Annotated in this window: 57 protein-coding genes (1 of these 57 running past the window's edge); 23 read left to right on the forward strand and 34 right to left on the reverse strand. The window is 60.4% G+C overall.

Annotated features, from left to right (window positions below; all coding sequences use genetic code 11):
• A partial coding sequence (locus DevBK_RS19705) for an ATP-binding protein (RefSeq protein WP_317186721.1) occupies window positions 1–331 on the forward strand: 331 nt, incomplete at its 5' end.
• A gap of 17 nt (window positions 332–348) precedes the next feature.
• On the forward strand, window positions 349–831 hold the full coding sequence (locus DevBK_RS19710; protein WP_317186722.1) for a GFA family protein: 483 nt from the start codon (window positions 349–351) through the stop codon (window positions 829–831).
• Window positions 832–1102: 271 nt separating this feature from the next.
• On the opposite strand, the gene rhuM is transcribed toward DevBK_RS19710, so the two are convergent.
• From rhuM to DevBK_RS19725, 3 genes are all read right to left on the reverse strand, one after another.
• Window positions 1103–2131: a RhuM family protein gene (gene rhuM, locus DevBK_RS19715; RefSeq protein ID WP_317186723.1), complete on the reverse strand. Its 1029-nt coding sequence runs from the start codon at window positions 2129–2131 to the stop codon at window positions 1103–1105.
• Between the two features lie 185 nt (window positions 2132–2316).
• Window positions 2317–2907 (reverse strand): PIN domain-containing protein, encoded by a 591-nt coding sequence (locus DevBK_RS19720; protein WP_317186724.1) that lies wholly within the window; start codon window positions 2905–2907, stop codon window positions 2317–2319.
• Window positions 2908–2910: 3 nt separating this feature from the next.
• A complete protein-coding gene (locus DevBK_RS19725) occupies window positions 2911–3369 on the reverse strand; it encodes a helix-turn-helix domain-containing protein (RefSeq protein ID WP_317186725.1) in 459 nt (152 codons plus the stop codon).
• A 155-nt stretch (window positions 3370–3524) separates the two neighbouring features.
• Between DevBK_RS19725 and DevBK_RS19730 the strand changes: the two genes are divergently transcribed.
• A complete protein-coding gene (locus DevBK_RS19730; protein WP_317186726.1) occupies window positions 3525–4466 on the forward strand; it encodes a hypothetical protein in 942 nt (313 codons plus the stop codon).
• A gap of 24 nt (window positions 4467–4490) precedes the next feature.
• Here the strand turns inward: DevBK_RS19730 and DevBK_RS19735 are convergent, their stop codons facing one another.
• From DevBK_RS19735 to DevBK_RS19800, 14 genes are all read right to left on the reverse strand, one after another.
• Window positions 4491–5753: a three-Cys-motif partner protein TcmP gene (locus tag DevBK_RS19735; protein ID WP_317186727.1), complete on the reverse strand. Its 1263-nt coding sequence runs from the start codon at window positions 5751–5753 to the stop codon at window positions 4491–4493.
• Window positions 5754–5795: 42 nt separating this feature from the next.
• Window positions 5796–6554: a DUF5131 family protein gene (locus DevBK_RS19740; RefSeq protein WP_317186728.1), complete on the reverse strand. Its 759-nt coding sequence runs from the start codon at window positions 6552–6554 to the stop codon at window positions 5796–5798.
• Window positions 6555–8112: 1558 nt separating this feature from the next.
• Complete coding sequence (locus DevBK_RS19745) at window positions 8113–9579, reverse strand: DUF6035 family protein (protein ID WP_317186729.1); 1467 nt, start codon at window positions 9577–9579, stop codon at window positions 8113–8115.
• Between the two features lie 42 nt (window positions 9580–9621).
• The gene (locus DevBK_RS19750; RefSeq protein WP_317186730.1) at window positions 9622–10872 is read right to left on the reverse strand and encodes an AAA family ATPase; all 1251 of its coding nucleotides are present in this window, start codon (window positions 10870–10872) and stop codon (window positions 9622–9624) included.
• Between the two features lie 641 nt (window positions 10873–11513).
• Entirely contained in the window at window positions 11514–12422 is a 909-nt protein-coding gene (locus tag DevBK_RS19755) for a hypothetical protein (protein ID WP_317186731.1), read from the reverse strand.
• Window positions 12423–12432: 10 nt separating this feature from the next.
• Window positions 12433–13746, reverse strand: coding sequence for an HlyD family type I secretion periplasmic adaptor subunit (locus tag DevBK_RS19760; protein ID WP_317186732.1), 1314 nt, complete (start codon window positions 13744–13746; stop codon window positions 12433–12435).
• Window positions 13743–15452 carry a type I secretion system permease/ATPase gene (locus DevBK_RS19765; protein WP_317186733.1) on the reverse strand — a complete coding sequence of 570 codons (1710 nt, stop codon included), beginning with the start codon at window positions 15450–15452 and terminating at the stop codon, window positions 13743–13745. The genes DevBK_RS19760 and DevBK_RS19765 overlap by 4 nt, the downstream gene beginning before the upstream one ends.
• Window positions 15453–15517: 65 nt before the next feature.
• A complete protein-coding gene (locus DevBK_RS19770; RefSeq protein WP_061907611.1) occupies window positions 15518–15811 on the reverse strand; it encodes a hypothetical protein in 294 nt (97 codons plus the stop codon).
• Window positions 15812–16300: 489 nt separating this feature from the next.
• Complete coding sequence (locus tag DevBK_RS19775) at window positions 16301–17320, reverse strand: CNNM domain-containing protein (protein ID WP_062629309.1); 1020 nt, start codon at window positions 17318–17320, stop codon at window positions 16301–16303.
• Between the two features lie 4 nt (window positions 17321–17324).
• On the reverse strand, window positions 17325–18686 hold the full coding sequence (locus DevBK_RS19780) for a hemolysin family protein (RefSeq protein WP_317186734.1): 1362 nt from the start codon (window positions 18684–18686) through the stop codon (window positions 17325–17327).
• 9 nt (window positions 18687–18695) lie between these two features.
• Complete coding sequence (locus DevBK_RS19785) at window positions 18696–19349, reverse strand: exopolysaccharide biosynthesis protein (RefSeq protein ID WP_317186735.1); 654 nt, start codon at window positions 19347–19349, stop codon at window positions 18696–18698.
• A gap of 70 nt (window positions 19350–19419) precedes the next feature.
• The gene (locus DevBK_RS19790) at window positions 19420–20172 is read right to left on the reverse strand and encodes an anti-sigma factor (protein WP_317186736.1); all 753 of its coding nucleotides are present in this window, start codon (window positions 20170–20172) and stop codon (window positions 19420–19422) included.
• Complete coding sequence (locus DevBK_RS19795) at window positions 20162–20680, reverse strand: sigma-70 family RNA polymerase sigma factor (protein WP_317186737.1); 519 nt, start codon at window positions 20678–20680, stop codon at window positions 20162–20164. The genes DevBK_RS19790 and DevBK_RS19795 overlap by 11 nt, the downstream gene beginning before the upstream one ends.
• A 67-nt stretch (window positions 20681–20747) precedes the next feature.
• Window positions 20748–22172, reverse strand: coding sequence for an MFS transporter (locus DevBK_RS19800; protein WP_317186738.1), 1425 nt, complete (start codon window positions 22170–22172; stop codon window positions 20748–20750).
• 319 nt (window positions 22173–22491) lie between these two features.
• Here DevBK_RS19800 and DevBK_RS19805 point away from each other — a divergent pair, with 319 nt between their 5' ends.
• The gene (locus DevBK_RS19805; RefSeq protein WP_317186739.1) at window positions 22492–23493 is read left to right on the forward strand and encodes a hypothetical protein; all 1002 of its coding nucleotides are present in this window, start codon (window positions 22492–22494) and stop codon (window positions 23491–23493) included.
• Window positions 23494–23517: 24 nt separating this feature from the next.
• On the opposite strand, the gene DevBK_RS19810 is transcribed toward DevBK_RS19805, so the two are convergent.
• A complete protein-coding gene (locus DevBK_RS19810) occupies window positions 23518–23808 on the reverse strand; it encodes a hypothetical protein (protein WP_317186740.1) in 291 nt (96 codons plus the stop codon).
• Window positions 23809–24146: 338 nt separating this feature from the next.
• Here DevBK_RS19810 and DevBK_RS19815 point away from each other — a divergent pair, with 338 nt between their 5' ends.
• From DevBK_RS19815 to dxs, 3 genes are all read left to right on the forward strand, one after another.
• Window positions 24147–25847 carry a murein L,D-transpeptidase gene (locus tag DevBK_RS19815; protein WP_317186741.1) on the forward strand — a complete coding sequence of 567 codons (1701 nt, stop codon included), beginning with the start codon at window positions 24147–24149 and terminating at the stop codon, window positions 25845–25847.
• 209 nt (window positions 25848–26056) lie between these two features.
• Window positions 26057–27748: a DUF882 domain-containing protein gene (locus DevBK_RS19820; protein ID WP_317186742.1), complete on the forward strand. Its 1692-nt coding sequence runs from the start codon at window positions 26057–26059 to the stop codon at window positions 27746–27748.
• Between the two features lie 143 nt (window positions 27749–27891).
• The gene (gene dxs / locus DevBK_RS19825) at window positions 27892–29820 is read left to right on the forward strand and encodes a 1-deoxy-D-xylulose-5-phosphate synthase (RefSeq protein WP_317186743.1); all 1929 of its coding nucleotides are present in this window, start codon (window positions 27892–27894) and stop codon (window positions 29818–29820) included.
• A 77-nt stretch (window positions 29821–29897) separates the two neighbouring features.
• Here the strand turns inward: dxs and DevBK_RS19830 are convergent, their stop codons facing one another.
• Window positions 29898–31037 (reverse strand): glycosyltransferase, encoded by a 1140-nt coding sequence (locus tag DevBK_RS19830; RefSeq protein WP_062629299.1) that lies wholly within the window; start codon window positions 31035–31037, stop codon window positions 29898–29900.
• 154 nt (window positions 31038–31191) lie between these two features.
• Here DevBK_RS19830 and DevBK_RS19835 point away from each other — a divergent pair, with 154 nt between their 5' ends.
• Window positions 31192–32346 carry a hypothetical protein gene (locus DevBK_RS19835; protein WP_317186744.1) on the forward strand — a complete coding sequence of 385 codons (1155 nt, stop codon included), beginning with the start codon at window positions 31192–31194 and terminating at the stop codon, window positions 32344–32346.
• The gene (locus DevBK_RS19840; protein WP_317186745.1) at window positions 32339–32944 is read left to right on the forward strand and encodes a hypothetical protein; all 606 of its coding nucleotides are present in this window, start codon (window positions 32339–32341) and stop codon (window positions 32942–32944) included. Before DevBK_RS19835 ends, DevBK_RS19840 begins: the two co-directional genes overlap by 8 nt.
• Window positions 32945–32955: 11 nt before the next feature.
• Here DevBK_RS19840 and DevBK_RS19845 read toward each other — a convergent pair whose 3' ends face one another.
• The gene (locus tag DevBK_RS19845) at window positions 32956–33219 is read right to left on the reverse strand and encodes a DUF2312 domain-containing protein (protein WP_061907597.1); all 264 of its coding nucleotides are present in this window, start codon (window positions 33217–33219) and stop codon (window positions 32956–32958) included.
• A gap of 267 nt (window positions 33220–33486) precedes the next feature.
• On the opposite strand from DevBK_RS19845, the gene DevBK_RS19850 reads away from it, so the two are divergent.
• Both DevBK_RS19850 and pyk read left to right on the forward strand, forming a co-directional pair.
• A complete protein-coding gene (locus tag DevBK_RS19850) occupies window positions 33487–34053 on the forward strand; it encodes a DUF1036 domain-containing protein (RefSeq protein WP_244483967.1) in 567 nt (188 codons plus the stop codon).
• Window positions 34050–35489 carry a pyruvate kinase gene (gene pyk, locus DevBK_RS19855; protein ID WP_061907596.1) on the forward strand — a complete coding sequence of 480 codons (1440 nt, stop codon included), beginning with the start codon at window positions 34050–34052 and terminating at the stop codon, window positions 35487–35489. Before DevBK_RS19850 ends, pyk begins: the two co-directional genes overlap by 4 nt.
• 57 nt (window positions 35490–35546) lie before the next feature.
• Here pyk and DevBK_RS19860 read toward each other — a convergent pair whose 3' ends face one another.
• From DevBK_RS19860 to ykgO, 3 genes are all read right to left on the reverse strand, one after another.
• A complete protein-coding gene (locus DevBK_RS19860) occupies window positions 35547–35951 on the reverse strand; it encodes a hypothetical protein (RefSeq protein WP_062629296.1) in 405 nt (134 codons plus the stop codon).
• A 92-nt stretch (window positions 35952–36043) separates the two neighbouring features.
• On the reverse strand, window positions 36044–36541 hold the full coding sequence (locus DevBK_RS19865; protein WP_062629295.1) for a hypothetical protein: 498 nt from the start codon (window positions 36539–36541) through the stop codon (window positions 36044–36046).
• Window positions 36542–36668: 127 nt separating this feature from the next.
• Entirely contained in the window at window positions 36669–36794 is a 126-nt protein-coding gene (gene ykgO / locus DevBK_RS19870; protein WP_035086881.1) for a type B 50S ribosomal protein L36, read from the reverse strand.
• A gap of 194 nt (window positions 36795–36988) precedes the next feature.
• Here ykgO and DevBK_RS19875 point away from each other — a divergent pair, with 194 nt between their 5' ends.
• Window positions 36989–37471, forward strand: a complete 483-nt coding sequence (locus DevBK_RS19875) for a PleD family two-component system response regulator (RefSeq protein WP_062629294.1) — start codon at window positions 36989–36991, stop codon at window positions 37469–37471.
• A gap of 3 nt (window positions 37472–37474) precedes the next feature.
• On the opposite strand, the gene DevBK_RS19880 is transcribed toward DevBK_RS19875, so the two are convergent.
• The 5 genes from DevBK_RS19880 to eda all read right to left on the reverse strand — a co-directional run bounded on the left by DevBK_RS19880 (window position 37475) and on the right by eda (window position 41228).
• Window positions 37475–38659 carry an L-lactate dehydrogenase gene (locus tag DevBK_RS19880; RefSeq protein WP_410494114.1) on the reverse strand — a complete coding sequence of 395 codons (1185 nt, stop codon included), beginning with the start codon at window positions 38657–38659 and terminating at the stop codon, window positions 37475–37477.
• 62 nt (window positions 38660–38721) lie between these two features.
• Entirely contained in the window at window positions 38722–39405 is a 684-nt protein-coding gene (gene modB, locus DevBK_RS19885; protein WP_317186746.1) for a molybdate ABC transporter permease subunit, read from the reverse strand.
• Between the two features lie 8 nt (window positions 39406–39413).
• Window positions 39414–40142: a molybdate ABC transporter substrate-binding protein gene (modA, locus tag DevBK_RS19890; protein ID WP_062629291.1), complete on the reverse strand. Its 729-nt coding sequence runs from the start codon at window positions 40140–40142 to the stop codon at window positions 39414–39416.
• A 68-nt stretch (window positions 40143–40210) separates the two neighbouring features.
• Entirely contained in the window at window positions 40211–40573 is a 363-nt protein-coding gene (locus DevBK_RS19895) for a winged helix-turn-helix domain-containing protein (protein WP_244483966.1), read from the reverse strand.
• Between the two features lie 19 nt (window positions 40574–40592).
• On the reverse strand, window positions 40593–41228 hold the full coding sequence (eda, locus tag DevBK_RS19900) for a bifunctional 4-hydroxy-2-oxoglutarate aldolase/2-dehydro-3-deoxy-phosphogluconate aldolase (RefSeq protein WP_061907589.1): 636 nt from the start codon (window positions 41226–41228) through the stop codon (window positions 40593–40595).
• A gap of 203 nt (window positions 41229–41431) precedes the next feature.
• Here eda and DevBK_RS19905 point away from each other — a divergent pair, with 203 nt between their 5' ends.
• The 3 genes from DevBK_RS19905 to DevBK_RS19915 all read left to right on the forward strand — a co-directional run bounded on the left by DevBK_RS19905 (window position 41432) and on the right by DevBK_RS19915 (window position 44349).
• Window positions 41432–42430: an SPFH domain-containing protein gene (locus DevBK_RS19905; protein ID WP_200940866.1), complete on the forward strand. Its 999-nt coding sequence runs from the start codon at window positions 41432–41434 to the stop codon at window positions 42428–42430.
• Between the two features lie 12 nt (window positions 42431–42442).
• On the forward strand, window positions 42443–42892 hold the full coding sequence (locus tag DevBK_RS19910) for an NfeD family protein (protein WP_061907587.1): 450 nt from the start codon (window positions 42443–42445) through the stop codon (window positions 42890–42892).
• A gap of 86 nt (window positions 42893–42978) precedes the next feature.
• On the forward strand, window positions 42979–44349 hold the full coding sequence (locus tag DevBK_RS19915; RefSeq protein ID WP_317186747.1) for an outer membrane beta-barrel protein: 1371 nt from the start codon (window positions 42979–42981) through the stop codon (window positions 44347–44349).
• A gap of 12 nt (window positions 44350–44361) precedes the next feature.
• On the opposite strand, the gene galU is transcribed toward DevBK_RS19915, so the two are convergent.
• The gene (gene galU, locus DevBK_RS19920) at window positions 44362–45246 is read right to left on the reverse strand and encodes a UTP--glucose-1-phosphate uridylyltransferase GalU (RefSeq protein WP_317186748.1); all 885 of its coding nucleotides are present in this window, start codon (window positions 45244–45246) and stop codon (window positions 44362–44364) included.
• A 104-nt stretch (window positions 45247–45350) separates the two neighbouring features.
• Between galU and galE the strand changes: the two genes are divergently transcribed.
• From galE to DevBK_RS19935, 3 genes are all read left to right on the forward strand, one after another.
• Complete coding sequence (gene galE / locus DevBK_RS19925) at window positions 45351–46337, forward strand: UDP-glucose 4-epimerase GalE (RefSeq protein WP_317186749.1); 987 nt, start codon at window positions 45351–45353, stop codon at window positions 46335–46337.
• An 8-nt stretch (window positions 46338–46345) separates the two neighbouring features.
• Complete coding sequence (locus DevBK_RS19930) at window positions 46346–47539, forward strand: lytic murein transglycosylase (RefSeq protein WP_317186750.1); 1194 nt, start codon at window positions 46346–46348, stop codon at window positions 47537–47539.
• Between the two features lie 69 nt (window positions 47540–47608).
• The gene (locus DevBK_RS19935) at window positions 47609–48766 is read left to right on the forward strand and encodes an SGNH family hydrolase (RefSeq protein WP_317186751.1); all 1158 of its coding nucleotides are present in this window, start codon (window positions 47609–47611) and stop codon (window positions 48764–48766) included.
• A 7-nt stretch (window positions 48767–48773) separates the two neighbouring features.
• Here DevBK_RS19935 and DevBK_RS19940 read toward each other — a convergent pair whose 3' ends face one another.
• On the reverse strand, window positions 48774–50324 hold the full coding sequence (locus tag DevBK_RS19940; protein WP_410494115.1) for a UxaA family hydrolase: 1551 nt from the start codon (window positions 50322–50324) through the stop codon (window positions 48774–48776).
• 168 nt (window positions 50325–50492) lie between these two features.
• On the opposite strand from DevBK_RS19940, the gene DevBK_RS19945 reads away from it, so the two are divergent.
• The 5 genes from DevBK_RS19945 to DevBK_RS19965 all read left to right on the forward strand — a co-directional run bounded on the left by DevBK_RS19945 (window position 50493) and on the right by DevBK_RS19965 (window position 54344).
• The gene (locus tag DevBK_RS19945) at window positions 50493–51179 is read left to right on the forward strand and encodes a GntR family transcriptional regulator (protein WP_317186752.1); all 687 of its coding nucleotides are present in this window, start codon (window positions 50493–50495) and stop codon (window positions 51177–51179) included.
• 16 nt (window positions 51180–51195) lie between these two features.
• Window positions 51196–51630 (forward strand): RbsD/FucU family protein, encoded by a 435-nt coding sequence (locus tag DevBK_RS19950; protein WP_062629282.1) that lies wholly within the window; start codon window positions 51196–51198, stop codon window positions 51628–51630.
• An 82-nt stretch (window positions 51631–51712) separates the two neighbouring features.
• Window positions 51713–52564 carry a fumarylacetoacetate hydrolase family protein gene (locus tag DevBK_RS19955; protein WP_317186753.1) on the forward strand — a complete coding sequence of 284 codons (852 nt, stop codon included), beginning with the start codon at window positions 51713–51715 and terminating at the stop codon, window positions 52562–52564.
• A gap of 128 nt (window positions 52565–52692) precedes the next feature.
• Entirely contained in the window at window positions 52693–53442 is a 750-nt protein-coding gene (locus DevBK_RS19960; RefSeq protein WP_317186754.1) for a hypothetical protein, read from the forward strand.
• A gap of 83 nt (window positions 53443–53525) precedes the next feature.
• Window positions 53526–54344, forward strand: a complete 819-nt coding sequence (locus tag DevBK_RS19965) for an HNH endonuclease (RefSeq protein WP_317186755.1) — start codon at window positions 53526–53528, stop codon at window positions 54342–54344.
• A 194-nt stretch (window positions 54345–54538) separates the two neighbouring features.
• Here the strand turns inward: DevBK_RS19965 and DevBK_RS19970 are convergent, their stop codons facing one another.
• The 4 genes from DevBK_RS19970 to DevBK_RS19985 form a co-directional block, all read right to left on the reverse strand.
• Window positions 54539–55414 carry a cytochrome c gene (locus DevBK_RS19970; RefSeq protein WP_317186756.1) on the reverse strand — a complete coding sequence of 292 codons (876 nt, stop codon included), beginning with the start codon at window positions 55412–55414 and terminating at the stop codon, window positions 54539–54541.
• A 67-nt stretch (window positions 55415–55481) separates the two neighbouring features.
• Complete coding sequence (locus DevBK_RS19975) at window positions 55482–56423, reverse strand: PfkB family carbohydrate kinase (protein ID WP_317186757.1); 942 nt, start codon at window positions 56421–56423, stop codon at window positions 55482–55484.
• 132 nt (window positions 56424–56555) lie between these two features.
• Window positions 56556–56942 carry a RidA family protein gene (locus tag DevBK_RS19980; protein WP_317186774.1) on the reverse strand — a complete coding sequence of 129 codons (387 nt, stop codon included), beginning with the start codon at window positions 56940–56942 and terminating at the stop codon, window positions 56556–56558.
• A gap of 8 nt (window positions 56943–56950) precedes the next feature.
• Window positions 56951–57671 carry the 3' portion of a DUF3298 domain-containing protein gene (locus DevBK_RS19985; RefSeq protein WP_317186758.1) on the reverse strand. It continues 329 nt past the right edge of the window, so only the last 721 of its 1050 coding nucleotides appear in the window; its start codon lies off the right edge, out of view — the gene reads right to left on this strand; its stop codon occupies window positions 56951–56953.

A 57671-nucleotide genomic window follows, 5' to 3' on the forward strand; every position in this document is an offset into this window, starting at 1 on the left:
CCTCGCTTATGCCGATCTCGTCATTCTCGACGAGCTGGGATACCTGCCGTTCAGCGCTTCAGGTGGCGCCTTGCTCTTCCACCTGCTCAGCAGGCTCTACGAGCATACCAGCGTCGTCATCACTACCAATCTCAGCTTCAGCGAATGGGCCAGCGTCTTCGGTGACGCCAAGATGACCACGGCACTGCTCGACCGGCTCACACATCACTGCCACATCCTTGAGACGGGAAACGACAGCTTCCGCTTCAAAAACAGCTCGGCACACCCGCCATCAAAGCCAAAGGAGAAAACCAGATCCTTGACCACCACACCTACCGCAGAACAGAACTAAAGGCGGGTCACTTCTAAATGGAAAGCCAGGGTCACTTCTCGGCGGAAATCAACAACCGCCATTTCTGCCCTGTATGTGGGTCTTCGGTTTTTGCTCGGTGGGAGAATGAAGTCGAGGTGCCATTAGGGACGCTGGACGAAATCAACCGTTTCACGCCCACGTGTGAGTTATGGACAGTGCGCCGCGAGCGTTGGCTGCCGAGCTTCACCATGGAACAATCTTTGCGCAACCGTGGTGATGGGAGCCACAATCTAACGCTCGCACTGCCGCATTCTGCAAAATCACTGACGACTGAAACGCGCCCCATTTCGGCCGCTCAAGGTCAACCAAACATTTCCCGAAAGCGGCCGTTGCCATTGCCCGCCGAATCATCAGGTTCTCTCGGCTGCCGCATTCCGCAACGTCAAAATGCTATCCTACCAGCGACAGACGACGAGCCTGCAACTTCTGATATGGGGACGGGAGCAGTGACCACCCTTTTCGGGCTACTGACCTGCTGACCCCATTTGCTGATCCTGTTCGATCTTGCCGGCGGCGCCTTCCTTGTTACTGGCATCACGAAGAGCGCAAGAACTGCCAACGAAGGGCCCACTGCCACTCACTAAATGGGGAACAGGGTGGGTAGAGCGCGGCGCCGCTGGCTTAGGCCCTAGAAGTCAAGGAGATGGTCTCGAGGTGGTAGAGCGGATATCCGCCGAACGCTGTTTCCGGCCTACCTGGGCCCTGTTCAGAACCGGTGCCCAGGATCGATTTCGTGCTTCGGGACTGCGGTTAGCGGTTGAATCCAACGGCGGGCAGCTCATTGCCCGTTTTCTTAAACAACTGCAGTTGCGCCTTTGCATGGTCATTGGCCGCATCGCGGCTAGGTCCACCGCGCCTGTAGCCGGGGAAGACTGGGAACTCGTGTGTGGCGACGAGATCTGTCAGCTTGTCGAGCAAGCGCTGCTGCGAAACCTGCTTGTTCTGCATCGCCATGCCCTCGGCATAGAGCAACCAAGCTTCGCCGATCAGTTCCATTTTGCGAAGTTCGGCCTCGGTGCAGTAGTTCTTGGCGACGGTGACATCGGCAGCGGTGGGCATCTTATTGCCAACCGTAGTCATACCCATGTTCGGCTTCGTGGCATCGGCACGGCTCATGATGATCTCGATGGCCGTCTTTTCCGATGCCGCATAGTGGAAGACATCCTGGCTCGTGGCGAAGAACGTCCGCGCGGTGTTGCTCTTTGTGTCGTAGTCGATAGCGCATTCCTTGAAGGTCTCTCGCACCTGCGAGTAGAGGTTCTTCTCGGAAGTCCGGATCGACCGGACCGTCTGCGCCAACTTGAGCAGCGCCGCAGGGTCAGAGTTCAGGCGTTTGCCATTTAGGGCATACCCGTCCTCGATGAAGCCCTTCAAAACGGTGCTTGCCCATTTGCGGAAGGCAGTAGCGCGCGGACCATTGGTTCGGTAGCCGACCGACAAGATCATATCAAGATTGTAGTGCGCTACCTGGTAGGTTTTGCCATCCGGACCAGTTGTGGCAAATTTCTCCATAACTTGATCTTCGTTGAGCTCACCCTCGTCGATGATTGCCTTTATGTGCTTGGCGATGCCCGACTTGTCCTTTTGGAACACGGCCGCGATCTGGTCCTGCGTCGCCCATATCGTGTCCGATCCAAAGTCGACGGAGAAGTCGATCTCGGTGCTGTCGTCTGGTTTAAACTTCGCAAACGCATCGATGGCGCTGCGCCCAAAGTTCCGCACCTTCTTCAGTGCGTCCTTGATCCCGGCGACGATGCCGGGCTTTTTGTCGTCAGTCATATAAAGACACCTTTATGTACGTGTCTTTTGGCCTTGACCTGGCCCCTCGATTAGATTCAAGGTGCCTGTGCAAACGGTCGTCCAAAAGACGATTACGGATTAGGCCCGCTCCTCCCCAGGTTGTCGGGCCTTTTCTATTCCCTGCCGATTCCTAACTTGCGTCAAGCATCGGTAGCATGCGTCGATTAGAGCGAGAGAACGTGAGCTCGCAACGCATCGACGGTCTCGGTCAGTCCCGATGCCTCCATATCCAGAAACATCGCTTCCGCGGTTTTTTCCGGTCTTTTGAAACGTTCGCGCATCTTGCGAATTGCGGCCACTGCGCGACCTGTGTCGAGCATGATGGTGTCTGCAAGAAATGCGTCAGTCGATCTCACCTCAATATTCAATGGTTTGATCAGTTCGGCCGGAAAGTCTTTCAAATTATCCGTCACTATGACGGCTGCCTGGGTCTTGAGTGCCGCTGCCAGTACATGGGCGTCGTCGGGATCCGGCAGCCCCTCACAGACGCACAGGAATTTCTCGAAATCCTCTACCTGTGCATCCTCAAACGCGACCTCCATGCTAGCCCGCGCACGCCGCGCCCTCGCTTCAGCGTCGGGCGCCCCCTTCTCCAGCAGAATCTTCTCGATGGCCGCCTGGGTCTCGTCGAGCACCGTTGACGACCAGCGAAGGCGAAAGAAATCCGCCTCCGCCAATGTGAGCAAAAGATTTCGCTTCAGCGCACCGGCTAAGGCGCATGCGTCTACGAATGCTGTGAACCGGTTAGCAAACAAGGTCTAAAGATACTCCGCATCCTCGGCCGCCAAATCCGACAAAGCTCCACTTCGGCGCTCATCGCGCTTCCGTTTGTACTCGAACAGATGCTCGGCTTTAACCCGGCGATGTCTTCCCACGCTGGTGAACTCGATGTCCCCCTTCTCGAGGAGCGAGATGAGAAACGGACGCGAGACGTTGAGAATGTCGGCGGCTTGCTGTGTGGTGAGCATCTGGCTGACAGGCACAAGCGTCACCGCGTCCCCTCTACCGACATGGCGCAAAAGCTCCATCAGTAGATTGGACAAACCTGGGGTTAAAGTTATCTCGGTCGGCTGGCGGGTCTCCTCGTCGACAACGCGCAATTTCGCATCGCCTGCAGATTGCGCGGCAAGTAGTTTCCTGAGTTGATTGGCGGCGGCCCTCTCGCCGTCTGAAGGCAAGCGGCCACCGAGTTCCTGGGCAAAAGCTGGCATGGTCATTGGTGTGCTCCGTTAGAATTTGCTTTTAACTGATATTCGCAGTAAACGCAATAAACGAAACGGACGAAATGGCCGCCGGTTGCGCTATTGTCGATGAAATCGGTTACTGGCCTGGCGAATGGGCGGGCAAGGTAATCGTCATACCCAGGTGAAGCATGCCAACACTTATCGAGAATGCCGTGGAGGCGTTGCAGCTAGGCGTGGAGGATTACCACGCCAATGACCCCCGCCGTGCCTCGTCGGCGGCAAGAAACTTCTTCGCCGGCATACTGCTGTTGGCGAAGCAGGCCCTCATTTCCAAGGCGCCGAACGCCGACGAAAGAGCTGTGATTGCCGCCAGAATTGACCTTCGTCCAGACGGGCAAGGTGGTGTTGAGATGGTGGCGAGCAACAATACCATCGACTTCACCAATCTGGGTCCGCGTTTGCGTGACTTCGGTGTCACGGTCGATCAACCGGCGTTGAGACGCTTGGCATCCGTTCGCAACGAAATTGAACACAGCAGTCACCAGCACTCCTCCGAACAGGTTCGCGAGGTGATTGCGCGCGCCTTCCCGGTTGTGGTCCAACTTTTCGACAGCATCGAGCTGGAGCCGGCCGCTGTACTTGGAGACGCTTGGTTGGGAATGCTGCAAGTACGGGAATTGTTCGATCGAGAGGTCGACGCTTGCCGCGCAACGTTCGACGCAATTGCTTGGGATGGTGATTACCTGGCGGCTGTCCCGCGTATCTGTCCTGACTGCAAGTCACCAATGGTCAGCCAGACGGTCCCAACCAATACCGACCATCAAGATATGGCATGCCGATGCAGGGCCTGCGGCGAGACGAACGGAGGCCAAAGATTAGTGGAGGAATCTCTTGCTGAGTACCTCAGCAACGACATCTATCATGCTGCCAGGGACGGCGAGAGCTCGCCATTAGCTGCCTGTCCGGAGTGCGGCGTGACGGCCTACGTCGACGGCGAGGGATGTGTTTGGTGCGGAGAGGTTCTGGGCGAATGCGCCATCTGTGGGGAGGCCTTAACGCCTGACACTGTGTCATGGGACAACAGCGAACTTTGCGCCTATCACGCGAACATGGGCGATCGAGACGACTAGCGCGCTGCCGGCCGGCGGCCAGATTTACCGCGGAACAGTTGACCCCGGGATAATCAGCTGTCGGGACAGTCTGATGAAGTCAGAGCTTACCGGCCTAGATGACTTTCGTCGTGGGGCTCCGTCCGAATTTAAAAGTTCGATCTGCTTCTCCCCATGCAGAAGTTTAATCGTCTCTTCGATCTGGTCCCGAGTGGCGGCGGTTTGATTAGCGATCTGCCCTATCACCTGCATGACCGTAGGAACGCCCCCTCGCTCCATAGCCTCAATGCGATACGGAAGTTCGTCGGCCATAGCCAACCGGATGTCTGCCGAGGCCCTGGCATCGAACCCAAAATCAAGGGCTGCGCCATCCTCCCAGTGCGGATCGAACCCAAGCATGTTTAGGCCGGCGGGTCCTCTATGCTGGGATGTGTTACCTACTGACCAATGGCTCTCAACCATCACATTTCGCGCCGTGACTATTTTGGACAGGTGAACAAGCCATAGATCGCGATCGGCCTGTTTCGACCTCAGGAAGAAGGGAGTGAAGAAGGGAGCGCCGGTAAGCTCTTGGATGTCTCGTGCGAGGAGACGGGGTATAAAGTACTGATATCCAGGTGCGCCGCGCGCCTCAAGATATTCGGCAACCTGCTTGCCGTGGAACCCCGCCTTAGACATTGCCAAAGCGAAGGCCGTCCCTTCATTCAGATACGACATCAACCAGTCGACCGCGAAGGTCAGTAGCACCTCCGCCTTTGGCAGGTCCGACAAGATGGTTCGGATCGTCGTAAACTGGACCTTGTTCCACCCTTTCTGATCCAAAACGAATAAGGATCTGCCGGCGCGCTGCCGCGATCGGATGCCGGCAAGCACTTCTTCCCACTGTTTCTCAAACTCACCACGGAGCAAAACTATACGGCCCGACTTGATGTCATCACCATAACCCTTGTCGATCAGGGTCTGCTGCAAGTAGCCGATGGCACTTTTTTCAGCATCGACAAAATAGAACTTAGCATCGAGGCTGAGAGGCTTCCGCCGCTCAACGTTCAGGTGTGTCTGCGCTCTGTTAACCGCCTCCAGCAAGACCAGAGGAGAGCCAGGCCTCTCTTCGCCATACCTCTGATATTGCCCACCACCAGAGAAGCCATCGACGAGCGTGATGGCGATGTTGTCGATCTGGGGCTGGGAGGCGACGGTCTCAAAGTACCGATCTAGATAGGCTGCAAGCAGTTCGAGCTTGGCATTGCTGTGGCTCTCAATCTTCGGCGCTGCTTGGCCGACTACCCATCGAAAGCCGTCTCTTGCCATGCGATGCCTCCCGGTGGCGCATGACTCCATGAAATCTGCACTTTAGCAAGCGGGACTGAATGTCGGCAGTTCATCCCACGTTTGGTCGCGATAGGTTCTACCAGTGGCCTTCTTGTTCTTACCGCCCCACTGCTTGAAGAAGAATGCACTACCGGCCCTGCGGCAGGCGTCGTGGATCTCGTCGACCCAAGTCGGATTTATTGGGCGCGCGTCGGGCCCAGACTCCCCTCCGACAATCGCCCAATGGATATCGAGGAGTTCTGCGCCAGCGACAGATCCAATCAGTGGCTCGAACGATACGAACCTAACGGCAGCGGGTACCTGACGAAGACTATCAAGTCGATGCACAACCCGACCGTCCTCGACGCTGGTGCCCAGCCAGACGTTGGGGAGAACCTCGAACTCAGCGACCGACAGCACCTCGGCCATCCGCTCGGGCCGCTTGGTCAGTATCTGGTAGGTATGGTGCGGCGTGGCCGCCATCGTGACCCATACCTGCGAGATGAAGTCCACCGGGACATCAGGATGGAACAGGTCGGACATCGAGTTGACGAAAACCTTGCGCGGTTTCCTCCACGTCGTAGGTGCTGCCAACGCGCCAGGGTCCAGTACAATCTTTCCGGTCCACTTGGCCCGTCCGCCGCTTTTCCGTGTGGTTCCAACGTACTTGTCGACGCCCATCGCTTCGAGTCGCGCTGCCATACGCATCGCATAGCAGTTGGTGCAACCGGCGGTAGCGATGGTGCAACCGGCAACTGGGTTCCACGTCGCGTCAGTCCATTCGATTGAGGTTTCGGCCATTTTAGCTGTCTCCTCTCCTCATCATGGTCACTTGGCGTAAACAAACCATGCCAATGAGGCTCCGATGCGAGCACGGCGCGTCAACTTGGACCGTCCGCTATTTGAGACTTGAGAACTAAAAGCCGCCAGTCCGCTATCGGCCCCATTCCCGCCAGCAGCGACAGGCGCGACTGTGGGCGCCCGAAGCTGCCCGTCTGCTGCGGAGCCCGTCCTTGTCCTCCGCGCCGGGATCGAAGAAGCGCATGGTGCCTGGCAGAAGGCGCTATCAAAAATAAGGCCACCGCCCTGCCCTGTCTCGAACCAATTAAAAGCCCAAAGGGAAAATGTGGTTGTCGATATCGCCTCTCTGGCGGCCGTTGTCTAAAATCGTGCGGCGAAAGTGCGCCCCTACTAGTTGCACGGGCTGCAGCATTGCCCCAACATGGCCATTTGCGCCCGAACCACTGACGGCATAATTGGGGCCGAACCCTGCCAGCCCGCTTTCTGCTTCAGCCCAGTTAACTGCAGCAAGCCAGCTAGCTAGCTAGCTTGAGGACCATGTTTTATACGAAACATTATATTGGACGGCGCGGAGGTTTTCGCCGATCGCGACCATTCAACCGCTTGCTCGGCATTCCGGAAAAGAAGCGCTCAAGTTGCAGCTGGATCGTGCGTGGCCTCACCTCCTGCGAGGCTCGCAGCATCTCGCACCCTTAGCAGGGGTGCTTTACGGCGATTGTTTTTGCCGATCTTTTCAGCTATTTAAAGTATTGTTTTTAAAGATAGAATTTCGATATCGGCTGATAAAATTGCCGATCTTTTTGCCGATCTTTTAGTGCGAGTCTCCTAGCAAACCTGAGAGATCTGGTCGTTACCCACATTGCCAACAAAAGGCCTGACTGACCGCGACCCGTTTACGCCATCCGAATTGCAAAAAGATGTCAGCAAAACCCGTCTCTCTGTGGCGACGTTATTTCGGGAACGGGGCGAAAGCTGACCGGCAGCTCTCGGCGATCTGCCAACGTGAGCGAACATTCCGCGGGTTCAGGTCCGAATGACGTAAAGGGGGCCGACAGAAGCCATTTCGCTTTCGTCTAAAGTGTTCGCGAAAGCCGTTGAACAATTTTACGCCAGAGGTCGTCTGCCCTTCCCTTCCTCATAATGCTGCTAGGCCTGATCTGGTCCGCTAGTGCTGGACCAGATGTGTGGTGTTGCGTCGCGTGCGCAAAGAGCGCACATTTTGAGGAAGGGGCCAGAGGGCAGACTTGACCCCAGATCTGTCCGCTCGCGCCTGCGGCGCTTGCCCCAGCTTCGGTGGAAGCTGGGGTGGGAAAGGATGGGCGGACATCTCTGGCGTCAACCTCTCGCTCAGATCTTCTTTCTTTCGACGAATGGCTGCCGGAACGGCACGTCTGAAGGGATCAACGATCCCTTCCGTCCCCGAGAAGGCCGGCTTGCCGGCCGCTACGGGTCGGTTTCCCCGAGACATCGGTCGAGCGGAGAAACGGAGCCGATCTGCTTCTGGCTCTCGGATGAGCCAGAAGCAGAACACTTGCGGAACAAGGGCTAAGCTCGATTTTTACGTCAGGCGCGGGTGCGGCGCCAATCCCGCAGGGGCTTTTGCCAGAAGCCAAAAAGACAGCCAGGGGTGCAGCGCCGAGATCATGTGCCGGTGATAGGCGTGAAACGGATGCAACTTGCCAGGAGAGGCCTTAAGCCTCATCATCTTGGAGCGGAATTCTGTGCTGAGCACTGATGTGACTGACGGCACTGCCGCAGCAACGTGCTCGATTATCGGAACCCAGTGCTTACCGGTCCGAGCAGTGATGATGGTCGCGGCGCAGGCGGCGACAATCTTACCAGCCGCTCTTGTCTCTTCCCCTTGGGCAGCATTGAGCCGCTCGACCGCCTGCAACCAGCGCAGAACGCGAGGCAGCTCGTCCTGGATCGACTGTCTGAGGTCCCGTCCGCCCACCAGCTTGGCCAAAGCGCTCCATTCTGGTGCCACGAGGCCCAGGTCTGATCCCGAAGCAACGGCCCGCGCGATCTTCTCGCCCAGCCCCGGCGCCTTGGCTTGTAGTTGCTCAGCGAGCGCCGTCGCATAATCCCGCTGCCCCTCAGCGTGTCGCTGGCCCTCCCGCATCAGGATACCATCCGGCCCCACCATGCGGCTGCGCCAGCGGTTATAAATCGAGAAGGGGTGCTGGATGGTTGGCTGGAGCGAAAGCTCCCGCAAATGAAAGGTACTGGTCTCTTCCGATCGCAGATAGCTCGCGGCATCGACGGCGAAGATCCGACCACCAGAACGAAGATAAATGTCCCGAAAGCTCTGGTTGTTGAGCAGGGCTAGTTCATGAGCGCTGGTTACCCAAACAAGCGTAATTCCAGCTTTGCGATAGGCGGCGCTGCGTTCAATGATCGTCGTAATCGGCAGACGTGCCAACTGTAGCTCAAACGCGATCCTTTGGTTGTCCTTGTAGATCGTGAACACATCGGGCCTGCGGTGCCCATCGCCGATCTTGATGTATTCGGTATCCACGATCGGTTCGGAAAAATCCGGATCACAGCGAATGCTGTCGGCGAGACACATCTTGAGCCGGTAATGCGGCTCGCCCTCTTGAAGCCCGCCGAACTGACTGGCGCCGATCGACCGCAAGACGTGTGGAGTGCGCCAGTTGCACTCCGCTGGCGTGCCGCCAAAGTGCTTGAAGAAGGTGCCGCGCCCGTCACTGGTTGATGTCGCAGGGCTGACAGCAATGTAGACGGGGCTGTTGCACTGCGCGCAGCGGAACATAATGTTGGCTTGCGCACGCTGTTCGGCAATATCGCGCCGGACGGACGTGAGATCGACGGCGGTCAGGCCGTCGAGTACGGCGTCGACCGGGACAACGATCGGCTCGGTTCCCCGCGCATCGATGACCTTCTTGATGGCGCGACGCGTCTTGCGATTGACCGAGCCAGCAGGACCCACGCCGGACCGGCGGGACGTTGTCCTATTGCTGTGAACTGGTGCTGGGACAGTGGAGGTTTGAGAAGTGGTGCTCATCTAAAATTCCGACGTTTTTTGGATTTTTGGCAAAAAGACTGGCTAGTGAAGCCGCGGCCGGCGCAGCGTCGCTTCCGCCGCATCGAGGGCCTTGTTGAGCTTGCGTAGGCTCTTGATCTGACCGTTGGCACAGGCCCGGCTCAACTGACCGAGCAGTTCTGGCTCAAGATGTCGGCGGCGAAGCTCGGCCTCGGCCACTGCGACTAGATCTTCCGGCTTAAGGGGCGGGATCTGAGTCACCTTGCACCGGTCCCGGACGGTCTTGGGCACTTTGTCGATGTCGTTGGCGAGAAGGATCCAGTTAAGGAAGCGCAGATCGAGATCGAATTGGGCAAAATGCTCGCGGACGCGTCCTGCGGTCGAGTGCTCGAGAAACGGCAACAAAGCTTCTGCCGGGTTCTCATGGGCGCTTTGGCTCATGTCGGAGACTTTATCGATCTCGTCGAAGGCCACGATCGGATTGCCGATGCGGTGCTCAAGCAATCCCTGCAGAATGGCGCCAGGCCGTGACGAGCGATAAACCGCATCACCACCCGTCAAATCGACGGTTGTCATCATCGTCGCACCATCGAGGTGGATGATCGGTAAGGCGCAGGCATCGGAGAGGAGGCGCACCAGTGTGGTCTTGCCCAATCCAGGGGGCGACACGATCAACTGCGGCCGAAAATGGAAGAAATTGGCGCCGCGCTTGAGGCTGAGATATGCGCTATCTCGGATCGACTGCAGGACCGAGGCAAAGGCCGGTGCACGACCATAGGCAGCGCTGATGGCCATATCGATTGCGTGCTCGGTTGGCGGACCGATCAGTTTGACTGGTGTGTCGGCCTCCAGTCTGAGAGCGGCCTGTTGAAGACGGTGAGTTCCATCCTCGTCTTGTGATAAAGCACTAGCGCGTTCGCGTTTTTGAATAGCGTCAGTCAGGCGCATATAGGTGACAGGTCCCGACGTCAGATGCACCGTGCGCGGCTTGCCCACGTCCAACTGGCTCAGGGCGCGACTTTCACGGTCGAGATCATCCTCCTCGAACTCATCGGGAAATAGCATTGTCCAGCGTGCTGGTTTAAGCGCCTCTTCGTCTCCCTGATCAGCGAGCGAAGAAGGATGCAGACGTTCTTCTCCGAAATCCCCGAGGTCATCGCCAAGATCGAGTGGCTCGATGTAATCGTCCCCCTGAGGCCGGGGCTTGAACAGCGGTGTGTTCGTCGATGTAGGAGTGTTGTCCTGATCCGTCGCATCAGCGTCGTCGTTCGACCCGGGCTGCGACATTTTTGGATTTTTTGCAAGTTTCGTCATGTTGACCCTCGATAGGACAAGCCAAGCCGTGGCGTCCGAAGACGCAAAGCGGGGCTCGTTGAAAACTGGACGCGCAGCTATGCTGGCTCAAGCGAAGAGCCCGAGGTCAGTCAGCAGAGATGCGCAGGGGATGAAGCGGCTAACCGCGCGCCGATACCAGCCAGGCGCTGTGACTTGCACACGCGCCATGCCATCCAGTCGACCCAAGGTCGCAATGATCGAGAAGAGAAGGGTTGCCGCGAATCTTATCGCAGCCGTACATACGGTCAGCCATCTGGCCTCTCCTGTTATCGCAGGGTGATGGTCACCTGGTCAGGCCGTCAGGATTGTTGCAAGCAACCTGGCGGCCGCCCTTCTAGTGGCCATAAGTCCGTGTGGACTCGGCTCCTACGGTGACACCGCGTTTGAGATTGTCACGCCTCATTGGCTTTTATGGTTAACTTAAATGAACACGACTGCGAAGTTTCTGTGCTACAAATTGCGCCACAGCCTGGCCTACAAGTCACTCGCTGTTTCCATTTAAACCGCTGATGTGATTTGTTTTTTCGATTAGTTCGATTCCCTTCACCCGCTCCAGTCCTCAGGCCTTACCCGATGTCGGATTATCGCTCGGGTTTGCCGTCTCGCATTGAAATCCAGCCTTAAAGAAGGCTCAGGGCGTTCAAGCCGTGGGAGCCGGCGAGGTCCGGAACATCGGTGTAGCTCAAGCCCAAAAGTCCGCCCACCGAACTGCCGACGTCTGCCACGAGCGACGACGCTGCATCACTGAGGTCAGGTATAGCCAAGCTATCGCTGCCTCCATCGGCATAGAACAAGTCTGAGAGCAATCCATCCGAGCCCTCTGGTCCCTCATTGCCCAAAAGGGCCGATGGCAGGTCGGCGAGATCGCCAATGGTCCCGCCCAAAATTTCGGATGGCAGGGCGCCGACATCGGTCAATATCGTATCGGCCAGGTTTGCGGTGGCACCCAAGATGCCGTCCACCATCGAAACAGGATCGATCTCAGCGAGAATGGTCTCGCCGAGGTTATCACTACTGGTCAGCAGCGAGCCTATATCGAGGCGCGCGACAATTTCCTGGGCAGATTGGACGATGTCGCTGGAGATCGCCTGGCTGAACGCTTCCGCACTCATCCCAGGCTCTGCGCCTTCCATCACCTTGGAGATGGTACCCGCCATCTGTTGCGACAGCTCATGGACCAATTGATCTTCCACCGATGTGACCATCGGGCTTGGAAGCGCTGCCTCAACCGGCATCACTGCTAGTTGCGCTGGATCATCCATGCCGGTTGGGGCCAAAGCCGCCACCTGATCGGCCTGCTGCGCGCTGTCCAATTCCGCTGCCGGTCCTGTTGTCGCCGGGTGGTCGCCGACATCCAAACCGGGCACCGGCGTATGCACGTCCGACGCCTCTGCCGTCGCCGCTTGCGCCTGCATCGTGCCCAGAACCAGACCGCCGGCTGCCGTTCCCAGGACGATCGCGTCGGCGAGCGGGGTTTGGGCGGGCTGGCGGTTGTCGTCCTGACGCCTTTGCTTTTGCGGAGTGGTCATTTGAAATCTCCTAGCGTTCCCGGAAGGCGCCGCTCACCTCATCGAGGAGCGGGCTGGTGAGGTAATCGATCAACGTGCGTCCCTTGGTGGGAATGACCACCTGAACGGGCATGCCGGCCGTCATGTCGATCCCGGCATCGGCGACTTGCTGCGCATCGAGCGAAACCCGCAGCGCATAAAACGACTGACCGCTGCGGTCGTCGATCACACGGTCGGCCGAAACAGTCTCGACCGTACCGCTCAGGGATGGCCTTATCGAGGCAGGCACTGCGAGAAGCCGGATATCGGCCGCTTCGCCAGGGGTCACATCCGTCACATCGGCGAGCCGCATTTGTGCTTCGACGATCATCGGCCCATCCGAAGCGATGATCGAGAGCAGTTCCTGTCCGGGCGAAACGACACCGCCCACCGTGATGACGGAGAGGCCGACAACCCGGCCGCTGGCCGTTGCCGTCACATCAGTGCGCATCAGCGCATCCTCTGCCGCCGCAAGTTTTGGGTTGAGAGCAGCAAGCGCCGCCTGATTGGCGCGCAGGTCCTCGCTCGCGGCCGATTGGCGCTCGCGGTCGAGACCCGATATTTCAAAATCCGCCTCGGCCATCGCCTTGTTGGCCGTCGCGATATCGGCGCGAAGCACGGACGCCTGGGCATCGATGTCGTTGAGCGAGCGTTCGAGTTCCAAAACCCGGCTGCGTTCGATCAATTGCTGGGCCAACAAGGCCTGCGCGTCCTCAAGCTCGCCCGCGATGGAGGCCCGCCTTTGATCGAGCCCGGCAATCTGGGCTTGAGCGGAGTTGACGCGTTCGTCAAGCTGGGCCTTTTGCTGCAAAAGCACACTTCTACGCGTCTTGAATTGCTCGCCCCGCGCCCCCATCAGCGCGATTTCGTTGTTCATTGCCTGCTGGACCGTTGGTTCGGTCCGGCGGGACAGAAGATCGTCCGGGAAAGCCGGCTCTGTCGCGCCGGCCAGTTCGGCCTCTAGACGCCCCTCTGCGGCGAGCAAGGTATCTCGCTCTGCCGAGAGCACATCGACTTGAGCGCGCGGTTCGGCATCGGAAAGCCGCATCAGCACCTCGCCTTCGCGCACGCTATCGCCTTCGGCGACAAGCAGTTCGGTGACGACCCCACCATAGGGGTGCTGGACCGCCTGGCGGCCGCCTTCGGCCTGCAAGACCCCATTGGCTACCACCGCTCCCGAGAGCGGCGCCAGCGCACCCCAGCCGATCATCACCATGGCAAAGACCACGATGACGAGAAAGCCCAAGCGGGCCGGCGTGCCGGGATTGAGGAACTTGCTGTTGAGCGTTTCGCCAGGGGTCATCATTCTGCCGCCTGCATTTCAGGGACGACGTTCTCCTTGATGTGCCGGTAAACGTCTTCGGGCTTGGCAAAAACCTCGAGCCTGCCATTGCGCACGAACATCATGCGATCGACCATTTCGAGCACGGTCGTGCGGTGGGTCACGAGGACGATGGTGGTTCCTGCCGCTTTCAAGGCCTCGAGCGCATGGCGGAGGCCGGTTTCGCCCGCCGTGTCGAGATTGGCATTGGGCTCGTCGAGCACCAGCAAAGCGGGCTGGCCCAGTAGCGCCCGCGCGAGACCCAGCCGCTGCCGCTGACCGCCCGAAAGGCCAACGCCCTCGGGCCCGAGTTCGGTGTCATATTGCTTGGGCAGCCCCAAGATCATGTCATGAATGCCGGCCTTCTTGGCGGCAATGACGATATCTTCGATTTCCGCATCGCCAAAGCGCGCGATGTTTTCCCGCACCGTTCCGGCAAAAAGACCGACATCCTGGGGCAGGTAGCCGATCTGACGCCCGAACACTGTCGGGTCCCAGCTTCGATAGCTGAGATCGCCGAAGGAGAGCGTCCCTGCCGTCGTTGGAATGGCCCCGATCAGGAGGCGCGCGAGGGTGGATTTTCCCGAGCCGCTCGGGCCGACAATGCCCACCGCTTCGCCCGGCTTAATCGCAAAACTGATATCGCGCAGGATGGGTTCGGGCCGCGTCGGAATAGCAAAGGACACGCGCTCGGCGGTCAGTCCGTTCTGATTGGCAGGCACGATGGTCTTGTCTTCCCGGCCCGGAACCTCATCGAGCAGTTTTGAAACTTCGCGATAGGCCGTCCGCGCTTCGGTAAACTGCTTCCACGTCGCAACGCCCTGCTCAACCGGAACAAGAGCCCGGCCCATGATGATGGAAGCGGCAAAGATCGTTGCCGGCTGGATATATTGTCCGATGGCGAGCCACGCGCCTGCGCCCAGCATCAGGGCCTGGAGCAAGAGCCGCGCAAAGCGGATGCCAGACGACACAACGGCGTTGCGATCGCTTGCCATGCCTTGGCTCGCCAACATCGTGTCGCGACTGCGCTGCCAATGGCCTTCGATGGCTGGCTGCATGCCCATGGCCACGACGACATCGGAATGGCGAAGAATATTTTCGCTAAAGGCATAGGCCCGGTTGCCCTCGGTCTCCGCGACGCGCAAGGAGGGCCGGGTCGTGCGCTCGTTGACGAGAGCCAGAAGCAAGAGGATGACAGCGCCAACTGTCGACACCACGCCCAAGACGGGATGGATGAAAAACAGCAGCAGCAGATAGAGCGGGATCCAGGGCAGATCGAACGCGAAATAGATGCCCGGGCCGGTAATGAAGGTGCGGAACTGGTCCAGTTGCCGCAATGTCTGGCTACCTTTCGAAAAACCCAAGCGCGCCGACTTGCGCACCAGAGCGTCAAAGACGCGCCCCGCGAGCGATCGATCGAGCCGCATGCCCGCACGCACCAGCAATTGCGCGCGCAAGGCGTCAAGCGCGCCCATGGTCAGAAGGGCGCAGACGAGGATCAAGGTAAGCAGGATCAGCGTGGTGACGTTTTCGGACACCAGGACGCGATTATAAATCTGCATCAGATAAAGCGGCGAGCTCAGGTACAGCAGATTGATCACGCCGCTGAAGACGCCCGCCACCGCAAAATGCGGCAGTTGGGAGCGAACCGCCTGGCTCAGCTCATTATTTGTCTTGTTTTCGGCTGCCATGAGGTGTTCCGGGTAAGAAAAGGCGGGGTTCCGAAGAACCCCGCCAATTCGTGATGGTTGCTGGATTAGAGCAGGCCACCAAGCAGACCACCGCTATCGCTGTCCGAAACCTGCTGGTCAGAGCTTTCGCTCGACGAGCTCGAACCGAGATAGATCGGGGCGCCCAGGCCAAGGCTCAGGCCACCAATACCGGTGAATGAAGAGGAGTCGCCGTCATCATCGGTGCTCGAAGAGTGGAGCACGTCATCAAGGCTGAACCCAAGCACTGGGCTAGCCCCGACTTCATTGCTGGAGGTGTCCGAATTGTTCGAGACGGAAGCGTTATCACCACCACCAAGAAGTTGATCAAGAATCGACATTTGATTGTTCCTTCTTCTGTTTGCCCGTTCGTCGGGCGAGGAGTTACACCCTTGAGAGTGTCGCTCGTAAGTGACCCGCAGTTGCGGCGTCGGGGAGGATAACCGCTTTCTGTCTTCGCTGTTCCGGCAATTTCGGCGCGAAAAAAGTGATCGGTTTCAAAGCCTTGGATATCTATAGTTAAAATGCAGATTCACGTTTCTGTGCGCGAAACTGCCCGCTCAGGGCCACAATTGAAACGTGACAGCCGACGGGAATAGGCATTGAACGGGTGCCGTTCAGAGGTTGGATAGCACTGAGGCTGCTCGCTTTTTTTGGAGCGGCACATCGGTCTACGAAGCTCTCTTTTCCGCGCTATCTGCTGTTTTCAATCCCAACTTGCCTTACCACGATGGTCAGGTGGCAAAGGGCCATTGATCTCGACAATAGCTCTCGCCATCCCCGATCCCTGACGGCATCTTGGCTGAGCAACCGCGACGGAAGCGACTTTGCTATACGCTGACGTCGCCAGCCGGCAGCAGGCGCTTGGTGATGTCGGCCAAAGTGACAAGCCCCCCAACCTTGCCTTCGGCGAGAACGACGGCGAGTTGGACGCTGTTTTCGCGCATTTTCGCCAGGGCCTCATAGACGGGCGTCTTTGCTTCGAGCGTCACCGCTGGCCTTGCTGTATCGAGCGCCGGCTCGTCGTCACCGCGCAAAAGGGTGTCGCGCACGTGGACGACCTTTAACTGCGCCGGGTCTTCCGTCAGCATGATGATGCGCATATGGCCTGACTCGCGCGCGACACGCCGAACCTCGCCTATCGTTGCCTGCGGTGACACCGCGGCGAGGCGATGGGCGATTGGGACGATCTCGCGCACCGGCATGGTACCAAGCTCGACAAGCCCTGAGATCTGCCGCTGGATCTGCGGCTCGAGCGTTCCGACTTTGGCGGAATGCTCCACCAGTTGCCGGATCGTTGCCATATCCCGGCCGCCCACCGCTGCGCTTTCGACCGGGGTGACACCGCTCGCAGCGACCAGGCGATTGGCGACGAAATTGATCCAGCCAAGAATGGGCCGCAGCGGCCAGATGTAGGCGCGTGCCAACAAACCAATCGACATCGCGGATCGCTCGGGATGCGCGATGGCCCAGGATTTGGGCGCCATTTCGCCCACGACGAGATGGAGAAAGGTGACGAAGAACATGGAGAGCGCGAAAGAAGCGCTGTCCGCAACGATAGTGGGCAGGCCGAGCGCGGCAAGATTAGGCCCAAGCCAGTGATCGACCGCGGGCTTGGTGATGGCGCCAAGCGCAAAGGTACAGACCGTAATGCCAAGCTGGGCGCCGGCGAGCATGAGTGTCAAATCGTTCATGCCGCGCAGGGCGGCACGCGCCGAAGCACTATGGCCCGCCTGCTCTTCCAGCCGATGCCGGCGCGCGCCGAGCAGGGCAAATTCGATGATGACGAAGAAGGCGCTCAGAACGATCAGGAGCGTCGTGATGAGTGTTACGAACAATGTGCCGCTCATGATCTTACTCCGCACTCTCGATCAGCTTGACGCGCACCCGCGTCGGCACATGCCGCTCGATCTCAAGAACCTCGAGCTCCAGACGTCGCTCGATCGGATGATCATCGACAATCTCTTCGGGATCGCTGGGCAGCACGATCGACACCGTGTCGCCGACAACGGGTAAGGCCCCGGCTCCGACGATCAGGAGGCCCGCGAGGGTTTCGACCTCGCCGCGCGGCAATGTCCGGTCCAGCAGGCGCTCGACTTCGTCAAGTGGCGCGTCCCCATCCATGACCCACACGCCGTCGGCCTCTTGCCTGACGACGGCATCGATCTCGGCGTCATGTTCGTCCTTGATCTCGCCCACGATCTCCATGGCGATATCTTCAAGGGTCAGCATGCCGGCAAAGCCACCATATTCATCGACCACACAGGCCAATTGTTCGCCGCGTTCGAGAAGCTGCTGCAGCGCCGCGGGAAGGCTCATGAGGCTCGATAGCACTTCGGCCGGCCGCATGACGGAGCTGACGAGCTTATCGCCCGAAGCCTCGTCGAGTTGGGTCAGCAGGTCGGCAAGGTGAACGACGCCCAATGGCGCTTCCTCATCGTCGATGACGGGATAGCGCGTATGGCCATGCGCCATCAGTTGACGAACCTCACCGATCGTCGCGTCCGGTCCGATCCAGTCGACCTGCGAGCGCGGCACCATGGCATGGGCAACATCTTGCTCCTGGAAGTCGATGATGCGCTCCATCATGTGCGAGAGTTCGACCGGCAGATCGCCGCTGTCACGCGAATCCGCGATGATGCGCGGCAGATCTTCGATGGAGGCCGAGACGTCGAGATCGTGCACCGGCTCAATGCGCAAGAGGCGCAAAAAGAGATTTGCCGCCTTGTCGAAAAAGCTGATCAGCCAGCCCATGACGCCGAGATAAATAAGGGTCGATCCCGCGAGGGCCCGGGCCAGCGGCTCTGGGCTCGCGATAGCGAGGTTCTTTGGATAAAGTTCGCCAAAGATCATCTGGACGACTGTCGCGAACACCAGAGCCAGCACGGTGCCGGTGGCGATACCGACCTCGGTCGGCACACCGACGCCGCCCAGCAGCGTGCCGAGCGACGCCCCGACGAGCGGCTCGGCGACATAGCCGACGAGAAGACCCGTCAAGGTAATCCCGAGCTGCGCTCCGGAAAGCATGAAGCTTGTGCGGCTCGTGACCGACAGGGCGCGCTTGGCGGAGACATCGCCCTTTGCCGCTTGCGCCGCCAGGCGGGTGCGATCAACCGCCATATAGGCGAATTCCTGAGCGACAAAATAGCCATTGGCCGCGATGATGGCGAGGATCACGAGGATCCCCAGCAGAAGCGTCAGAATAGGCTCGAGCATGACTGTTGCTTACAAGGAGAAGATGGCGGCTGTGGCGAGCCAGGCGGCATAGGCAAAGGCTGCGACGACGCCGGATACGATGATGACCGAGACGATGGCGGTCAGCGTCCCGACGAGAATCCAGATCCCGTCCCGCTCGATCAGCCCGAGCGCGAGAATGGAGATCGCGATCGCCGGCAGCATGTTGCCGAGCGGTATGGGCAGGAAGAGGATGATGGCGAGCAGCAGCACCATGGCGCCGACGAGATATTCGGCTGGCGGCCGCGCCAATATTTCGAGCCGCGGGCGCATCAGCTTTTCCGCCTTACCGAGCCAGGGCCCGACCTTGATCACCACCTTTTCGAAGTCGGTGCGGGCAAAAGAGCGATCGGCGATGATGCGCGGCAACCATGGCGACCGCCCAAGCATCAGTTGGGCGCCAAGGAAGATCAGCGGTGCCCCAAGGACACCTGAAACGCCCGGCGGCACTGGGATGGTGTTGGGCACCGCGAAAATGAACAGCAGCGCCGCAAGGGCGCGATGGTCCAATTCCCTTAAGAGATCGCGAATGAAGATGCGCTCGCGGTCCGGTTCGGAGGCGATGCGCAGCAGGGTGGCCGAGAGGCGATGATCGTCTTGAGACGGCACATCAGCCTCGGCGAGACTTCGACTGGGGTCGGGCATGTTCGCCTAAAACTCCATGGCGGCGCTGCCGCCGCGCCGACCGAAACAACACGTCATGTATCGTCTCCGTTCAATCAAGGGTCGCGGCAAGCCCGTTTGCTGCCGCAAGAATGGCGTCCGGCTCGGCCTTGCTGACGAGGACATAGGCCACCTCGTCGATCTGCCAATGCGCCAGGGTCGCATCGCCGTTCGGGGCTGTCGTTGGCTCGATCGTGACGAAATCGCCCGGCCGCGCGGCAAAGATCGACGCCCGCCCGAGCCCACCGGCATCGATCGCCATTTCAACGCTGGGGCCGAAGCGAGAGGGATAGACCTGCACATCGGTCACCACCCAATCATCGGGCAATGTCGGCATGATGATGGCTGTAGCCGAAAGCAGTTCGTCCCGGTCATATTCCGGCGCCTCGAGCTGCGACACCATCACGGCGCGCACCTGGCTCACGGCATGCGCCTCGAGCGCGGCTTCAAGATAGCCCGGCCTATCGGGTTTGAAGACCGCAGCAGTCATCGCCGCTCCGCCCACCGCGCCCGCGGCCAGGAGAAAACAAGCGGCCAAGGCCGGCCTGAATTTATGAAAGACCATGCGCCGCGCCATCGCCCGCTGCAGTCTTAGCGCAAGGCTCGTTGTCGCAGGATCGGGCACGCCATCGCCCTCGGTCGCTGCCATCCGCAGCGCATGGTTGATCTTGAGCTCATCCATGATGCGGGCAGCCAAAACCGGTTCCTGCGCGAGATAGGCTTCCACCTCGATCTGCCGCGCAGGCGCGAGCTGATTGTCGATATAATAGGCCAGTTCCGTTTTGCTGATCGGTTCACGCGCCATCCGAACCTCCCACCACGCGCAATCGCCTTGAAGGCTGGTGCTCGCGTTCACGCAGGCTTTGCCGCGCCCGCGACACGCGCGACAGCACGGTGCCCTCCGGCACGCCGAGGATTTGCGAGGCTTCGGGATAGGTCAGGCCCTCGATCCCGACGAGATGGAGCGCTTCGCGCTGTTCCTCAGGCAGGTCGAGAAAAGCGCGCCGCACTTCGGATAGTCGCACCGCGTCTTCCTGGCTCGCCGGCGCAAAATCCCGATTGGCCGGAGCGCTCGCCGCATGCCGGATGCGCACCAGGCGCGAGCGAACGCCATCGACATGCAGATTGTGGAGGATCGACATCAACCACGGCCGCATCGCCGCGCCGGGCTTGAAATCAGCCCGGCGATCATAGGCGCGGGTCAGCGTCTCCTGCACCAGGTCTTCGGCGTCCTCGCCCCGACGCGTCAGCGCCAGCGCATAGCGCCGGAGATCGGGAATATGGTCGGTTACCTTGGGCAGCTTGGCGATCATGATGGATCATATACGCGCAATGCCCCCAATCCCTTCCCGAACGCATGGAAATTTTTCCACCCGACGCCTAGCCCGCTGCAAAGCTCGAGTCACGATCCTGCGGACGCACGAGGCCGACCATGCGCCAGGCCGCGACCAACGCCATTGCCGCCACAACCGCGCCGAGCACATAGACCGGGATGATCGCGACCTTGACGTCGCTGGCCGAGACCGCAGTCGCAAGCCCCGCCGCATTGGCCGCAACACCGGCCAAAGCCGCGCCGATGGCATTGCCCGCCGATTGTGTCGTCGGCAGCAGTGCCGATGTCCGGTCGCGCTCGGCATCGCTCGCCGCTTCCATCATCGTCAGGCTCAAATAGCCATTGTGCAGCCCAAAGCCTGAACCCGTCACCATCTGGCCCAGAACCACCAGCGCCACCTGATCGAGCTCGAGCCCGGCCAGCACCAGCAGCAGCCCCAGGCCGATCATGGCCGGGCCTATGCGAATAAGGGTCTTGCGCGTTTCCTTGCTCTTGACGTTGGCGACCGTGATCGAGCTCGCGCTCCAGGCGACGGCCAAGACGGCAGCAAGCGCCCCAGCCGCCGTGGGGCCAAAACTCCACATTTCCTGCACGACAAGCACGAGATAGACGGCCGAGCCGGCCCCCGCGATATTGATCAGCAACACGGCCCAAAGCCCGCTCCCCACCACGGAGGAGAGCCGGAAAGCATCGGGCGGCATCAGCCGCGTCGCCGAACGCCCGTCGAGCCAGACGGAGCCAACGAGCAGCACGGCTGCGCCAATCAGCAAACCGGTGGCGGGCAAGGGCGCGACGACCGCCGCCAGCGCGACGAGCAAGATGCCGCTGCCGATCAGTCCCAGCCTTATCCCGGGAAAACCGATCGCCTCGGCGCCCTCGCTGACGCGCGCCGGCACCTTGATCATCACCATGCTCGCAAAGATCAGCACCAGCGGCACATTGACGAGAAAGGCCGCGCGCCAGGAAACGAGCTCGGTGAGGAGCCCCGCGGCAGCAGGCCCCCCAAAGGCCGCGACGGCCCAGACCGTCGCCTGGAGACCAAAAACTTTGGGCACGAGACGCGAGGGAAAAAGTTCAGGGATCAGCGCAAAGCAGATGGCCGACACCACGCCCTCGCCCAGCCCCTGGATCGCCCGGCCCACGAGGACCTGCGGCATCGACGTTGCCGTTCCGGCGATCAGCGTTCCGATCAGGAACACGCCGGCCGATAACAGAAGCGCATTGCGCGCGCCAAGCCGCCGCTTGAGCAGCGCCGCGCCCGACCCGCCGACAATGGCAAAGACCAAGAACAGCGTCAGCGCCCAGGAAATCAGCGCCACGCCACCCAATTCCTGCACCGCCGTCGGCAGCGAAATGGAGGCAAGGAACGCGTTGAATGCGAGGAGCGCTACACCAAGACAAAGGATAAGCGTCACCGTCGCATAGCGCGGCGTGAATATCTCGCCCCAGCGACCTTCGACCGTATCAGACATGGCGGCACCTCGCGTCAAACCGGCCGGTTCATTGCGCGACCAAGCGTGCAATCCCGACTCTGATGAATTTTCCAAGTATGCGCTTTGAAAACTCTTCTTGCTGCCCTGTCAAGCAGCATGCTGCCTGTTTACTGCGCAGCGCCGGCCAATTCGGGCGCGCGCCACAGCGCGGCCTTGTCGGAGCCCTCGATCGACTAACCGAAAATTACGGACTTTCCGCAAGGGTGAGCAGTGAGCATTTCGGAAGTAAACAATGACCCGTTGGAGCGGCCTAGGTCGGTGGCAAGCAATCGGTATCCTGGCCTTGGCAGGATGCTTCATGCTGCTCCTCCTCGCGGTTGCCGCGACAGTGCAAGTTTCCCCGGAAAATGCCTCATCCACTAGCGACGGAGACCTCGCCCTCTTTCGCCGCATCGTCGCCGAGATGCAGGGCGGCGCATCCTACTACGCCGCCGCGCACCACCAATTGGTCACGAGCGGCTATGGCACCCAATCGGTCTTCAATTGGCGCTTGCCGGGCCTGGCCTTTCTACTGAGTGTCCTACCATCCCTTGATATCGGTCAGTGGATGCTTATCGTCATCGCTGTCTTTGCGGGCAATGTCATGGTCTGGGTGGTTAATCAGCAGGGCGGCTCAAGGTTGGCAGCGCTTGGTGCGGTGGTGATGCTGCTCAGTTTGGCCGGCGCCTTCACCCCCGGCACGGTGCTGCTGAGCGAACTTGCCGCGGGCATTTTTGTGCTGCTGTCGGTAGCTCTTTATGGATCGGGTTTGCGCCGCGCGGGCTTGGCCGCTGGCGCGGCAGCGCTTTTTGCGCGCGAGTTCGCCGGCATCTATATTCTGGTTTGCATTTGGCTCGCATGGCGGGCCAAACGCTGGCACGAACTGTCGGCCTGGGCAGCCGTGCTCCTTGTCTATGGCGCCTATTTCCTGTGGCATTATGGGCAGGTGCAGTTGCACGTGACCCCCGCCGATAGAGGCTATGCCGAGGATTGGGTTCAATTCGGCGGCTTGAGCTTTGTCTTGGCGACCTCGGCCTTCAATGGCTTTTTCGCCCTCCTGCCCACGCCGGCCCACGCCGTCCTTTTGCCGGTGGCGCTGCTCGGTCTTTTGGCGTGGCCAGGCGAGACGGGTGCGAGGGCCAGTTTGACCGTGCTGGCGGTCATCATTGTCTTCGCTGTCGTCGGAAAACCCTTCAATACCTATTGGGGCCTGATCTATACGCCGCTGCTCTCGCTCGGCCTCGCCTGGGCGCCATGGGCAATCGCAGATCTCATGCGCGGCGCCTTAGGCCGACGCCGCACTGAACCGCAGATAGGCTGAGTTTTTTGAACTGACGCTCTGCGCCTACTGATACCCGTAGGATTGCAGCAGGAATGTCGTGCCCAACATGCCGCCAAAACCGGCAACGGCGCAGGCGAGGGCAATGAGGTTTCCAAGCGGCTTCATGCGCTTTTTCTCGGCATCCCGCATCAGCACTTCGGTTCGCTCGCCAAGGATCAGCAGCGTCAGGCCGAAAACGATCAGTGGGCCAACCAGAAATGACGCGAGGGACCAGGTGCTGATCTCCGGAACGCCCTCCTGCGCGAGCCTCAGCCGATCAAAAATCGTCGGCCAGGAAATAACAACGCCAGCCAAAATGCAGGCTAGCCCTCACAGGCGCGTCTTGAGGTCAGGGTTCATCGGCATCTCCTGCACAGCGTCAAACGATCTCTGGAAAGACCAGTACCTCAGCAATTTAGCTTGGGGAGATCAAATTTTCCGCTCGATAATCCAGGTTATAGAGCCGGACTACGCGCCCTACTCGCTTCGGTGCGCCGATTTCTCGGTTTTCATAACCGTGACCCTTCCGCCACAGGCGGGCTTCACTCTTTTGCGAGTGATTGCTCCCGTTAAGATTTCATGAGTAATGAATTTTAGGACTAGGCCGCGAATCTCCCGGGATTTACGGCCTTTCCAGTGGAATAGGAGTAACTATGCGGAAGCTTTTGGTCAGTCTCGTTGCCCTCGTTGCAGCGGCGTCCCTCGGCCAGCCAGTCATGGCCCAGCAGGTGGCAAGTCTCGCCGTCCAGCCGGTTGTCATCGCGCCTCCGCAAAACGACCTTGCCCGCACCATCAAGGCCGGCCTGTCCGCCGCCTATGGCGCCGCCAAGCCCGGCACGCTTGGCTATGAAGACGCGCAAAAGCTCTACTATCTCTATGGCCAGCGCCATTTCGATCCGATCTGGCTCAACGATGCCGGTAGCGGCAAGATCACCTTCTCGCCGGCCGCCGAAAAGATCATTTCGCTCTTTAAGGATGCAGGCAGCGAGGGCCTCAGGCCCAGCGATTATCTCACCGCAGATATAGACCTGACCCGCGCCTCCAGCACCGACCCCACCGCCTTGGCCGGTCTTGAAACCGCCTTTTCCGGCGCTGTCATGCGCTATGCCAATCATCTCTACAATGGCCGCATCAAGCCCCAATCGGTCAGCGAAAATCTCGATATCGAGGCAAAGCCCATCGACCAGGCAGCGCTGCTCGAACGGCTGGCCAAGAGCGACGATCCCGCCCCGATCCTGGCTGAGCTCGAACCCAAGCACCCTGAATTCCTCGCGCTCAAAGCCGCTCTTGCGGCCTTTGACGACACACCCGCTGCGCGCCCCGCCCCGATCGCCGATGGTCCCGTGCTGCGTCCCGGTGGCACCGATGGCCGCGTCGAAGCCATCCGGGTGCGCTTTGAAATCCCGTCCACGGGCACCGATGTTTACGACGACAACCTCGTTGCCGCCGTCGAAAATTTCCAGCAAAGCGCTGGGCTTGAAGTCGACGGCATCATCGGCCCCGCAACCATCGCCGCCTTCAATGGTGGCAATGCCACGCGCCGCGAAGATATCATCGCCAATATGGAGCGCTGGCGCTGGATGCCGGCCGATCTCGGCGACTTCAACGTCTTCGTCAACATCCCCGAATTCCGCCTGTCGATCATGCGCGGCGGCAAGGAAGAATATACGACCCGCGTCGTCGTCGGCGCCACCAAGAACCAGACCCCAATCTTCTCGGATAATATCCGGCACCTGGTGGTGAACCCCTATTGGAATGTGCCATCGTCCATCGTGCGTGGCGAAATCGCGCCTGCCGTGTTGCGCAACCCGGGCTACACCGACAGCCACAATATGGATCTGCTCTATAATGGCTCGCCCGTCAGCCCCTGGCAGGTAAACTGGTCGCAGGTCTCCACCACCAATTTCCCCTTCAAGATCCGCCAGCGTCCCGGCGCCGGCAATTCGCTGGGGCAGATCAAATTCCTTTTCCCCAACAAGCACGACGTCTATCTGCATGATACGCCGTCCAAGTCGCTCTTCGCCCGCTCGTTCCGCGCTTTCAGCCATGGCTGCATCCGCGTCGAGAACCCGTTCGAATTTGCGGATGCGCTGATGGCCAATGAGCCAAACATCTCGCGCACCTCGCTCGAAGCCATGTTCGGCCCCAATGAGCGCTGGGTGAATCCGGAAAAGAAAATCCCCGTCCACCTCGCCTACTTTACACTGCGCGTTTCGGCTGACGGGACCATCCGGTCCTATGGCGATGTTTATGGACACAACGAAGCGCTGATCGCTGCCATGGGCCTTGCCCCAGCGGCCGAGACGCCCATTGTCGCTGAGGCCGAGAGCATTCCGAACGACCTCTCTCCATAACCGATCCATGCCCAATTCGGGCTTCGGGCGCGCTCGGTGCTAACGGACTGTTAGCATTTTCGCCTTGGTTGCGCCCGTTTTTGCCCTTATTACTTTGGGTGTGAGGGGGCTCGTGGGAGCCAATTTCACACCTGGTTAGCGTTAATCAAATCGTTCGATTTTAGCGCTACCATCAAACGATACTGGCATTGAACCGGGCAGAGTTTGGCGTGACGGGTCTTTCCTTTTTCAACCGTAGCCGCGTGCTGCGTACATGCGCAGCGTTGGCTGTAACCCTTTGTTTGGGCGGCATTTTTGCCGTTCAACCTGCTGTGGCTGCAAGCGAGCGCGCGCTTTACATCTATTATACGCACACCAAGGAAACCGCGCGCATCGTCTTCAAGCGCAACGGTCAATTCGTGCAGTCCGGTCTCGACGAGCTCAATTATTTCCTGCGCGACTGGCGCCGGAACGAGCCGACCAAGATGGATCCCCGCCTTTTCGACCTCGTCTGGGAAGTCTACCAGGAAGTCGGCGCGACCCAACCTATCAACGTGGTTTCGGCCTATCGTTCCCCGGCCACCAATGCCATGTTGGCCCAGAATTCCTCGGGTGTTGCGGACAATTCCCAGCACATGCGCGGCAAGGCCATGGACTTCTTTATCCCCGGTGTGCCGCTCGCCAAATTGCGCGCCACTGCGATGCGCAAACAGGTCGGCGGCGTCGGATTCTATCCCACCTCCGGCAGCCCCTTCGTGCACCTCGACGTCGCCTCCGTCCGCGCCTGGCCGCGCATGACCCGCGCGCAGCTCAAGGAACTGTTCCCGGACGGCCGCACCATGCACCTGCCGAGCGATGGTAAACCCTTGTCGCAAGAGGGTTATCAGGTCGCCATGGCCGGCTGGAAACAGTGCCACGCCTATCCCTGCAACGGCTCGTCTTCCGGCACCATGGTCGCCGATTCCGGCGGCAGCAGCGGCAAGTCCTTGATGGACGTACTGTTCGGCGGCAACAAGCAGGCCAATACCCCTGCTCCCGCGCCGGTCGCAGCACCAGAGCCAGCACCCATGCAGGTCGCTTCGGTCGCGCCGCAAGCGGCAACACCGAACCTCGCCCCAATTCCCGCCCAGCGCCCGGCTAGCATGAACGTTGCTGCGGTAGCGCAGGAGGCCGTCGCGCCTGTTCCTGCAGCTCCACCGGCCATTCCGTTCTCGACCGTCGGCAGTGCTCCGCTCGATGCCGCTGAACTGGTCGCCGAAGCTGTTGCGCCGGTGCCAGCCATGAAGTCGGAAACCCTCCGCGTTGCAACTGCCGCAGCACTCCCGGCCGGCGATGCGGTCACCGCTCTTGCTGCGCTGACGGATGCGCCGATGCCCATGCCACCGCCGCAAAACAACGACGCGACGGTTCTGACCGCCTATGCGCCAAGCACGGCGCGGACGATTCCCAACGGTCTTGCAGCGCCTGTCATCGCCTCGCTCAGCCCCTCGACAACCGGCGGAATTCCGCCGCATCCAGCCGCACGGCTGCCGATCCTCTCCCCGGTCGGGACGCCAATGCCGACTGAGTTGACGACGCTTCCTGCCTCCGAAACCCAGATGGCAAGCCTATTCTCCGGCACGTTCAGCGCCGCCGAGACCGCGCGCCAGTCCGACCTCGTTGCTGCACTGGCGACCCATGTCGGCAAGCCTGTTGCTGCCGAGATGCGTGCCCCGGACCTTGTCGCTCCCGATTTCGAGCACGTGGCCGATGTTTTTGCAGCCCCCGCGAGCCTCTCGTCGAACCATTTCGCCGTGATCTTTGATCGCGACGAAGCGGATTTCGATCCCACACCGGAAATGGGCCGCTACACCATAAAGATGGGTGCTGGCGACGACACCACTGCTTTGGGCCATGCCCGTTTCGCCCCCGTCGCCAACTAATCTGGCGGCTGGGGTCGCAAAGGCGCCACTTTATAGGTTTCCAAGCGTTCTCTGTAATCGGCAAGTCTAATTGCCGGTTCTTGCATTGGCACGACCGCAAGCCTAAAGACTTCCTGTTGCCGCCGCATCCCATGGAGCCCCGCTTGGCCGAGAAGCCGCAAACCCCTTTGCTTGACACCGTCAATACGCCGGCCGATCTGCGCGCGCTTCCCCGCGAGGAGCTGCGCCAGCTTGCTGACGAATTGCGCGTCGAGATGATCGATGCGGTCTCGGTAACCGGTGGACATTTGGGGGCGGGTCTCGGCGTCGTCGAATTGACTGTGGCGCTTCACGCCGTCTTCGATACGCCGCATGATCGTATCATCTGGGACGTCGGCCACCAGGCCTATCCGCACAAGATCCTGACCGGCCGCCGCGACCGCATGCGCACGCTGCGCCAGAAAGACGGGCTGTCCGGCTTCACCCGCCGCGCCGAAAGCGAATACGATCCCTTCGGCGCCGGCCATTCCTCGACCTCGATTTCCGCCGGCCTCGGCATGGCGGTCGCGAGCGAACATCTTGGCATCAAGCGCAATGTCGTCGCCGTCATCGGCGATGGCGCGATGTCGGCGGGTATGGCCTATGAAGCCATGAACAATGCCGGTGACATGGACGCCCGGCTCGTCGTCATCCTCAACGACAATGACATGTCGATCGCTCCACCCACGGGCGCGCTCCGGGCCTATCTCGCTCAGCTCGTCTCCAGCCCCGCCTATCGCGGCACGCGCGACGCGGCAAAGTCGATCGTCAGCAAGCTGCCCAAGCCGCTACACGAACCGGCCCGGAAGACCGAAGAATTTGCGCGTTCGTTCTTTACCGGCGGCACGCTCTTTGAAGAGCTGGGCTTTTACTATGTCGGCCCGATCGATGGTCACAACCTCGATCATCTGCTGCCGGTCCTCGAAAACGTGCGCGATATGGAAGCGGGGCCGGTCCTGATCCACGTCGTCACCAAGAAGGGCAAGGGCTATGGCCCGGCCGAGAGCTCGGCCGACAAGTATCATGGCGTCAGCAAATTTAACGTCATTACCGGTGCCCAGACAAAGGCCCCGTCTAATGCGCCGTCTTACACCAATGTCTTTGCCGAAACCCTGATCCAGGAAGCACAGAACGATCCGCGCATCGTCGCCGTCACAGCGGCCATGCCGACGGGCACAGGCCTCGATAAATTCGCCGAGCTTTTTCCCGACCGGACCTATGATGTCGGCATTGCCGAGCAACACGCGGTCACGTTTGCAGCAGGCCTTGCCAGCGAAGGCATGCGCCCGTTCTGCGCGATTTATTCGACCTTCCTGCAGCGCGCCTATGACCAGGTGATCCACGACGTTGCGATCCAGGGTCTCCCGGTGCGTTTCGCCATCGATCGCGCTGGATTTGTTGGCGCCGACGGCCCGACCCATGCCGGCAATTACGACAATGCCTATCTCGGCGCCGTGCCTGGCATTGTTCAGATGGCTGCGGCCGACGAAGCAGAGCTCCGCCATATGGTTGCGACAGCTGCCGCTTATGACGCCGGTCCGATCACCTTCCGCTATCCACGCGGCGATGGCATGGGCGTCGATATGCCGCCGCGCGGTCAAATCCTGCCCATCGGCAAGGGCCGTATCCTGCGTCAGGGCAGCGCCATCGCGCTCCTCTCATACGGTACGCGTCTGGGCGAAGTTCTTGCGGCAGCCGACAAGCTTGCTGCTTTGGGTCTCAACCCAACAATTGCCGATGCGCGCTTCATGAAGCCGCTTGACGAAGAGCTGATTGCCAAGCTGGCACAAACTCATGACGTGCTAGTCACGACCGAAGAAGGCGGCCTCGGTGGCTTCGGCAGCCATGTCGCGACTTTCCTCGCGAGCAATGGCCTCCTCGACGGCAAGCTGCGCTTCCGACCGCTGATGATCCCGGATCGGTTCGATGAACATTCGAGCCAGAACGACATGTATGCGGCCGCAGGCCTTGATCGCATTGGCATCGTCGCCACTGCCCTGACCGCGCTTGGCTATGATGAAGCCGCCATGAAGGCGGCTCTCGCCCAAGCCTGATCCGAGACACATTCAGCCAACAAAAAAAAAATCCCCGCTCGCGCGGGGATTTTTGCATTCGGGGAGTGTCTTGCGCTTTACTTCCAGGTGAAGGCGCGCGTCACGGCATAGTTGAATACCGAGCTCATGATCGCGCCGGAGAGGCCAGCGATAAAGGTCTGGTGATCCCACTGATAGATCGCATTGGCGACCGAGATATTGGCGATTCCGCCCAGCGCACAGATGGCGCAGAAGCTCAGGAAGCCGGTGATCAGCTTGGGACCCTTAAGCTTGCGATCGGCATAGGTCAGGTTGTTGTTGAGAACAAAATTCCAGGCCATGGCGATCAGCGTCGCCGCGATCTGGGACACTACAAAACCCTGGGCCAGCACCGAGGTGAAGAAGCCCAGCGTCAGAAGGTGAACGACAACACCCGTGCCGCCGACGAGGCCAAACAGCAGGAAGCTTGGTGGCAAAGCACCACCCGTCATCTTCGAAAACCAGAGGCCGAGATACTGGATGACCACCAGCGGGTTCATCTTGCTTTCGCCAGCGTGGCGCGGGCGGAACGTGTAGGGGACTTCGGCGATCTCGAGCGGCTTGCCCATGCGGGCAGAGGTCACAATGAGATCGATCAGGATCTTGAAGCCGTCGCTGGCCAGTTTAGGTGCTGCCGCAAGGGCTGCTTCGCGACGGATAAGGAAGAAGCCGCTCATCGGATCGCTTACAGCCTGGCCGGCGATCATGCCGGCAAGCTTATTGGCAAAATTGCTGCCCGAAAGGCGCGTGGCGCTGAGGCCATCGCCGGCAGAGCCGCCTTCGGCAAAGCGCGAACCGACGACGAGGTCGGCACCGGAAAGAGCTTCGGCCAGCATCTGCGGCAAAATAGATTCGTCGTGCTGGAGATCGGCATCGATCACCGCGACATAGGGCGCAGCGGTGACTGCCATGCCTTCGACGCAGGCCGACGCCAGACCACGGCGGCCAAAACGGCGGAGGCAGCGGATATTGGCGTAGACCCGGCTCAGTTCATTGACAACGTCAGCTGTGCCATCCGGGCTATCGTCATCGACGACGATCATTTCCCAAGGCGTGTCGCCGAGTGCAACTGCGACCTTTTCGTACAGCAACTCGACATTGTCCCGCTCATTGTAGGAGGGAACGATTACGGCGAGCTGTGGGGGGCGGAAAGTTTGCGCGGTTTCGACGCGGACGTCTTCAAGCGAACCGTTCGACATTTACTTGAGCACTCTGGCTTCGGGCATCCAGCTTAAAAGCACGCCTCGCACGAAAAGTTGCAAAGAGATATTTCATGGCAGGGTTGCATGGGCCGCAGATGTGATAACCGGCTCTTTATGCAATTTCAGGCATGCTTCCATGGCAGGAGAAGCCATGTTTCCGCCTAGTCTCGATCTCAAGCAGGATAGGCCTACGGCTCTCCTGCTGCTTTTGCCGCTGCTTTTTGTTCTCAGCGGCACCCTCATCCGGTTTTTAGCCTTTCGCTACGCGCAGCCGGATGCCGATTGGACCAATTATTTTGGCGCTCTCTGCCGCTGGGATTGCGGCTGGTACGTCCGCATGGCCGAGACCGGCTATGACACGTTCCCCATTCCCTCGCGTATCAATGCCGGAAACTGGGCGTTTTTCCCGTTCTACCCCATGCTTGTTGGACTCGTCGCCAAGGTCATACCCCTGCCGACCATCGTCCTCGCGAGCCTATTGTCGATCCTCACCGCCTATGCGGCGGTCGTCGCAGCCTGGCCGCTCTTCGGACGTAATATGCGTGCCTATACGCTTTATGCGGCCTTCATGCTGTCCGGGCCTGTCTCGTTCTATTTCACGACCTTTTTCACTGAGGTCATGTATGTGCTTTTGACAACGCTGGTCTTTCGCTTCCTCGGCCGCTCTGACTATCTTGGCGCTGCCGGCGCCGCTGCGCTTTTGTCGGCGACCCGCATCGTCGGCGTCTTTGCGTCGCTCTCGATCGGCGTTCAGGCTCTGATGGATTATCGAAAGTCGAAAGGCACATGGAAGGGCGTTGTACCCGGCCTTCTCGCCCAGCCGCTTCTCGTCCTTGCCATCTTCATCGCGCCCCTCGGCTTTTTCACCTATGTCGCCTTCCTCAATTATTGGGTCGGCGATGGACTCGCCTTTAGTCACACCCAGCGCGCCTGGGGCCGGATGGTCGCCAATCCCGCTGTCTATCTCTGGGAAGGGCTCAACAAATGGCCCGACAATGGCGCGCTGTTCAGCAATTCACAGATCCTCGCGCTCGCAGCCATTGCGGGGCTGGTCGTCACCGGCATTCTTGCCTGGCGCCGCCAATGGCCCGCAGTGGTGTTCTGCCTTTTCTGCATCATCATTCCTCTCGCGGCGGGGCTTGCGTCCATGTTGCGCTTCATGACCGCCATGGCGCCGCTCACCATCACGGTCGCGACGCTGCTGGCGCGCCAACGCGTGGTGTTCGCGCTGAGTTTTGTCGCCATCATCGTCAGCGCCTGGTTCGTCACGCTGGCCTGGATGGGAGGCAATGTTGCGCTTGTCTGAACGCTCTCCCGTCACCCTCGGCGCCTATGCGCTGGCTGCACTGATCGCGCTCTTTGAGTTGGCCATCCTCTGGCAGGCGCTCCACCCCAACGTATCCGACGATTATCGCGCCTACTATATCGACAAGACGACCACCTGCCTGCCTCAGCCGGTCGCAGCGGATTACACGCTCGGCACCGAACTCGATTTCCGATCCGGCGGCGATGACACGCGCGAATTGCGGCCCTGCGGCTGGGATGGCCCGGCAGGCGACGGCATGCATTCCATCGGCCAGACCTCGCGCCTCCGCTTTGCCGTTGGCCCTGCGCAGAACTTGACGCTGATGGTGGAATTGACCGGCGTGACACTGCCCGGCCCGGCGCAGCAGCGCGTGCTGGTGTCGGCCAATGGTGCGGACTTGGGAGAGTTGCTGGTAACGCCCGCAAAGACCGAGCGCTTCACTATCGCCATCCCGGCCGAAGCCGTTGGCGATAGCGGGTATCTCGACGTCAAATTCGATTACCCTGACGCCATCAGCCCAGGCAATCGCATCTCGAACACCTATTGGCGCAGCGTCAAACTGAGCATTTTGCAGCTTAGCCCGGCCGAACCGGGCTAAGCGAAAATCGCCTAGCGCTCGGGCGGCGCTTCGACCATGCCAAGAGCCGACATATAAAGCTCGAGCAGGGCTTCCTGCTCCATGCGCTCATTGGCATCCTGCTTGCGGATCGTCACGATCTTGCGCAGGATTTTGGTGTCGAACCCATTGCCCTTGGCTTCGGCATAGATTTCCTTGATGTCGGCAGCGATCGCGGCCTTTTCTTCTTCCATCCGCTCGATGCGCTCGATAAAGGCGCGGAGCTGGTCCTGGGCGACGCTGTCTTCAACGGCCATGGCTAAACCTCATTTCGTTCTGGCCACCTTGAACCCCAAGGGCTGCAAAGGTTCAAGCCCTTGACCGACGATTCGTCACAGGGTCAGGCATGGCGTGCCCGCAATTCCGTCAAATCCCATCCCTAAAGCTCGCGGGAAGAGCCACGCCGACGATCAGAGCGGAATGCGCATAACGCGATTCTGAAAGCGCGCGCTGGATTAGCCATTGACCTCCCCTGCCCCATCGGCTCAAAGAAAAGCGGTTTTCCCTTGTTAAGTGGCCTGCCCGTGCACCGTTTCCACCTCGGCCTTCTGCTCTTGCCGCTGGTTTCGGCGGGTTTCTTCATTGCCGCACCTGCTCCGGCCTATGCCGATCTGCGCATCTGCAACCAGACAGCCAATGTCGTTTCGGTCTCGCTTGGCTATCGCGCCGAGCGTGGCTGGATGAGCGAAGGCTGGTGGCAAACTCCGCCCGGGGATTGCCGCACGCTCTATCAGGGCGACCTGCAGCGGCGCTTTTATTACCTCTATGCAGTCGATGACATCGGGGGCGGCGCCTGGGATGGCCAGGTCTTCATGTGCACGCGCGACGAAACCTTCACAATATTCGGGGTTGAGGATTGCCTCGCACGGGGCTATGAGCGCACCGGGTTCTTTGAAATCGATACGCAGAACCGGACCGACTGGACGATGCAGCTCACCGAGAACGCTGGCGCGCCAAATGTCGTCGGTCCTGGTGAGGGTGAAGATCTAGAAGAGCCGGCTTTCCTGGTCGACCCCGAAAACCCCGATCAGACCGAACCGCCACCTCCGCCGCCCCTACCGCCAGAGACACAGAACACGGAATCACCATGAGACGGATCAGACGCGCAAAGATCCTCGCCACCCTCGGGCCTGCAAGCAACGAGGAAAAGATGATCGAGGAGCTGGCCAAGGCCGGTGCGGACGTCTTCCGCATCAATATGAGCCATGCCAGCCACGAATTGCTGCATCAGACCGTAGCCCGGATCCGCAGCGTCGAAGCGCGGCTTAATCATCCCCTCGGCGTTCTCGTCGATCTCCAGGGCCCAAAGCTGCGCGTCTGGAAGTTCGCCGAAGGCTCGATCAATCTGGTCCAGGGCCAGAAATTTACCCTCGACAGCGAAAAGAACGACAACGGTAATTCCGAGCGCGTCTACCTGCCGCATCCGGAAATCATCGAGAGCGTTTCCGTCGGCGACCGTCTCCTTTTGGACGATGGCAAGCTGCAGCTCAAGGCGACTAAAGTCGGAGGCGGCGTCATCGAGACCGAAGTCGTCTATGGCGGCAAGCTCTCCGACAAGAAGGGCGTCTCCCTGCCCGATACGCTGCTGCCCACCGGCGCACTGACGGAAAAGGATCACGCCGATCTGCTCGAAGGCCTCAAGGCCGAAGCGGACTGGATCGCGCTCTCCTTCGTTCAGCGTCCTGAAGACATCATCGACGTGCGCAAGATCGTTCAGGGTCGCGCCGGCGTCATGGCCAAGATCGAAAAGCCACAGGCCATCGATCGCCTCGAAGAAATCGTCAAGCTCTCCGACGCCATCATGGTCGCCCGCGGCGATCTCGGTGTCGAACTGCCGCTAGAAACGGTGCCAGGCCTTCAAAAGCGCATGATCCGCATGTGCCGCCGCTATGGCAAGCCGGTGATCGTTGCGACGCAGATGCTCGAATCCATGATCACCTCGCCGGTTCCGACCCGCGCCGAAGTGTCGGACGTGTCGATCGCGGTGTTTGAAGGCGCCGATGCCGTCATGCTCTCGGCAGAATCCGCATCGGGCCAGTATCCGATCGAAGCCGTCGCGACGATGAATAAGGTTGCCGTGGCCGTCGAAGGCGACGCGAACTACCGCAACATCATCCGTGCCGCCCAGACCGAGCCTGAAGCCACCGCTGCCGACGCTATCTCGGCTGCCACACGCCAGGTTGCCGAAACGCTCGATCTCGCGGCCATCGTCACCTATACCGCGTCGGGCTCGACCGGCATTCGCGCTGCCCGCGAACGTCCTTCCAAGCCCATCATCGCGCTCTCGCCCAATCTGCGCACCATTCGCCGCCTGTCGGTCGTCTGGGGCATTCATTGCGTGCAGACCGAAGATGCCGTCAGCCTTGAAGACATGGTCGACCGCGCCTGCGTCATCGCCTACCAAGAAGGCTTTGCCCGCCCCGGCGACCGCATCGCCATCACCGCTGGCGTGCCGCTTGGAACCCCCGGCGCGACCAATATGCTGCGCATCGCCTTTGTCCGCCAGGACGGCGCTGGCTCGAGCTGAGCCACACGCGCAACTGCACCTATGACAAGGCCCGCGCAAGCGGGCCTTTTTGTTTGTCTAACGCGGTGTTTCGAGAAGGGCCTTGAGCGTCAGGAAATCGGTGGTGATCCATTCAATCGCCGAACTGAATTGCTCCTCGTTCATGCCGGGCCGCTGGAAGAAGGTGAACAGCAGTTCGGTACCGTTCTCATTGGGCATGACGCGCATGGGCGTCCAGAGCAGCGGTTGTCCGGGGATGAAAACGGCGTGATCGAGCACACCGAAATCATTGCGCGGCGTAAACCGGATATGCCTGATGCCGCCAAACCGCACCTCGGCATGCCAATCCCCAGTCTCAAGCTGATGGAAAAGGTGAGGGTCCACCGCCGCCCACTGCGCATAGTTTCTCGGCTCGGCCAGATAGGCATAGACGAGAGCAAACGGCTGCTCGATCTGGATCGAAATCGTATGAGAACGCCGCATGTGGGCCCCTTTCGGTCGCCGCCCTTATCTTATCCGCATAGCCTCTGCCGCCCAAATCAAAACGCCACCCCTTGGGTGGCGTCACTGCTCGGTCAGTGAGTCTCGATGTAATTGCGGAGCACGTTGAGGTCGGTCCGCAACCATTCGCACTCAGAAGCGAACTGCGCATCGGTTTCGCCGCGCACCTGAAGGATCGTGCAACTGAGCTCTGCACCATCATCATTGGGCAGGACCCGCACCCAATATTGCCGCCGCGTGCCGCGATCATCGCTCACCCTCAGGTCAAGCACGCCATAGACATTGGGCGGGGTGAAATGAAGCTCGACCTCTTCGCCATCGAACTGGGCTTGCCAGTGATAGTCGGAGAGGCGCTCGAGAGGCCTTTCGATGACCCCATTGATCCATTCGTTGAGGTTGGCAGGTGTCGAGAGGAAGGTATAGACGGCTGCAAAAGGCCGCCGGATGGTCAGGCTTATGGTGACGCTGGGAAACATGACGCTCTGGAACAGGATCGGCGCGCCGTCCTGGCGCTGCTGGATCTTGCTGATCTGAACCGGCTTCGGGCCGGCACGCTGTCCTAGCTTTCCCATCCGACCGTCACAAGCATGTGCCTGTGAGCCATGGAGTTTGGGTTAATTTACACCAAATGCTAGCCTACAAACGAAAGGGCCCGCAGCGTCAGCTACGGGCCCTTTCGAGATACAGAAGCGGAAAGGCTTAGCCCTGGCGGGCCTTGAAGCGCTTGTCCACCTTGTTGATGATGTAGACGCGCCCGCGGCGGCGGACGAGCTTGTTCGCGCGGTGGCGCGTCATCAACGCCTTCAGCGAGTTGGTGATCTTCATCGTTGTATTCCCTGGTCAAACAAAAGGGGCGCCAAGGCGCCCTAAAACTGCGCCCTTCATAGGGAAATAGACCCGGCCTGTCAACGCGCGCAGCAAAGAGTTTTCCGCGTTTTCCGCATCAGAGCCCCGCTATCCATTAACCGGGAGGTCAACCTTCCCCGCTAGGATTTTTCTCAGGTTCCAGAGGACTTTTCGTGAACAAGATCCTGAAGCACGGCGTCGTTATTGCCGATCCGGTCGAGAATATGGCTGCCCTGATCGCGGCCACGATGCGGGGTATCGGTCACCGCATGGTCACCGAGGTCACGACACCGAAAGATCTTCTGGCCGTCCTCAACGCGCGTTCGCATAGCCTTATCGTCATCGACGACGCCATGGGGCCGCCTGATGCCATCGAGCTCGTGCGCCAATTGCGCACGGATTTCGACTGCCCTAACCGCACAACCTCGGTGATCATGATGTCGGCGGCCCCTGACGTCGATCGCATCGCCGCCGCCCGCGATGCGGGGGTCAGCGAGTTTCTCAAGAAGCCGTTCTCGGCGGCGGACTTGCAGAAGCGCATCGCCGGCCTCGACATCAATCCGCGCGAATTCATCGAGGCGCCCGAATATGCAGGGCCCGACCGCCGCCGGCGTATTCTCACCCACGGCATCGAAGACCAGCGCGAAGACAGCTGAGCGCTAGACCCGCGGCTTCGGTGCGTTACGCGGCGGAATGTCGTTGGAATAGATATTGTGCAGCCCCACATTGAGAATGTCGCGCTCGCCGCAGAGCGCCATGGTCGTATCGAGCTCCTTGCGGATGATCTCGAGCACGCGCGTCACGCCCTCTTCGCCGCCCGCGCCTAGTCCATAGAGCATAGGTCGGCCGATAAAGGTGGCCTTTGCGCCATAGGCCAGCGCCTTGATCACATCCTGTCCTGAGCGAATGCCGCTATCGAGATAGACTTCCGTCTTGTTGCCGACCCGATCGACGATCTCGGGCAGCACGCGAATGGACGATGGGGCGCCATCGAGTTGCCGCCCGCCATGGTTGGACACGACGATCGCATCGGCGCCTTTGTCCACCGCGGCCTGCGCATCATCGGGATCAAGCACGCCCTTGACGATCACCGGACCGCCAAAGCGCTCCTTGATCCAGCGCACATCGCCCCAATTGAGCGTGGGATCGAACTGGCTCGCCGTCCAGGCGGAGAGCGAGGCGAGGTCGTGATCGCCGCTCACATGACCCACGATATTGCGGAACGTGTGGCGCTTGGTTCCCAGCATGCGCGCGCACCAGAGCGGGTGCTGCATCATCTGCCAAATGGAATAGGGCGTGAATTTTGGAGGCGTCGACAGACCGTTCTTGATGTCCTTGTGGCGCTGCCCGAGGATCTGGAGATCCATGGTGAGGACGAGCGCCGAACATTTCGCGGCCTTGGCGCGGTCAATCAGACGATTTATGAAATCGCGGTCGCGCATCACATAGAGCTGAAACCAGAATGGCGCCGTCGTGTTCTCGGCCACGTCCTCAATCGAGCAGACACTCATGGTCGACAGCGCAAAAGGAATGCCAAACTTTTGCGCGGCTTTTGCTGCCTTGATCTCGCCGTCCGCCGTCTGCATGCCGCCCGTTGCCGCCGGGGCAATGGCGACGGGCATGGTGATTTCCTTGCCCAGCATCGTGGTCTTGAGGTTGCGCCCCTCTAGGTTCACCGCGACTTTCTGGTTGAGCTTGATCTTTTGAAAATCGCTCTCGTTATCGCGGTAGGTGCTCTCGGTATAAGAACCGCTATCGGCATATTCGAAGAACATTTTTGGCACCCGGCGACGCGCCACCCGCATCATTTCGTCAACGGTGAGGATCTTGTCGATGGCGGGCATGAAAGGGCTCCGAGAGGCTGTCGCGCCTGCTCTAGCAACTAACATGTTAGCGGTCAACGCAACTAGATGAGCGCGCTATCGCGCGGCGCCGTCGCCCGCCGATTGATCATGAGCATCGAGAAAATGACGAGGAAGGCGAAGACCACCATGCCCCCCGCCAGCAAATGGGCTCGCTCCCATTGGAGGCGCTCGACGAAATCATAGATGGCGATCGAGAGCACCTTGGTCTCGCCTGGAATGTTCCCACCGATCATCAGCACAACGCCAAATTCACCCATCGTATGGGCAAACGCCATGATGCCGCCAACGAGATAGCCGGGCGCCGCGAGCGGCAGCACGACGCGGAAAAACCTTTGCCGCGCCGAGGCACCAAGCGTGTCGGCGGCTTCGAGCACTTCGGCCTCGATGGCCGCAAAGGCGTTGCGCAGGGGCTGCACCATAAAGGGGAGTGACGCTACACCCGCCCCGATCATCAGCCCGCCAAAGGAAAAGGCGAGCGTTCGCGCGCCCCAAAATCCGGCGATCCACCCGCCTGGTCCGTTCGGCCCTAAAGCAAGGAGCAGATAAAAGCCGAGCACGGTCGGCGGGAGAACGAGGGGCAGCGTCACCAACGCGCCCACCACTTCTTTTCCCGCCCAACGCCCATGCGCCAGCCACCAGGCGACCGGTGTCGAGATGATAATCAACACAAGAGTGACGCTCAGCGCGAGGCTGAGCGTCAGGGCAATCGGGGAAAAAAGCGTCATCCAATCCATCAGGGAACGGTATAGCCCGCCGCTTCGATAACCGACACTGCTTCATCTGATTTGAGGAAATCGAGGAAAGCCACCGCAGCGGGATTGTTTTCGCCTTCCTTAAGCAGCACCGCGCCCTGCGCGATCGGTTCATGCAATTCGGCCGGCACGATCCATTGCTCACCCTTGCCGATCACCTGGCTAGCGGCCACGAATCCGAGTTCGGCATTGCCGCTTTCGATGAACTGCAAAGTCTGGGAAATGTTCTCGCCCTGCACGAGTTTAGGTGTCAGCGTTTCGAGAAGGCCAAGGGCGGTCAGCGTTTCGATGGCTGCCTTGCCATAAGGCGCGGCTTCCGGATCGGCGATGGCGAGCTTGTTGAAGTCAGCCTTGAGCGCCGCTTCGCCGTCGCTGAGATCCCGCCCCGGTCCATAAAGCGCGAGCTGGCCTTCGGCATAGATGAAATTGGTGCCTTCGACGCCAAAGCCTTCATCGATCGCCTTTTGCGGGCGCGTATCGTCGGCCGCCAAAAACACGCCGAATGGCGCGGCCTGGGTGATCTGGGTGTAAAGCTGGCCGGTCGCACCGAAGCTCAGTTCCACCTGATGCTCGCCCTTGGCTTCGAAGAGTGTTTTCAGCTCTTCAGCGACGGCGGTGAAATTGGCAGCCACCGCGACATTGACGGTTTCGGCAAAGGCCGGCGTTGCAGTGGTGGCGATAACGGCAAGGGAAAGCAGCAGACGGGACAAGGACGCCTCCGATATGTTCGATCGGCCATATCGATGGCGGAAACATATCAAAGGCGCAAGCGATATGTTTACTCGGAAATATCGGATATTGCTGCGCGGAGGGCCGCGACATCGGCGGCAATCGCTGCTTCCGTCGCGACCTGCATCGCCCGGTAGCGCGCCAGCACCTCCTGGCCCAAAGCCGTCAGTTGCGCCCCACCCTGCCCCGCACCGCCCCGGACAGTATCGACCAGCGGCCGACCAAATCCCTCATTAAGCGCCTGCACCAAGCTCCAGGCCCGCTTATAGCTCATCCCCATCGCTTTGCCCGCCGCCGAGATCGACCCGGTCGCCGCAATGCCCTCGAGCAGATCCGCCCGCCCGGGCCCGATATAGGCCTTGTCGGAAAGCACGATGCGGAGGTGACCGAGACCGGACGCTGTCTTGTCCACACTCACCTCCTTGATCGCATTAAGCCTTAAGCGCGCTTGCTTCCTTGGCGAGCGCTTCGATGCGGGCGAAGTCGCCGCTCGCGAGGGCATCGGCCGGCATGATCCAGCTACCGCCGACGCAAATGACGTTGGGCAGGCTGAGATAGGTCTTAGCCTTCACGACATCGATGCCACCCGTTGGGCAGAAGGTGATGTCTGGGAGTGGCGAGGCGAAGGCTTTCAGCACCGGCGCGCCGCCAAGGGCTTCGGCCGGGAAGAATTTGAGGAAGGAATAACCGCGCTCGGCCGCGGCCATGGCCTCCGTCGGGGTGCCGATGCCAGGGAGAAGCGGGATGGCGACATCGTCAGCGGCATCGAGAAGGCGCGGCGACGCACCGGGGGAGACCATGAAGCGGCAGCCGGCATCGACCGATGCCTTCATATGCGCCGCATTCCGCACCGTGCCCGAGCCGACGATGGCGCCGGAAACCTTGGCCATTTCTTCCATGACCTTGAGCGCATTGGGCGTGCGCAGCGTCACTTCGAGCACCGGCAAACCACCGGCCACCAGCGCTTCTGCGAGGGGGCGCGCCTGTGACACGTCATCGAGAATGATGACAGGCACGACGGGCGCCAGGGACAGGATAGAGCGGATGGCGGTTGCGTCCTGCGGCATGGGCTTCTCTTCTCACAGCAAAGAACAGTTCGGCTGAAGGGTTAGGCTGAGATCGTCTGCCCCGCAAGACAGAACACTATTGCCCCGTCAAAAAAGCCAATTGCCGTCGAGCCGCTCGCTGATTGCCTAACTGTCACTATATCCTTAGATAAGAACCACATAACATTGTGGGAGCACGCATCATGGGATTTGACGGTTTCGCTCTGGATGGGCTCAGCATCACGCTGATCTTCCTTGGTATCCTCATCATCCTGGTGCTGTTCGCCGGCGCTAAGACAGTGCCGCAGGGCTACAACTACACCATCGAGCGGTTCGGCAAATATACGCGGACCCTGAAGCCAGGCCTCAATATCATCGTCCCGTTCATCGACACGATCGGCAAGAAGATCAATGTCATGGAGCAGGTGCTCGACGTTCCCCACCAGGAAGTCATCACCCGCGACAATGCCTCGATCACGGCCAATGGCGTGACCTTTTACCAAATCCTCGATGCGGCGGCTGCGGCCTATGAAGTGGCCAATCTCGAAAACGCCATTCTCAACCTGACCATGACTAACATTCGTACGGTCATGGGCTCGATGGACCTCGACGAGCTTTTGAGCCACCGCGACGAGATCAACGAGCGCCTGCTGCGCGTGGTCGATACCGCGGTTTCGCCCTGGGGCGTCAAGATCACGCGCATCGAGATCAAGGATATCGATCCACCCAAGGATCTCGTTGATTCCATGGGCCGCCAGATGAAGGCCGAGCGTGAAAAGCGCGCCACCATTCTTGAAGCAGAAGGTAGCCGCCAGGCCGCCATTCTCAAGGCCGAGGGCGAAAAGCAGGCCCAGGTGCTGGAAGCCGAAGGCCGTCGCGAAGCCGCTTTCCGCGATGCCGAAGCGCGCGAACGTTCTGCCGAGGCCGAAGCCAAGGCAACCCAGATGGTGTCGGACGCCATCGCCTCGGGCAATGTGCAAGCCATCAACTATTTCGTTGCCAACAACTATATCGAAGCGCTGGGCAAGCTAGCCACCTCGCCCAACCAGAAGGTCCTGATGCTGCCGGTCGAGGCGTCGAGCGTCATTGGCGCCATCGGCGGCATTGCCGAAATCGCTCGCGAAACCTTTGGTGGCGGCGAAGCGCGCCAGGCCCAGCCGACCCGTCCCGTCGCGCGGCCGCCGGTTGCTGGCCAAACCCCGCGCGAGCCAAACCCAAGCTAAGGCGAACCCGGCATGGCCCTCATCCAATTCCTCGCTGCCAACGCGCCATGGGCCTGGATCATCGCCGGCCTCGTGCTTCTTGGTCTCGAACTCGTCGTGCCGGGCGGTTTTCTCGTCTGGCTCGGCGTTGCCGGCATTGTCACCGGCATCGTCGTTTTCATCGAGCCGATCGCCTGGCCCTGGCAATGGCTGATGTTCGCTGTCTTGGCGCTTATCGCCATCCTCCTCTGGACCCGGTTTAGCCGGAGCCGCTCGACGGACACCGATAGCCCCTATCTCAACCGCCGGGCCGATCGCTTCATCGGCCGCGAGGCCGTGCTTGAACAGCCGATAGCCGGTGGCTTTGGCCGGCTGACGCTCGACGACACCGTCTGGCGTGTGGCCGGGCCGGACCTGCCTGCGGGCAGCCGCATCCGCATCACCGGCAGCGATGGCGCGGTGCTTCGCGTCGAGGCCATTTAGGCCTCGGCAAGGGTTCGTTAACCATAAGCTGAAAGGATCGCGCGCGGAGCCCTCCGTTTTGGAGGCGCCCTGTTTTGGAGCGCGGCGTGTCCAAGAGGCAGCACAACAGGACCATTGCCTTGAGCGTGCTTGCCGGCATGCTGGCAAGCCCTGTCTTTGCCGCCCCCGCGCTTGTCGTCACCGACGAGATAACCGACACAAGCCAATCAACCACGACCGGCCAGACCAATCAGACCGGCCAAACCAACGCCACCACGACGCGCCGCATGACCGATGAGCCGGAAGATGTGACGGAGGATCGCCTCCGCCCGGGCGTCTATCCGGTCCAGCCTGTGCCCCCCGAATTTGCCGTCGCCAACGACGCGCCTGAAACAGTGCCGCTTGATTGGTCCGTGGGCCTGCGTGGCACCTATACGACCTCCAATGGCCAGGAAACGTTTGTCACCCGCCTGACGCCGCAATTCACCGCCACGCACAATGGCGGCATTGCCGATCTTGTCTTTTCCGGTTCTGCCGAAATCGCCAAGGCCAATGGCCAGGATGCCATCACGGTCACGGCTGGCGGCCTCTCGCTCTCGGCCACCGCTCCAATCGATTCCAATACTTCGGTAAAAGCCGGCGCCAATATTGGCCTCTCGCAGGACCTGCCCGGCGCAGTTGGCCTCTCTCCCTTCGTGATCACCCCACCGCAAATCGTCACCGGCGGCATCGACCTTGGTGTCGACCGGCGCTTTGGCCACTTCAATGTCGGGATTACCGGCGGGATCGATCGGGTGAATTATGGCCCGACCACGCGCACCGACACCGGCGTTACTGACAATTCCGAGCAGAATTATTGGTCCGGCAACGGCGCGCTGCGCCTAGGCTACCAGTTCACGCCGGTTCTGGAAGTCTTCGGCCAGGGCGAAGTGCAGCGCGACATTTTCGACGTCCAGACAGCGAGCCTTGGCGTCTATCCCAACGCGACCAATCGCAGCCTGCGGGCCGGCATTGCCGGCAAGTGGAACACAGCCTGGTCGGCCAGCGCCTCGGTCGGCGTTGGCGAACGCGTCTTCGATGAAGCGAGCCTCGGCGCCTTCCGCGCCCAGCTTTACGGTTTTGAAGTCAGCTATACGCCGGACCCGACCGTCAAGCTCACGGCGGGCCTCGACACGACCCTGTCACCCGCTGGCGCCGACAACCCCGGCACGGGCCGCATCCAATATGCGGCCTTTGCCCGCGCACAATATGACATTAACAGTTGGCTGCGCGTCCGCGCTTCGGCTGACTGGAGCAATTCAGAGCTTGTAGGGACGGGCACCACGGACCGTCGCTTCGCCCTCGGCGGCGGCGCGGACTACGTGTTCAACAAGCACACGAGCCTCAACGCCGATTATGGCTATGCCAATAGCGACAATATCACGAGCGGCAACACCCAGAGCCATCAGGTCAGCCTGGGCGTCACCATTTCGCGCTAAGGCGATCTTGCCTTAGAGGTGGTTTTCGAGATCGAGCTTGCGCAGTTCTTCGATGAAGCCGGGGCGGATGTCGCCACGATCGAGCGCAAAGACCACATTGGCCGTCAGGAAGCCGAGCTTCGAGCCGCAATCGAAGACCTTGCCTTCATATTTGACACCGGTGAACGGCTGCTGGCTCATCAGGGTCTGCATGGCATCGGTGAGCTGGATTTCGCCGCCCGCACCGCGGGTCTGCTCGGCGAGCAGCGAGAAGATTTCCGGCTGCAGGATATAGCGGCCCGAGATGAAAAGATTGGACGGCGCGTCTTCGCGCTTGGGCTTTTCGACCATGCCATTGATGGCAAAGCCCTTGTCCGAGCCTTCGCCACGCACGACGACACCATAGGACGACACATCTTCCCAGGCGCATTGCTCGACGCCGATGATATTGCCGGCGCTTTCTTCATAGGCGTCCATCATCTGCTTGAGGACACCGGGCTTGGCCTGGAAAATCATGTCCGGCAGCAGCAGGGCAAAAGGCTGGTCGCCCACGATATCGCGCGCGCACCAGACGGCGTGGCCGAGCCCAAGTGGCTCCTGCTGGCGGGTAAAGCTGGTGCGGCCGGCCGATGGCAGGTCCTTGCGCAACTCGTCAAGCGCTGCGGTCTTGCCGCGCGATTCCAGCGTCGCTTCAAGTTCGAACTGGCGGTCGAAGTGATCTTCGATGACGCCCTTGTTGCGGCCGGTGACGAAAACAAAGTGCTCGATCCCGGCTTCGCGGGCTTCATCGACGGCATATTGAATAAGGGGCCGGTCGACGACCGTCAGCATTTCCTTCGGCATGGCCTTGGTGGCAGGCAGGAAGCGGGTTCCGAGGCCTGCGACGGGAAAGACGGCGGTACGGACGCGTTTGGACACGGAAACTTCCCTTTGACACTATTGCGCAATGCTGTCGCTTGCCGGGCAACATCTGATACATAGCGCCTCGCGACAACAGTTTTTTCTGGGTAGGATTGGGACAAATGGCGATATTGGTTACCGGCGGCGCAGGCTATATTGGCAGCCATATGGTTCTCAATCTGGCCGATGCCGGCGAAGACGTCATCGTCCTCGACAACCTCATCACTGGCTTCGATTGGGCCATCGATGGCCGCGCGCGCTTCGAGCAGGGCAATGCCGGTGACGTCGATTTCGTCGTTGGCCTCATCGAAAAATACGGCATCACCGAAATCATTCACTTCGCCGGCTCCATCGTCGTGCCGGAATCGGTGACCAATCCGCTCAAATACTACGCCAACAACACCGCGACCTCGCGCAACCTCATCGAGGCGGCGGTCAAGGGCGGCGTAAAACACTTCATCTTCTCCTCGACCGCAGCCGTTTACGGCATGACCGGCTTGGCGCCCGTCGTCGAGGATACCCCGCTCAATCCCATGTCGCCTTATGGCCGCTCCAAGCTCATGACCGAGTGGATGCTGGCCGACGTGGCAGCGGCTCATCCGCTGACCTTTGGCGTGCTCCGCTACTTCAACGTCGCCGGCGCCGATCCGCAGAAGCGCTCCGGTCAGTCGACGCCGCTTGCGACCCACCTCATCAAGGTCGCCTGCCAGACCGCGCTCGGCCAGCGCGAAAAGATGGATATCTTTGGCACCGACTATGAAACGCCAGACGGCACCTGCGTCCGGGACTATATCCACGTCACCGATCTGATTGCGGCGCATGCCCTGCTGCTCAGCCACCTGCGCCAGGGCGGCGAAAGCACGACGCTTAACTGCGCCTATGGGCGCGGCTATTCGGTGCGCGAAGTGGTCGAAACGGTCCGAAAAGTCTCGGGCATCAATTTCCGTGCCGAAGAAGGTCCGCGCCGCGCTGGTGATCCGGCGTCCATCACCGCCACCGGCGAAAAGGTCCGTTCGCTGCTCGGTTGGGTGCCCAAGCATGACGATCTCAACGAGATCGTCGACACCGCCTATAATTGGGAACGCCATCTCATGACCCGCAATCGCTGATGCACAAAATGCTGCGCGCGGCCGTCCTTGCCCTCAGCCTTCTGGCGACACCTGTCTTCGCTCAGGACGCCGCGTTCAGCCGGTTTCTTGCGGGCCTCAAGCCGGAAGCCGTTGCGAGCGGGGTCAATGCTTCGACCTATGATGCTCTCACGCAGGGACTGACGCCCGATCCGCGTGTGCCCAATCTCGTCGAGACCCAGCCAGAGTTCACCGCCCCGGTCTGGGACTATATCGAAACCCGGGTCACCGATGGCCGCATCGGCCGCGGTCGCGCGGCGCTCGAACGCAACGCCAATCTCTTCTCGACCATTGGCCAGCAATATGGCGTCGATCCCTATCTCCTCGGCGCCATCTGGGGCATCGAGACTGATTATGGCGCCGTGCTCTCCAATGACAGCCTGATCCGCCCCATCGTCCGCTCGCTCGCCACCGTTACCTATCAGCAGCGCACGCGTTACGCTGAGGACAAGGCCGATTTCTTTGCCGCTCTTCTCCTCGCCCAGCGCAATGGCGGCATCTCGCCCATAGGGTCATGGGCCGGCGCCATCGGACACCTCCAGGTCAATCCGACCAATGTCATTGCCCATGGCGCCGATGGCGATGGTGACGGCCGCGTCGATCTTCACACATCGCTCGCCGACGCCCTGGCCACCTCCGCCAAGTTTCTCCGCGATCTCGGCTATCAGCCGGGCATGGATTGGGGCTTTGAGGTCGAAGTCCCGCAAGGTTTCGATTATCTCCTTGCGACGCGCGACCAGCTCCGCCCCATCAGCTTCTTTGCCGAGCGCGGCGTTACCCGCGTCTCCGGCCGTCCGTTTGCCGATGCTAACACGCCCGTTTTTCTTTATGTGCCGACAGGGCATCGCGGCCCGAAATTCCTGATGACGGCCAATTATCTGGTCCTAAAAGGCTATAATTTCTCGGACAGCTACGCCATGGCGGTCGCCCATCTGACCGATCGGCTCAAGGGCGGCGGCACTTTTGCAGCACCCTGGCCGCGCGATACCGCTTTCCCCAACATTGCTCAGCGCAAGTCCATTCAGCAGTCGCTCAAGCGTCTCGGCCTTTATGACGGTGCCGTCGATGGCCGCCTCGGCCCGATCACCCAAGCGGCTTATGCCCGGTTCCAGGCGGCCCGCGGCGAGATTGCCGATGGTTTCATCACCCGCGCCGCCGCCGATGCCCTCGCTGCGGCGCAGTAACGCCATGGCGAGCGGCATGGCCTTGGCCTCTTGCCTCTGCTAGACCCAAACGATGTTGCGGGACCACTTATGAAGCGCATTGTCCTTTTCCTGCTGATCGTGTTGTTCGCGGCCGTCGAGACCGCGCCCTCTTTCGCGCAGGCCGAGCAGCGTTTCGAGGTCGCCCAGCAGCAAAAGCGCCGCACGCTGTTCGACGTACTTTTTGGCGATGAGCCCCAGCAGGCGCCGCCCCCGGTCCAGCAGCAAGCGCCGCGGAAGGCCGCGCCAGTTGCCGCCCTGCCCCCGCCAAAACCGCAAGTCGAAAAAGCCGAAAACGCCACGCGCCTTGCCGTCTTCGGCGATTCCCTCGCCGTCGATCTCGCCAAGGCGCTCGAGCGCTTTTACGCCGAAGACCCAAATCTCGTCGTCATCAACCAGGGCGTCGGCTCCTCCGGCTTCGTGCGCGATGACTATTTCGACTGGAACAAGACGGTCGGCGAACAGATTGCCGCGGATAGCTTCGATCTCGCTGTCGTCATCATCGGCGTCAATGATCGCCAGGAGATCAAGGTCGACGGCCAAAGCTATCAGTCCCTGACCCCGCAATGGACCGCCGCCTATCAGGCCCGCGTCAACACGTTCCTCGGCCAGCTTCGCGCTGCGCGGAAACCGGTGATCTGGGTTGGCCTGCCACCCATGTCAAAGACCGAATATTCTGCTGCCATGAGCCAGATCAGCGCGCTCTTCAAAATGGCGGCCTTTTCGGGCGGCGCCGAATATCTCGATATCTATGATCGTTTTCTCGGCGAGGACGGCAAATATTCGTCCCAGGGCCCGGACGTGAACGGCCAGAACACCCGCATGCGCAAGGATGACGGCATTCATTTCTCGACTGCGGGCGCCGACAAGCTCGCCTTTTATATCAGCCAGTCCATCCGCACCTTCTATCGCGGCGGCGGCTTGACCGTGGCTGTCGCCGACCCACTTCTCGGCACGGACGCTGCCGCTATGCTGCGCCCACCTTATCAAGGCCAGGGTCAGACGCGTCTCTTGGAAGTTGCCGGAGCCGTCGTTCCGATCAGCCGCGCCCCGCAACGCGCCGCCGATCTCCTCATCGCTGCGCCGCAAGCCGCCAACGATAACGGCTTTACGCTTGAGCAGCTGATGGCTGCCCCAATCGGCCGGGTCGATGCCTTTGGCGTCGGGATCGACCCGAGCGCCGACACAGCGAACGAGGGCGAGCGCTAGGCTCGCCTTACATCACCGCGCCAACCTGCCATGGCACGAATTCGTTGTCGCCATAGCCAAGCTTTTCGGACTTCGTCTCTTCGCCCGAGGCCACGCGCAGCATGAGATCGAAAATCTCTTGCCCCTTGGCCTCGATGGAAACACCCTCGACGATATCGCCGCAATTGACGTCCATATCGTCGGTCATGCGGCCATAGAGTTCGGAATTGGTCGCAAGCTTGATCGACGGCACCGGCTTGCAGCCATAGGCCGAGCCTCGGCCAGTGGTGAAGGCGAGGATATTGGCACCGCCCGCCACCTGCCCCGTTGCCGAAACCGGATCGAAGCCCGGCGTGTCCATGAACACAAAACCCTTTTCGGTCACCGGCTCGGCATATTCATAGACCGCCGTCAGCGGCGTAGTGCCGCCCTTGGCCGCAGCGCCGAGTGACTTTTCAAGGATCGTCGTCAACCCGCCCGCCTTGTTGCCGGGGGACGGATTATTGTTCATCTCGCCGCCATTGCGCTGGGTGTAATCCTCCCACCACTTGATGCGCGAAAGCAGCTTTTCACCCACTTCCCGATTGACCGCGCGGCGGGTGAGCAGGTGCTCGGCGCCATAGATCTCGGGCGTTTCCGAAAGGATCGCCGTCCCGCCATTGCGCACCAGAAGATCGGCCGCGACGCCAAGCGCCGGATTTGCCGTGATCCCCGAATAACCATCGGAGCCACCGCACTGCAGGGCAAGTGTCAGTTCAGAAGCCGGCACTGTCTCGCGCTTTGCCCTTGCCGCGATCGGCAGCATTTCCTTGATCTGTTCGACGCCCCAATCGATCATTTTCTTGGTCCCGCCGATCTCCTGGATCGTCATGGATTGGAACGTGTCGGTCTCGGTCATCCCGTAGGATTGCTTCATCCGCTCGATCTGGAACACTTCGCAGCCAAGGCCCACTAGCAGCGCAGCGCCGAGATTGGGGTTGGCCGTATAGCCCCACTGCGTGCGCCGCAGGATCTGATAGCCCTCGCCCTGATTGTCCATGGCGCAGCCCGTGCCGTGGACAAAGGGAATGATGCCGTCGATCTCGGGATAATCGTCCAAAATGCCAGAATTGTTGATCGCCTGAGCCATGAACTTGGCGACGGTCGCCGAGCAATTCACGGATGTCAGGATGCCGATATAGTTGCGCGTGCCGACCTTGCCATTGGCCCGGCGATAGCCTTGGAACGTCGCCTGCGCGGGCCCCGTCAAAAATTCCACCGGCACCGCGCCCTCGGCAAAGGCATAGTCGTGTTCGAGCGTGCCGTCTGGCCCGCCCATGCCGCAATTGTGCTCATGCACCCAATCGCCGGCAGGAATGCCGACCTTGGCAAAACCGATGATCTGCCCGAACTTGACGATGGCCTCGCCCGCCGCGATCGGCCGCGTCGCAAACTTGTGCCCGCGCGGCACGCGCTTGACGATCGAAACGCCCTGCGCCGTCTCCGTGCCGGGATCGAGATTGGCCAGCGCCACGGCGATGTTGTCGGCGCCATTCAGCGTCAGGGTCTTGCCTTGCGGGCGGGTCATGGTTTCGGACATGGGGCGTTCCGGCAGAAAGAGGTCTCAACGGGTGCTTTACGCTTTGGCCCATCGCAGTCAGATTGGGCCATTGCGGGACGGCTGCGCACTAACTAACATGTTAGCATGAACAACCATACTAGTTCTTATTCTTTTTTGACACGGCCGCCGACCTTAACGCGCGGCAATGTGACTGCCGAGGTGACGCAGGCCCTGCGGCAAGGCATTGTTACGCTGGCACTGCCGCCCGGCAGCGTGCTCGATAAGGCCGGTATCTGCGCCCATTTCGACGTCTCGCGCTTCCCCGTCAGCGAGGCCTTTGCGCGGCTTGCCGAAGAAGGCCTCGTCGACATCGCGCCGCAGCGCGGCTCCACCGTCTCTCTCGTCCGCATCGCCGACGTCCGCGAATATATGCTGATCCGCAAGGGCCTTGAAAGCGAAGCGCTCCGCGTTCTCATTGGTCGGCACGATGCCGAATTGGTCGCCGCACTTCAGACCAACATGGCCGATCAGCGCGCCGCCGCCGCCTGCGACGACAGCGAAACTTTCCACCAGATCGACATCGATTTTCACGACATCATCTTCCGCTCGATGCGGATGACCAAGGTCAAGGCCATCATCGATAAAGCGCGCGCCAATCTCGACCGCGCCCGCCGCCTGATCATCACACCGCGCCGTCTCGCCCTCACCATCGCCGAGCATCAGGCCATTCTCGATGGCATCGTCGCCGGCAACACGCCACAGGCCATCGCCGCGATCCGCGCCCATATCGATGCCGTCATGGTCGAACTCTTCGCCTTCGCCCGCGAGCACCCGCAAATGTTTGCTGATGGCGCCGAAGGCGCGCTCGACGACGGCGACTTCCCTTTCGGCTGATCCTTTTGGAGATACTATGCTCAAGCTTATCCCGCCCATTCTCGGCCCAGAACTCCTCGCCACCCTCCGCGCCATGGGCCATGGCGACGAGATCGTCATCGCCGACGCCAATTTCCCCGCCGAATTTCTGGGCCCAAACGTCCACCGCGCCGACGGCATTTCCGCCACCGACATGCTCGAGGCCATCCTGACCTTGATGCCACTCGATGAATTCGTCGAGGAAACCGCCATCGGCATGGCCGTCGTCGATCATCCCGAACAGCGCGAACCCATCTACGACACCTTCGAAGAGATCATCCGCCGCCACGAGCCGGCCAAGAGTTTTTCAACGATCGAACGCTTCGCCTTCTATGATCGCGCCAAGAAAGCCGTCGCCGTCGTCCAGACCGGCGAACACCGACTCTACGCCAATATCATTCTGAAAAAGGGCATCATCCGCCCCAAGGCCTGATCATCGCGGCGAACTAAAGTCGCGCTCGACATCAAGACCACCCGCCTCCATCAACAGGCGACACCGAAGAGGATTTTTGCCAATGAAACTGCTCCGCGTCGGCCCCAAGGGTTCCGAAAAGCCTGCCATTCTCGCCCAGGATGGCTCGATCCGCGACCTCACCGGCGTGGTCGGCGATATCGGCGGCTCAACGCTCCTTCCCGAGGGCCTCGCCAAGATCGCAGGCACGGATATCGACCTCCTGCCCAAGCTCGACGCATCCGAGCGCATCGGCCCCTGCGTCGCCAATGTCGGCAAGTTCATCTGCATCGGCCTCAACTACGCCGACCACGCTGCCGAAACCGGCGCAAAAATCCCCGAAGAGCCGATCATCTTCATGAAGGCGACGAGCGCCATCATCGGCCCCAATGACGAAGTCATCATCCCCAAAAATGCCATCAAGCCCGATTGGGAAGTCGAACTGGCCGTGGTCATCGGCAAGGAAGCGCGCTACGTCGAAGAAGCCGATGCGCTCGATCACGTCGCCGGCTATTGCGTCTGCAACGACGTTTCCGAACGCCACTTCCAGACCGAACGCGGCGGCACGTGGGACAAGGGCAAGGGCGCCGACACCTTTGGGCCCATCGGTCCCTGGCTCGTGACCAAGGACGAAGTCGCCGATCCACAGAACCTCTCCATGTGGCTCGAAGTCGACGGCCACCGCTACCAGAACGGCTCGACCAAGACGATGATCTTTGGCGTTGCCAAGGTCGTTTCCTATGTCAGCCAGTTCATGAGCCTCCAGCCCGGCGACGTCATCACCACGGGCACCCCGCCCGGCGTCGGCATGGGCATCAAACCCGACCCCGTCTGGCTCAAACCTGGCAACGTCATGCACCTCGGCATCGAGGGCCTCGGTGAGCAGAAGCAGAATGTGAAGGCGTATAGCGCCTGAGCTGCACTCTTTGGGATCGCCGACAACGTGGTCCCCTTCCCTCCCGCAGACATCTCGCAAGGCCGGCTTGCAACGCAAAGGCGCCGTATGTCTAAGTAGTCTCCACTACGTAGGACACCGGGGCACACTTGTCGAAGCTGGCGATTTACACCGAGGTGGCAGAGTTTTCCGCGCCCAATGCGGCATTCGATGTTCCTTGCGCGTTGGACCAGGATCGCCAGTTTGAAGAATGCTTGGGCGAAGCCGTGCTTATCGCCCACGTCGATCAGTCGGGCACTGCCAGATACATTGCTCTTGGCCAATTGGCCGGATTTTACATCGATGATTCTGGCGTCGGCTATGCTCGCCTCGACCAAATTAACGCGCTGCCAAACTCGGCTTTGGCGTTCAGTTCATCTGAGACGGGTAAGCCAATCGTCGAAATCCAGGACAAGGACTTCGCAGCTGTCATCCGTGGCGCCGGTGTGGAAATTGATGAAACAGCCGCCTTGTTTCATCAAGCCGCTGACGCGGGCATCCTTATGGATCAACTGGGCAGGCAAACAGACTATCGGTGCGCATTTTCAGGCGTTTATACCGGAAGTGCGATGGCAACGATTATTAAGCCCATAGACAAAGGCGGTCGCTATCACATCAGCAACTTCCTCTATCTCGATAGGGAAGTCAGCGATTCCTTTACCAACTTCCATTGGACCGCCGGCGCCGACATGGAGATTATCGTCAACACCCATCTCATTGCGGGTGAACTGTTGGAGATCCTCGTGCCTGGCGGCCAGCTTGCAGTGAACAAGGGGAGGCTTGCGTCTCCTGATCCAGAGGCTCTGGCGTGGCACCGCGCTGAGTTTTTTGCACGCATCAATGGAAGCCAGTTGGTCTAAAAGGCCGTCGCGCAAACCGTGAATGCACGCGACAACCTACAAACTGATTGGCGAACTATACGTAGTTATCCTAACGTCTGCCCGTGCCTCATGCGGTCATCAGGATTAACGAGCAAGATCGGCAGCTTTTCGACGCCATCGGCGTCGTTATTATCTATAGAAAATATGTTGACGCTCTCCGAACGCTGTTCAGCAAGCGCGTGTTGATCTATCAAAGCGTCCGCTACGCCAAACGCAGCAAACTTGCCGTCGGGTATTTTGCCGAAGCGTCGGTCCAGGACATCTTGCAGATTCCAGGCAGGGCAAAAACCGCTGTGTTCCTCAGCGAAGTCATGCCGGTTATGTCCGGACTTGGGGAAGACGCTACCAGCCTCGCCTTCGGTATAGAGACCGGCGGATGGCGTGCTGCGGATGATGTGCGGGAAATTGCCGACGAAATGTTTTCTCAGATTTCTCCGCGCGGCCGCAACATGCCGTTTGCTCCGATGGAGACAAGCGTTGCTGAGCATTTGCCGATTTATCGCGCAAGTTTCAGACCGGTTCGCAATCCTGCGTTTCATAAAGTCGTCTATCTGGCATATCGCGGACAATGCGCCATATGCAAAAGCCCCTTCCTTTCTCCGAGCGGCCTTACGGGCCTCGAAGCAGCGCATATTGTGCCATGGGCCATGTCCCCGCACGAGCGAGCATCGGCGGGAATCTTGCTTACTCCGAGCTGGCATCGCCGCTTCGAAATGGGAATTATCATCATCAACGACGACTTCACTTGGTCTGCCATTGTCGAAGATGATGAGACCCTAGCAATCAGGGACAGACGATTGAGACTGCCCGCAAACAAGGCTGACTGGCCAGACATCTCACTTCTTAGACAGAAAAGAGAAATAGTGGCCCGGCAACGCTAGACCCACGCGCCTGCGGCACAATACGTATTCGAGCTATCGCAAGCTCAATTGTTTTTCGCCTGCGCTTCGCCCATCTCCTGAGCATTATAGCACATGTAGTAGGATCCACGAACCGCCACACGCCTGCGGAGCACTACTTAATTATCTGCACAGCAGTCATCGAGCTCTGCTGCACGCAACATCGCGACCAGACTTCACTCCGCCAACAAATACGTCGCCACGGCCGTCCGGTCTTCCGGCGTCCAGAACGATGTACCATCAGCAATGACCTCGCCCATTGGTCCGCCGAGAACGTCAAAGCCCGGGGTGAAGCCGTCCTGCAGTGTCTGGGCTAATGTCTCGACGTCGTAGCCGGCCTCGACCAATGCCTCGCGCGTCAGGGCCGGTGCCTTGCCACCGGTGCCGCCTGGCGAGCCGGCAAAGGCTTGGTTCCATTCGAGCGCACCCAAGGCATTGCGTGGCGTGTGGCAAGCGATGCAATGCGCCGGGCCGGTCGCGAGATATTTGCCGCGATTATAAATCTCGTCGCGCCCAGCCTCCGGCTCGAAGCGATGCGGCGAGAAGAAGAGGTTCTTCCAGCCGGCCATCAGCAAGCGCACATTGAAAGGGAACGGGATTTGGCTCTCGGCCGCCGGCGTCGTCACCGGCTCGGTCGCCATGAGCGCTGCATAGAGATCAACGATCTCCTGGTCGCTCATCAGCGTGTAATTTTCATAGGGGAAAGCGGGGTAGAGGTGTCCCTGTGGCCCCATGCCGTCGCTCATTGCGGCAGAGAACTGCTCAACCGTCCAGTTTCCGATGCCGACATTAGGGTCGGAGGTAATATTGGGCGGCACAAATGTTCCGAATTGCGTCACGAGCCCTGCGCCACCTGCCAGTTCCGCGCTGCCTTCATCGGCATTGGTGTGGCAAGCAACGCAGCCGCCGAGACGCATGGCATATTGGCCGCGCGTCACATCGCCAGCCAGGCTCAGATCACGCGCTGGCCCCGTCACCGGCTTGAGGAAATAGGCGGCAGTTGCCGCTCCCACCACCACGACAGCCCCGAGGACCACCCAACGCTTTTTCATGACAAACCCCGGTTGACGCTAAAGCGATCACACCAGAGTGAGCGAAAAACCGCAATGGTATCAGTGGTCAACTGCGCGCGAGGACGGCATCGACTTCGGCGCGGGTTGGCGGCTTGCAGCCTTTTTGTGCGCAATTGAGCCCGGCGACCACCGCGCCGAAGCGCAGTGTCGTTTCAAGCGCCGCCTGATCGAGCTGTCCCAATTGGCCGAGCTTGAGCGCGCCGGTTTCGTGAAGCCAGGTCAGGATGCCTGCCATCAAGCTATCGCCCGCACCCACCGTGTCGCCGAAAACCGGCGGCGCATAAATGCCGGCTTTGCCCTCGGCGACATTGGAAAACGCGCGCGAACCGTGCTCGCCGAGGGTCACCACGACCAATTCGCAGTTGGGCCGGTCGAGCAGCATTTTGGCGTGCTCTTCGATCGTCACACCGGGCTCGAGCCAGTCGTGATCTTCCTCGGACAATTTGATGATGTGAGCGAGATCGAGAAAATCTTCGAGGCGGCGGCGGTAGCCGTCTTCGTCGTCGACCTTGCGCACATTGATGTCGAAGGAAATGGTGGCGCCACGCCCGATCGCCGCTTTTACGACCGGGAGCCACTTGGCCCAATCCTCCTCCAGCATCGGGGCAAAGCCACCGATCTGGTAGAGTTCGATCGCGTGCGGCAAGGCCGCCATCAGCCCGTCCTGGGTGAAAGCGCGATCTGCCCCGCGCTCGAAGACGTAGCTCGCCTGCATCTTGGCGTTGAAGGTGATCACGGCCTTCGTTGTCGGCTCTTCGACGCGGTCGGTCATCAGCAGCGTCACGCCAGCCTCGGCAAGAGGCGCGAGCAGCATGTCGCCATACTGATCGGTGCTGATGGGGCACAAAAAACCGGTCTCGTTGCCGAGCTTGGCAAGGGCAATGGCGCAATTGAAGGGCGAGCCGCCGGGCAAGGCCAGAATTTCGGCGCCCGGCTCTGCCGATACCGGCACCAGATCAACCAGACTTTCCCCACCCACAACAAACATCGCGCGCTCCTCAGCCGTTCGGCCAGCCCTTAGCATTTTCTGGCGGCCTCCCGCCAGCCGCTTCCTGCGTGCAATCTTTTGGTCTGATGCAAGTCTGGCGAAAGGCGACGAAGGGTCGCCATCCCCTCAAAATTAGGGCCGCCGCGCGACGAGATCGATCTCGACCAAAGCGCCAACAGCCAGCGCCGTCACGCCCACAGTTGTTCGCGCCGGCAGCTTTCCCGGCTCGAAGAATGTCGGCCAGAGCGCATTGAGCGCGGCATAGTCGCGCTCGAATTCCGTGAGATAGATCCGCGCCATAGTCACGTCGGCAAAGCTGAGCCCGATGCCACCGAGCACGATTTTTAGGTTCTCGACCACCCGCCGCGTTTGCGCCTCGACCCCCTCGGGCAGCGGCGCATTTGGCGCCGCGGGATCGGTGGGCATCTGCCCGGTAACGAAGACAAAGCCATTGGCTTCAACCGCATGGCTAAAGGGCGCCACCGGCTGCGGCCCGGAGGCGATCATGTGATGGAGAATATCGCTCATCAGTAGCGCACCTGATCCGCAGTCTCGGAGAGATAGGGCTGCAATTTCTCCCAGCTCACCCGCGCCGTCGGCGCGCCATATGCATAGGCCGAAACTTCGTAGGGTTCGAATTGCAGGATCAAAGCATAGGGATCGGAGAGATCCCAGCGCGAGGGATCGGCGACCGCATCGGCGATATAGGACGTATCGTCGAGCATCAGGTTTTCGCCGTGCTCGTCCTTGAGCGCTTCGACGGTGAGATCGAGCAACGCGGCCTGCCACCGCTTGCCGGTGAAAATATCCTTCGCCTCAAGCGCCCGATCTTCTTCACGCAGATAGTGAAGATAGGTGAGCCCATAATTGCCGTGGGCCGCGCCGTGCCCATACCAATAGGTGGTGACATCGAGCGAGATCTGGTTGCCGCCGACCTCCTTCACCTCGATCGAATTGCTGGTGTCGCTCGTGGCATCGGATTCGACGTCTTGCGCGGAACCATCGCCGCCAGCAATGTCGGACAGCTTATTGGCTTCCGCCTCGACGAACGTGTTGAACGTTGCCGCAAATGGCTCTTCGGAGTCGAGCTGCACATAGCTCAACTCGTGCTGTGCCACCGCCCAAGGCGCGTCTTCCTCGTCCTCGGCGTTGGGATCGGGCATGGCCGCATAGTGCGCCCGCGGGTAAAACCGCATGCCATTGATCATGCGGCTTGATTCCAAAACGCCGCTGCGGCCGTTGAACAGG

The sequence above is a fragment of the Devosia sp. BK genome (assembly GCF_032907385.1).
GTDB lineage: Bacteria > Pseudomonadota > Alphaproteobacteria > Rhizobiales > Devosiaceae > Devosia.

Coding starts and splice junctions, on each gene's coding strand:
- DevBK_RS19710 (WP_317186722.1), top strand. CDS start 349: ATGGAAAGCCAGGGTCACTTCTCGGCGGAAATCAACAACCGCCATTTC.
- rhuM (WP_317186723.1), bottom strand. CDS start 2,131: ATGACTGACGACAAAAAGCCCGGCATCGTCGCCGGGATCAAGGACGCA.
- DevBK_RS19725 (WP_317186725.1), bottom strand. CDS start 3,369: ATGACCATGCCAGCTTTTGCCCAGGAACTCGGTGGCCGCTTGCCTTCA.
- DevBK_RS19730 (WP_317186726.1), top strand. CDS start 3,525: ATGCCAACACTTATCGAGAATGCCGTGGAGGCGTTGCAGCTAGGCGTG.
- DevBK_RS19735 (WP_317186727.1), bottom strand. CDS start 5,753: ATGGCAAGAGACGGCTTTCGATGGGTAGTCGGCCAAGCAGCGCCGAAG.
- DevBK_RS19740 (WP_317186728.1), bottom strand. CDS start 6,554: ATGGCCGAAACCTCAATCGAATGGACTGACGCGACGTGGAACCCAGTT.
- DevBK_RS19745 (WP_317186729.1), bottom strand. CDS start 9,579: ATGAGCACCACTTCTCAAACCTCCACTGTCCCAGCACCAGTTCACAGC.
- DevBK_RS19750 (WP_317186730.1), bottom strand. CDS start 10,872: ATGACGAAACTTGCAAAAAATCCAAAAATGTCGCAGCCCGGGTCGAAC.
- DevBK_RS19755 (WP_317186731.1), bottom strand. CDS start 12,422: ATGACCACTCCGCAAAAGCAAAGGCGTCAGGACGACAACCGCCAGCCC.
- DevBK_RS19760 (WP_317186732.1), bottom strand. CDS start 13,746: ATGATGACCCCTGGCGAAACGCTCAACAGCAAGTTCCTCAATCCCGGC.
- DevBK_RS19765 (WP_317186733.1), bottom strand. CDS start 15,452: ATGGCAGCCGAAAACAAGACAAATAATGAGCTGAGCCAGGCGGTTCGC.
- DevBK_RS19770 (WP_061907611.1), bottom strand. CDS start 15,811: ATGTCGATTCTTGATCAACTTCTTGGTGGTGGTGATAACGCTTCCGTC.
- DevBK_RS19775 (WP_062629309.1), bottom strand. CDS start 17,320: ATGAGCGGCACATTGTTCGTAACACTCATCACGACGCTCCTGATCGTT.
- DevBK_RS19780 (WP_317186734.1), bottom strand. CDS start 18,686: ATGCTCGAGCCTATTCTGACGCTTCTGCTGGGGATCCTCGTGATCCTC.
- DevBK_RS19785 (WP_317186735.1), bottom strand. CDS start 19,349: ATGCCCGACCCCAGTCGAAGTCTCGCCGAGGCTGATGTGCCGTCTCAA.
- DevBK_RS19790 (WP_317186736.1), bottom strand. CDS start 20,172: ATGGCGCGTGAACCGATCAGCAAAACGGAACTGGCCTATTATATCGAC.
- DevBK_RS19795 (WP_317186737.1), bottom strand. CDS start 20,680: ATGATCGCCAAGCTGCCCAAGGTAACCGACCATATTCCCGATCTCCGG.
- DevBK_RS19800 (WP_317186738.1), bottom strand. CDS start 22,172: ATGTCTGATACGGTCGAAGGTCGCTGGGGCGAGATATTCACGCCGCGC.
- DevBK_RS19805 (WP_317186739.1), top strand. CDS start 22,492: ATGCTGCTCCTCCTCGCGGTTGCCGCGACAGTGCAAGTTTCCCCGGAA.
- DevBK_RS19815 (WP_317186741.1), top strand. CDS start 24,147: ATGCGGAAGCTTTTGGTCAGTCTCGTTGCCCTCGTTGCAGCGGCGTCC.
- DevBK_RS19830 (WP_062629299.1), bottom strand. CDS start 31,037: ATGTCGAACGGTTCGCTTGAAGACGTCCGCGTCGAAACCGCGCAAACT.
- DevBK_RS19835 (WP_317186744.1), top strand. CDS start 31,192: ATGTTTCCGCCTAGTCTCGATCTCAAGCAGGATAGGCCTACGGCTCTC.
- DevBK_RS19845 (WP_061907597.1), bottom strand. CDS start 33,219: ATGGCCGTTGAAGACAGCGTCGCCCAGGACCAGCTCCGCGCCTTTATC.
- pyk (WP_061907596.1), top strand. CDS start 34,050: ATGAGACGGATCAGACGCGCAAAGATCCTCGCCACCCTCGGGCCTGCA.
- DevBK_RS19860 (WP_062629296.1), bottom strand. CDS start 35,951: ATGCGGCGTTCTCATACGATTTCGATCCAGATCGAGCAGCCGTTTGCT.
- DevBK_RS19865 (WP_062629295.1), bottom strand. CDS start 36,541: ATGGGAAAGCTAGGACAGCGTGCCGGCCCGAAGCCGGTTCAGATCAGC.
- ykgO (WP_035086881.1), bottom strand. CDS start 36,794: ATGAAGATCACCAACTCGCTGAAGGCGTTGATGACGCGCCACCGCGCG.
- DevBK_RS19880 (WP_410494114.1), bottom strand. CDS start 38,659: ATGCCCGCCATCGACAAGATCCTCACCGTTGACGAAATGATGCGGGTG.
- modB (WP_317186746.1), bottom strand. CDS start 39,405: ATGACGCTTTTTTCCCCGATTGCCCTGACGCTCAGCCTCGCGCTGAGC.
- eda (WP_061907589.1), bottom strand. CDS start 41,228: ATGCCGCAGGACGCAACCGCCATCCGCTCTATCCTGTCCCTGGCGCCC.
- DevBK_RS19910 (WP_061907587.1), top strand. CDS start 42,443: ATGGCCCTCATCCAATTCCTCGCTGCCAACGCGCCATGGGCCTGGATC.
- galE (WP_317186749.1), top strand. CDS start 45,351: ATGGCGATATTGGTTACCGGCGGCGCAGGCTATATTGGCAGCCATATG.
- DevBK_RS19930 (WP_317186750.1), top strand. CDS start 46,346: ATGCTGCGCGCGGCCGTCCTTGCCCTCAGCCTTCTGGCGACACCTGTC.
- DevBK_RS19935 (WP_317186751.1), top strand. CDS start 47,609: ATGAAGCGCATTGTCCTTTTCCTGCTGATCGTGTTGTTCGCGGCCGTC.
- DevBK_RS19940 (WP_410494115.1), bottom strand. CDS start 50,324: ATGTCCGAAACCATGACCCGCCCGCAAGGCAAGACCCTGACGCTGAAT.
- DevBK_RS19950 (WP_062629282.1), top strand. CDS start 51,196: ATGCTCAAGCTTATCCCGCCCATTCTCGGCCCAGAACTCCTCGCCACC.
- DevBK_RS19955 (WP_317186753.1), top strand. CDS start 51,713: ATGAAACTGCTCCGCGTCGGCCCCAAGGGTTCCGAAAAGCCTGCCATT.
- DevBK_RS19970 (WP_317186756.1), bottom strand. CDS start 55,414: ATGAAAAAGCGTTGGGTGGTCCTCGGGGCTGTCGTGGTGGTGGGAGCG.
- DevBK_RS19975 (WP_317186757.1), bottom strand. CDS start 56,423: ATGTTTGTTGTGGGTGGGGAAAGTCTGGTTGATCTGGTGCCGGTATCG.